We start from the raw sequence: 57,106 nt of genomic DNA on the forward strand, positions 1-57,106 counted from the left end.
GGGCGGGGCGGGTTCGTCAGCGCCGCGATGCGGACCGGCGTACCGATCGTCCCGTGCTCGATCGTCGGCGCCGAGGAGATCTATCCGCTGGTCGGCAACATCGCCTCGCTGGCGCGGCTGCTCGGCGTCCCGTACATCCCGATCACGCCGTTCTTCCCGCTGCTCGGGCCGCTCGGTCTGATCCCGCTGCCGTCGAAGTGGCTGATCGAGTTCGGCGAGCCGATCCGCACCGACGACTTCCCTGACGGCGCCCCGGACGACCCGATGCTGGTCTTCAACGTCACCGACCAGGTCCGCGAAACCATCCAGCAGACCCTCTACACCCTGCTGATGCAGCGCCGCAGCGTCTTCTTCTGAACCCCCGGACACAGCAGCAAGAAGCCCGGCACACGATCGGTGTGCCGGGCTTCTCTGCGTCTTACCTCCAGGGTCCTACTTCCAGGGCGGAAGCAGGGTCTGGATGATCCCCGGAAGGTCGATCAGGGGAGTCGTCGGGAACGGCCACGGCCAGGACGGCGTGGTCGGGGTGAGCGTAGAAGGCAGCACCGTGGGCGTCGCAATCGGCGAGTTTGACGACGACGGCTTGGGTGGCGTCTTCAGGACCGTCGGCGGCGGAGCCGTGGACTCGACGATCGTGGTGTTCGGAAGCTGGGTCGGCGCCGTGCTCGGCTGGAGCGTGGTCGACGCACCGGGTGTCGGGATCGTCGAGGACGCCTTGGTGCTCGTCCCCGGCTTGACCGGATCACTCGGCTCGCCGTTACCGGGCGTCGTCCGGTTCGGCTTGCTGGTGTTGGTGCCGCCGCCGGTGTTGGCCGACTTCGGTGCTGCGCACTTCGGGCAGGCTGCCGACGTGTGCTGCGCCAGCTGCTCGATCGTCGCCAGCGCCTCCACTCCGGACTTCAGCGACTCCGGCGGGAGTTTGGGCGCGAGCCCCACAAGAGCCTGGCGGGCGCTGGTGATGAAGGCCGTGATCGCGCTGATCGAACTCTCGTCGCCGTCCTGCTGGTACGACGCGACCAATCGGGACACGCCCTTGCGGGACTGCGCCGAGAAGTCGTCCAGGGTCGCGTTGATCGTGCCCACCGAACCGCCGTTGTCGGCGAGCTCGCGGACTTCGGACAATCGGGTCATCGCGTGCTCGAGGTCGCGCCGGCCGCGTGAGTCGTCCCCGACGCTCACATTGGTCGACACGTTCTCGATGCTGCGCTTCATTCCGTACAAGGTGTCGCCGGGCATCGCCTGCTGGGCGGCGGCGGCAGAACCGATGCCACCTCCGAGCAGGACGAGCGCGGCGGTACTGGCCACGAGCCGGATCCTCCGGCCCTGTCGGCGGCGGATATCTGTCACGGACGCGCCAACGTCCTCGCGACCCGGCGGGTCGTCCGAGCTGTCCGGTGCGCTGCGCACCATCGTCGGAGTCGCAGTGGTCGCCGCGCGCGCCGCCGCCTGCTCCAGCAGACGGTGCCGCAACTCGGCGCTGAACTCCGGTCGCGGTGCAACTGCGCCGGCGGTCCTCAGCCGTCCGACCAGCTCCACAGCTTCCAGCAACTCGGGGTCTTCGCTCAGTCGCGCGGAGTGACGGGGCCCGTGATCGACGGCGTGCGCGAATGACTCCGCGCGCGCTCGAGCCCTGTGTAGGTCACTCATGATGTTCGTTCTCCTCAATGGCCAGTCGGGGTTACCGACAGGTCCTCATGAAGAGGAACGAGGAAACTCGCTGACGGGTTACGAAAGACATTCGTTGTCATCCGCCTCACCTCAAGTCCTTGGGGATAACCTTCGCCAAGTGCCTCACGGCCCTCAGTTGCAGTTGCTTGACGGCGCCCTCCGATTTCTCGAGCGCCTTGGCCGTTTCCGCGATCGACAGGCCGGCGAAGAACCGCATCGTCAGGCAGTCGCGCTGCTCGTCGGGCAGGCCCGCGACCGCGTCCCGCAGGACCTCTGCGGTGGCGGCGGCGAGCACATCGATCTCCGGACCCTCGGTCTGCCGGTCGTGGGTCTCGATCTCGTCGGTGACCACTTCCAGCCGGACCCGGCCGGACTTGTAGTGGTCGGTGATCAGGTTCCGGGCGATCGTCACCAGCCAGGCGCCGAAGTCCCGGCCCTGCCAGCGGAACGAGTCCAGCGCGCGCAGCGCCCGGACGAAGGTCTCGCTGGTCAGGTCCTCTGCGAGTGCCGACGAGGACACCCGCGCATAGATGTAGCGATAGACGGTGAGCGAGTACTCGTCGTACAGCTCACCGAAGGCACCGACGTCCCCGGCCTGGGCGCGATCGACGAGCTCTGCACGTCTCATCCCGTCCGGGCTTGGCTCCGGCGTGGTCAAGTTTTCTCCCCGTTCAACTGACACGTCTTCTGACACATCCGCGAATGGCCACAGTGGCTGGGACAGGACAGAGCGTTACCGCTCGAACGCACACTGTCAACAGCCTGAGGCGTGCCGCCTTCCGTCCGGTCTGGTCGTCACGAATGCGCCAGCGGACTGCGTCCGTAGGTCGGAGCAGCCTGCTGTCGGGGATGGTGGTGCATCGCGCATGAGGTTCCCCGCGCGGCCGGGTTTCTGCAGTGTGAGGTTCGACAGAAGCGCGCCCGCGAAGTCACCTGTATATCGGTGGTCACGCTCTGCTGCAACCGTTCTGCGCAAGCCGGTTGAAAGTTGGTGCCACCCCCGGGCGTGACAGACTCACCTGGTGAACGTGAATTTCGCGGACATTCTTCGTGACACAGCGCAACGGCACGGCGAGCGTCCCGCGCTGGTCGACGGGGACCGGCGGCTGACCTGGGGCGAGGTCGACGAGGCCGTCGACCGGACCGCGCAGGGGCTTGCCGCGGCCGGCCTCGTGCCCGGGTACCGGGTCCTGCTCCTGGTTGCCAACAGCATCGACTTCGTCACGTCCTACCTGGGCATTCTCCGGGCCGGGCTGGTCGCCGTACCGCTGAACACCGGGCTCACCAAGCCCGAGATCGCGACCGTCGCGGCACACTCCGGAGCTCGGCTGGCGGTCGCCGGACCGGGCCTCGCGGACCGGATCGAGGGCGTCCGGACGGTGGCCCCGGGACAGCTCGAGGGTGACGCTCCGTTACCGCCACCGATCGATCCCGAGGCGCTCGCGGTCCTGCTCTACACGTCCGGAACCAGCGGCGATCCGCGTGCCGCGATGCTCACCCATCGGGCACTTTCCGCGAATGTGCAGAACCTCACCGAGCTCGGAGAGGACCGGATGGGCCCCGAGGACGTGGTTCTCGGGGTGCTGCCGATGTTCCACGCGTTCGGGTTGAACGCCGTCCTCGGCTGGGCCGTCGCGACCGGCGCCGCGCTGATCATCGAGCAGCGGTTCGACCCCGAGGAGACCCTCGACCTGGTCGGCAAGTACGGCGTGACGCGCCTGCCGCTCGCCCCGCCGGCACTGCACACCCTCCTGGGCCGGGCCGATCTGCACGAGGCACTCCGGTCGGTCAAGGTCGTACTGACCGGCGCGTCGACGCTCGACCGCACGCTCGCGGACCGTTTCGAGCAGGTGAGCGGCCACTTCGTCCACCAGGGGTACGGCCTGACCGAGGCGTCCCCGGGTGTCACTACGACCCTGGGCGAATCCGAGCCGAAGCCGGGTTCGGTCGGTCGCCCGCTGCCGAACGTCGAGCTCCGGATTGCCGACGAGCAGGGCGAGGACGTCGAGGGGGACGACCCCGGCGAGATCCTGATCCGCGGCGGCAACCTGTTCTCCGGCTACTGGCCGGACGGCGTGGACGGCCCCGATGCCGAAGGCTGGTACCGGACCGGAGACGTCGGGTTCCTGGATTCGGACGGCGACCTGTTCCTGGTCGATCGGCTGCGCGAGCTGATCATCGTGTCCGGCTTCAATGTGTTCCCGAGCGAGGTCGAAGAGGTGCTGGTCGGTGCTCCCGGCGTACGGGAGGCGGCTGTCATCGGTATGCCGTCCGAGGAGACGGGCGAGGCCGTGAAGGCGTTCGTCGTACCGAAGGCCGACACCACGGTCGATGTCGCAGCGGTCCGTGAGTACGCCGACGGCCGGCTCGCGCGGTTCAAGTCGCCGGTGGAGATCGAGGTCGTGGACCAGTTGCCGCACTCGGTCACGGGCAAGGTCGCCAAGGGACGGTTGCGGGATCGATGAGCAAGGTCGTCATGTACGGGAAGCCGGGCTGTCATCTCTGCGACGACGCCCGGGAGATCATCCGGGCGGTCTGCGGCGAGCTCGGCGTGGAGTGGACCGAGGTCGACATCACGCAGGATGACCAGCTGTTCACGCAGTACGGCGAACAGATCCCGGTCACGTTCGTGGACGGGAAGCAGCACGACTTCTGGCGGGTGGACCCGGCAAGACTCAGGAAGGCCTTGACAACCTAGGCGTGTCTTGCAGGTCACCCATCGCCGATTTTGTTCTCACGTTCACAAGCTCCTAGAGTAAGAACCGCCGCCGGCCGTCAGACCGCGGTGAACCAACCGCTCCCAGGAGAATTGTGACGCGTGCCAGCAGCCGTCGCCCCGGCCCGCCGACGAGAACCGAACGCGGCATCCCCGAGGCGACTGTCGCGCGCTTGCCGGTCTACCTGCGGGCCCTGACCGCGCTCTCGGACAGTGGCATCGCGACCGCGTCGAGCGAGGATCTGGCGACCGCGGCCGGCGTGAACTCGGCCAAGCTCCGCAAGGACCTGTCCTACCTGGGGTCGTACGGCACCCGCGGCGTCGGGTACGACGTCGAGTACCTGCGCTACCAGATCGCCCGCGAGATCGGCGTCACCCAGGACTGGGCCGTGGTCATCGTCGGGATCGGAAACCTCGGCCACGCGCTGGCGAACTACTCCGGCTTCGGCACCCGCGGCTTCCGGATCGTCGCCCTGCTCGACGCCGACCCGAAGCTGGTCGGCGAGCGGATCGGCGACATGGAGGTCCGCGACTTCGCCGAGCTCGAGGACATCGTCGAGCGCGACCGGGTCTCGATCGGCGTGATCACCACGCCCGCCGGTCCGGCCCAGGAGGTCTGCGACCGGCTGGTCGCCGCCGGCGTGACCAGCATCCTGAACTTCGCGCCCGTGGTGCTGTCCGTGCCCGACGGCGTCGACATCCGCAAGGTGGACCTCTCGATCGAGTTGCAGATCCTGGCGTACCACGAACAACGAAAGTCCGGAGAGGCGGCGCTCCCCCAGGTGCCCGAGCTACCAGCGATGAACGGTCTGACGGATCTCCCGAGTGTCGGGGGTGTCGGCGCATGAGTTACCTGGTCGTCGGCATCAGTCATCGTTCCGCTGACATCAACGTCCTCGAGCGGGTCGCGCTCGACGCGGACGCGGCGACCAAGCTGGCCCTGGCCGTCAAGCACACGCCGGCCGTTGCCGAGTCCGCAGTACTTGCCACCTGCAACCGGACCGAGGTCTACGCGACCGTCGACCGGTTCCACGCGGGGATGGACGAGGTCACCGCGATCCTGTCCGACGTCACCGGCGTACCGCTGCTGGATCTGGCCGAGCACCTCTACGTGCACTTCGAGGAGGGCTCGGTCGCGCACCTGTTCCAGGTCGCGGTCGGGTTGGACTCGATGATCGTCGGCGAGAGCCAGATCCTCGGCCAGGTCAAGGAGACGCTGCGCGTCGGCCAGGATCTCGAGACGGTCGGCACCGACCTGAATGCCCTGCTGCAGCACGCGTTGCGGGTCGGCAAGCGGGCCCGCACCGAGACCGGTATCGACTCCGCCGGCCGCTCGGTCGTCTCGGCCGGACTGGAAGCGGTCGGCGGGTTCGAAGGCCGCCGGGCACTGGTCGTCGGCGCCGGTTCGATGGCCTCGCTGGCCGCCCAGACGCTGCTCAACGGCGGCGCGAAGAGCGTGACCATTGCCAACCGCAACTATGACCGGGCGGTCGCGCTGACCGACCGGATCGGCGGTACGGCGATCCCGCTGGCCGACGTACCGGACGCGCTGCGCGAGGCCGACCTGATCGTGTCGTGCACCGGCGCGCGCGGCGTCGTACTGACCGAAGAGATGATCCGAAACGCCACGGATGGGCGACCGCTCGGCGTACTCGACGTCGCCCTGCCGCGGGACGTCGCACCCGAGGCGGCGCGGATCCCCGGCGTCACGCTGGTCACGCTGGCTGACCTCGCTGGTACGGCGGGCGGCAGCGAGGCCGACATCGACGAGGTACGGCGGATCGTCGGCGAGGAGACCGGTGCGTTCGAGGCGACCCGGCGGGCCGCATCGGTGGCGCCGACCGTGGTTGCACTGCGGACGATGGCGACCGAGCTGGTCGATTCCGAGCTGGCGCGGCTGGACCGCCGCCTGCCCGGCCTCGACGAGCAGCAGCGGCACGAGGTCGGGCGGACCATCCGTCGCGTCGTCGACAAGTTGCTGCACAACCCGACGGTCCGGGTGAAGGAGCTCGGGGGAGACCCCGGCGGACCGACGTACGCCGATGCGCTGCGCGAGCTGTTCGCGCTCGACCAGGCAACGGTCGACGCGGTGACTGCGGTCAAGTCGCCCGAGGAGACCAGCAAGACCCCCGCGGACGCCCGGCACGGTGGAGGTGAGCAGGCATGATCCGGCTCGGTACCCGCCGCTCCGCGCTCGCGACCGCGCAGTCGACCCTCGTCGCGGATGAGCTGCGCAAGCTCGGGCACGAGGTCGAGCTCGTGCTGATCACGACCACCGGCGACGTCAACCGTGCCCCGGTCGAGCAGATCGGCGGCACCGGCATCTTCGTCAGCGCACTGCGCGACGCGTTGCTGGCCGACGAGATCGACATCGCGGTGCATTCGCTCAAGGACCTGCCGACCGCGCCGGTCGACGGTCTGGTGCTCGGCGCCATCCCGCTCCGCGAGGACCCGCGCGACGTACTTGTCGCCCGCGACGGTCTGACGCTCGGCGAGCTGCCGCGCGGCTCGATCATCGGCACCGGGGCCGCACGTCGCGTCGCGCAGATCGACGCGCTCGGCCTGGGCATCGAGTGCAGCGGAGTCCGCGGCAACGTGGACACCCGGATCGCGTTGGTTGCCGATGGCAAGGTGGATGCGGTGATCGTCGCGCGCGCCGGGGTGTCCCGGCTCGGACGGCTCGCCGAGGTCACCGAGACGCTGGACCCGATCCAGATGCTGCCCGCACCGGGGCAGGGCGCGCTGGCCATCGAGTGCCGGTCCGACAACACCGAGGTGCTGGCCGCCCTGGCGCACCTCGAGGACCCGGCCACCCGCGCGGCGGTGACGGCGGAACGGCAACTACTGGCCACGCTCGAGGCAGGGTGCACGGCTCCGGTCGGCGCGCTGGCCGAGGTGGTCGAGGGCGAGGACGGCCCGGAGCTGTGGCTGCGGGGCGCGCTCGGCCAGGAGGACGGCGTACGACGGCTCTCCGCGAACGGGCCGGTGGACGACCCGGTGTCTCTCGGCAAGGCGCTGGCGAACGAACTGCTGGAGCGACCATGACACCGGCACAGGGCACTACGACGGCGGCCCACAAGACGGCCCACAAGACGAGCAGGAAAACGACGAGGGCGAAGGCAGACGTGAGCGCGAAGACAGCGGCCACCGCGGCACCTCAGAAGGCTGCGACCAGTACCGTCAAGCAGACCAGACCACTCGGCCACGTGACATTCGTCGGTGTCGGCCCCGGTGACCCCGCACTGCTGACGCTGGCCGGCCGTGACGTGCTCGCCAACGCCGACGCGGTCGTTGTCGAAGGCCCCGAACACGACGCGTTCCTGACCTATTGCAAGGCGGGCGTCGAGGTCGTCGACGGCTCCGGCGCCGAGGGCAGCCGGGCGTTGCGGATCGCGGCCCGGGCGCGGCTCGTGGTGAAGACGGCCAAGACCGCGGCGAACGTCGTACGCCTGCTGACCGGCGACCCGTTCACCTTCTCCAGCGGCGCCGAAGAGGCCGCCGCGTGCAAGAAGGCGGGGATCGCGTTCAACGTCGTCCCGGGTGTGAGCGAGGTGAGCGCGGTCCCGACGTACGCCGGGATCCCGCTGACGATGAAGGGTGACCGCGAGGTCACCGTCGTCGACCTGGCCGAGAACAAGCTCGACCTGAGCCGGCTGCAGCCGAAGCAGACGCTGGTCCTGCTGAACGCTGTCGAGACTTTGAAGGACACCGTCGCGGCCCTGGTCGAGGGCGGCTTCGACGCCGCAACCCCGGTCGCGCTGACCGTCGGCGGTACGACGACCGCGCAGACCAGCGTGGTCGGGACGCTGGAGTCGATCGTCGCGGACCTGCGGGCTTCCAAGGTGACCGGCGAGGCCGTGATCGTGGTCGGCGCGGTGGTCGAGCAGCGCGAGGCGCTGTCCTGGTTCGAGACCAAGCCGCTGTTCGGCTGGCGGATCCTGGTCCCGCGGACCAAGGACCAGGCCGGCCCGTTGATGGACCGCCTCCGTCGGTACGGCGCGACGCCGGAAGAGGTTCCGACGATCTCGGTCGAGCCGCCGCGCAACCCGCAGCAGATGGACAAGGCGATCCGCGGGCTGGTCGAGGGACGCTACGAGTGGGTCGCGTTCACCTCGGTCAACGCGGTGAAGGCGGTCCGGGAGAAGTTCGACGAGTACGGGCTGGACGCGCGGGCGTTCTCCGGGCTGAAGATCGCGGCGGTCGGCGACAAGACCGCCGAGGCGATCGGTGCCTGGGGCATCCGTCCTGACCTGGTCCCGTCCGGTGAGCAGTCGGCCGCCGGGCTGGTGGAGGACTGGCCGCCGTTCGACGAGGTGCTCGACCCGATCAACAGGGTCTTCCTGCCGCGCGCGGACATCGCCACCGAGACACTCGTTGCCGGACTCACCGATCTCGGCTGGGAGGTCGACGACGTCACGGCGTACCGGACCGTGCGCGCCGCCCCGCCGCCCGCGCCGACCCGCGAGGCGATCAAGTCGGGCAAGTTCGACGCGGTCGTGTTCACCTCGTCCTCGACGGTGCGGAACCTTGTCGGTATCGCCGGCAAGCCGCACGCGTCGACCGTGATCGCGGTGATCGGCCCGGCCACGCTGAAGACCGCCGAGGAGCACGGCCTGCGCGTCGACGCGATGGCCGAGACGCCGTCGGTCGAAGAGCTGGCCGACGCCCTCGCCCGGTTCGGTGCGGACCGGCGTGACACCATGGTGGAGGCCGGCGAGCCGGTCACCCGTCCGTCCGAGCGTCGCTCGGGATCTCGTCGGAAGAGCTGAGTTCATGCCTGGTGGTTTCCCGGAGGTCAGGCCGCGGCGGCTTCGGTCGTCGGCGGCGGTACGTCGACTGGTCGCGGAGACGACCATCGAGCCGCGGCAGTTGATCCTGCCGATGTTCATCCGGGAAGACGCGCGCGAGCCGATCCCGATCCGGTCGATGCCGGGCGTCGTACAGCACACCCGGGACACGGCGCGGAAGGCGGTCGCCGAGGCGGCGTCGCTCGGGCTCGGCGGGGTGATGTTGTTCGGCGTACCTTCGGTGAAGGACGAGGTCGGGTCCGGTGCGCTGGATCCCAACGGGATTCTGAATGTGGCGATCGCCGATGCGGTGGCCGAGGCCGGTGACTCGCTGCTGGTGATGTCGGACCTGTGCCTCGACGAGTTCACGTCGCACGGGCACTGCGGCGTACTCGACTCCGAAGGCCGGGTCGACAACGACGCGACTCTCTCGATCTATGCCGAGATGGGGGTCGCGCAGGCTTCGGCGGGCGCGCATGTCGTCGGTCCGTCCGGGATGATGGACGGCCAGGTCGGCGTCGTTCGTGCTGCGCTGGACAAGGCCGGCTTCATCGACACGGTGATCCTCGCGTACGCCGTGAAGTACGCGTCGGCCTTCTTCGGCCCGTTCCGCGAGGCGGTCGACTCGTCGCTCACCGGCGACCGGAAGACGTACCAGCAGGACAACGCCAACGCCCGCGACGCCATCCGCGAGGTCGACCTCGACATCGCCGAAGGCGCCGACATCGTCATGGTCAAACCCGCCCTGGCCTACCTCGACATCATCCGCCAGGTCCGCGACCACGTGAACGTCCCCGTTGCCGCGTACAACATCTCCGGCGAATACGCCATGGTAGAAGCCGCCGCCGCCAACGGCTGGATCAACCGCGAAGCCGCCATCCTGGAAACCCTGACCTCAATCCGCCGAGCCGGCGCCGACACAATCCTCACCTACTGGGCCACCGAAGCAGCAGCCCACCTCCTGAGGTAGTCCAGCCCCCGCACGCTACGCAGGCGTCCCTCGTCGCTCCGCTCCTCGCCACACCAGCTACGCGCGCCCCCACCCACACCCCGGCTCATCGCCGGTGCATCCTTCCGGCTACCGCCGGACGTGCCGGCTATCGCCGGGGTTGCGCGCTGCCGCGCGATCGACTACTTGGCGGGCGCACCGGATACGTCGACCGAGATAACGGCGGCTGTGAGCGAGCCATGCCTGCTGTGGCTCAATCGTCACCGTCGGTCTGCCGCCCACGTACTGCGAACCTGATGGCGAACTGGTCGGCAGTCGGTGTCGCATCAGCCGCACCCAAAAACTGCGAGCCAACGTTCCCGACCCGTGAAACCATGGCTGGATGTTGAGCTACCGAAAGGCCGATGCCGCGTAAGCGCCCGGCTCAAGTTCGTGCGGAGTCTGCCGCGCGGCTGCGGATGACGAAGATCACTGGTCTCACCACGATCACCCGAATCTCGAATCTGCCCCGCCTGTCACCACACGGGCGGCTCGTGATCGCGCAACTGGAGAACACCCGACTGCAGCCTGGGCAGGTGCTGGAGGCGATCCAGCACTGGGAGCGGTTCGTCCGGGACCCGGCGCATCGCCTGTACGACCCGCGCTACACGGGATGTGGGATCTGGGAGTGCTGCCCGCCGATGCTCGAGGTCCAGGCGATCCTGCACATCGTCGTACGCAACCTGCCTCGGCGAGACTCCTGCCGCCTCCAAGCCGACCTCGATCGGATCAACGAGTGCTGGAGATGGCGACCTCCGTACGCGTGAGATCGGCGTGACACGTGCTTGGCCTGCGCTGGACGGCGAGGCGCGTGCGGCGTTGGGCTGACTCAGGCGCGTGCCTGGCAGACGACCCGGCTCGGGCGAGTGAGGGGGCACCGGTGCGCTTGTCGAGGGGCGAGCAGGAGACGCGTTCATGCGGCGGGTTCGTTGTCGCCCCACGGGTCGAACGGGGTGGGTGCTGCTGCGGTGCGGGCAGGTGTCGGCGGTGATTCGGTTGTGTGGGTGACCGGGTCGTCGTTGGTTCGCGGGGCGAGGTGCGTCGGTTCTGCGATCTTGACGGGTCGGAGCTGGGTGGAGCTTGTCCGGGGCGCGGTTGGTTCGTCGTCCTCCCATGGGTTGAAGGGCGTGAGTTGTGGTGGGTTGGACGGCGTCTGTGGCTCGGTTGTGGGCGTGACGGGGTCACCCTCGGCCCATGGACTGAACGCTGGTGTTGAGGGCTGGTGAACGATGTCGGCGGCCGGGGGTTTGTATTTGTTAGGTGGGGTGAGGGTGGGATTTGTCCAGGTGGGGTTGGTGACGTGGACGACGCCGTTGAGGATGCGGATCTGCCAGTGGCCGGAGTGGAGGTCGAGGTGGTGGCGTTTGCAGAGCAGGGCGAGATTGTTGACGGCGGTGGGGCCGCCGTCGAGCCAGGAGATGATGTGGTGGGCTTCGCATTGGATGGGTGGGGCGTGGCAGATGACGCAGCCTTTGTCGCGGGCGTTGAGGGCGCGGCGCATGGGGCGGGTTACTAGGCGCTGGGTCGTGCCGACGTCGAGGGGTTGTGACTTGGAGCCGAGGACGATGGGGAGGATCTGCGCGTCGCAGGCGAGGCGGCGTACGGTCGCGGCGGACAGGTTGTCGCCGAAGGTCATGTCCCCGGTGGCGTTCGCTGTCGCGGCGGCGAGGTCGTTGTAGTCGATGGTGATGCTGATGTGCGGCTTCGGCCCGTGGCCGGGTACGAAGCCGATCTCGGCAGCCGCATCGTTAGCGCTGCCGACGTCCGCCTCATCCGCCGTGCTGACGACTAGGTCGTCGCCAACATGCTCAGGCGAGGTGGTCGCTCGTGACCTCGTGGCGTCTGCTGTGGCGACGGTTGTAGCTGCGGTGGTGGCGGTGCCGGCTGTGTTGAGGATGGTGGTGAGGGCGTCGGCTTGGCGTTTGTCGCGGGGGCGGGGGTCTTGTTGGCCGTCGATGGTTTTGTGGGGCTCGGCGTGGGCGTGGATGAGGGTGCGGAACAGTTCGGCGTTCTCGTTGGCGAGGTAGCCACGGAACGCGACGCCGCGGTCGACGGTCTTCAGCGTCAGGGATTCCCTCTCGTACGCCGCCTTCTCGTCCGGTTCGGGGCCGTCCGGGTCGAGGATGTCGCGGATCTTGCGGCCGGCGCGGCGCAGCTCGGTCGGGGTGTGGGTGGCGGCCAGGTCGATGAGGCGTTGTTCGGCGAACTCCAGGTCTTCGGCCGGGACCGTCGCGGGGACCTGGTTCAGGACGGAGACGATCGCGGCCGCCTGGGCAGGCGAGACGCGCCACCCCGGAGTATCTCCATCCCGCACCTCGTCCACAGCCTCGTTTGGGTCGTCAACCTCGGCCGGATGTGCGGTGGCCGGGTTGGCAAAGGGCGTGCTGGGGTCAGGGAGAGCTGCGGTGGTGGCGGAGTACTTGGGCAGGTCGGTGGCGATGCGGACCTGACGCCGGGCTTCGGTGGCGTCGGTGCGGTATCGATGCGTCAGTAGGCGAGCGGTGTCTCCAGCGCCGACCTCGGTCGCGTGGCTGGACTGGTCGATGGCTGCGATGAGGCGGAGCTCGAGAGTCTCCAAGCGAGCCTTCTCCGCGACAACCGCGTCGAGAGCGGACAGCTTCTCGCTGTCGCTCATCGACCAGACGGGTCGTTCGCCGAGGACCTCCATGCCGACAAGCCTAGACGGGACCTCCGACAGTTTTCCGACCTGGAAGCCCTTATTTGCAAGGCATTTCAGCTACATCGGTTATCCACAGGAGAGCCAGATCATCCCGTAGTTCAGTGCTGGATTGTGTAGTCCGACTGGGTGAAGCCGGCCTTTAGGGTGCGGGTGGCGTTGTGGGTTAGGGGGATTTCGGTGGGGAGGGGGCCGAAGAGGGGGATGCCGGTGCCTAGGAGGACGGGGGCGGTGGTGATGGTCAGTTCGTTGAGGAGGCCGGCTGTCAGGAACGTTTGGATGGTTCGGGCGCCGTCGGTGTAGATGCGTTGGGCGCCTCGGTCGGTGAGCGTTTCTACCAGGGCTTCCAGGGTGCGGTGGACCAGGATGCGGTCATCGGTGTTCGGGTCGAGGGTTGAGCTGAGGACCTCTACCTGTTTGCCTTCGTACGGCCAGAGGTCGTACGTCAGGGCCAGCTCGTAGGTGTTCCGACCGAGTACGACGGTGTCGATCGAGGACATGAACTCGTCGTACCCGGTCTCGCCGGCCTGTTCGGCTCGGGTGGTGAGCCAGTCGATGGAGCCGTCGGGACGGGCGATGTAGCCGTCGAGGCTGGTGGCGATGAAGGCAGCAGCGTGGAAGCTCACCCAGTCATTTTAGTAGCCCGCCACCTCCGGCCAGCTCAGCTCGACACCGTCGGCGACAAGACGGGCCTGGTACTCCGCGAGCAGGGCCGGCGTACTGCGGACCGCTCGCGGAGCCACGCCCCGATCCAGGCAGAACGCCGCCAGCGCACCGGCGGACTCGCCGATGTTCCACTCGACCGGATGGAGTCGGTAGCAGCCGTTCGTGATGTGCGTCGTACCGAGGTTCTTGTTGGCGGGAAGCAGATTCTCGACCCGCTCCGGAATCAGCGCACCGAGCGGGATCCGGAACGGGCTGCTCGCGACATCGATGTAATTGTCGCCGCCGGTCGACGGATGCAGATCGATGCGATACATCCCCACGCCGACGGTGTCGTCGTACTCGACCGCGCCTCGGTCGCCGCGCACCGCGACCGAGAGGTCCTGCTCGACGATCGTGTACTCCGCCTTGATCCGCCGCGATTCCCGGATGTACGGCGCCTGGGCCAGCCCGTCCGCGGACCCGAGCAGATCCCCGCGCAACCGCAACCCGGGGAAGCCGGACCCGCCGTCGGGCCGAGGCGCCTCGGTCTGCAGCCAGTAGAAGACGGACTGCGACAGCTCACGCGCCGCGGCCAAATGCTTCGAAGCGTCCGGTACATCGATGACCGCGCCCTCGAAGTAGTCGATCATCGGCCAGTTCACCAGGCAGATGTCGCTCTCGTACGCCCCCGGGACGAAGTGCCTGCGCGCCGCGATCCGGCGGAACGTCCAGAGGTTGGTGTCCCCGCCGGTCAGCCGCTGATCCGCAACCACCGCGAGCGGATCGTCGTCGGGGTTCGGCGTGAAGGAGCGATGCGATGTCTCCAGCGTCCGCGGGTTCGGCGCGGTCCAGGACAGCAGGCGGTCGCCCCAGAACGACGGCTGGTAGTTCCGCCAGAAGGCGTAGTTGGCCGGTTTGTCGCCGACCTGGTCCCCGTCGACGTGATCGACCGCGAAGCAGTACGAGACCGCCTGCATGTTCATCGGCTGCGCCTCGGCCGGCGCGCTCGGCTCGCCGGTCTCGCGCTGCGATTCGAACCCGGTCACGTACTCCGTCCCGGTCAGCGGCAGCAGCTCCCCGGTCTCGGTCGCGTCGAGGATGTACGGCGCTGTGACCGTGACCTGCTCGTCGGACTCGCGGTGCTGCACGGTCACCGCTGTGACACGATCGCCGTCGGTCTCGGCCGCGACCGGACGGTACGGCTGGAGCACGCGCAGGCGGCGGCTCGCGCGGTACGGCGCGAGCATGGCCTCCAGTACGGCGAGTGCGACCCGCGGCTCGTGGCAGAGCTTGGACACGTAGCCGGCGCCCGGGTTCAGCTGCGGGGTCGCGCGGGAGGCCGCGGTCAGCGGGTAGTGCCGGCGGTAGTACTCGCGGATGCCGTCGCGGAGAGCGCGGTACGACGCGGTGACGCCGAACTGCTCGACCCAGCTGTGCTCGTCCGGCGGGACGGCCTGGCTGGTCAACTGCCCGCCGAGCCAGTCGAACTCCTCGGTCAGCACGACCGATCGACCGGCGCGCAACGCGGCCAGGGCGGCCGCGACGCCGCCGAGTCCGCCGCCGACCACAAGTACCTCTGTATGCATTCAGACACCTTTGGGTGGAGTGAGAGTGGTTCCTTCGGTCAGCTCGCACGGGAGCAAGATCTGCTGCGAGGTCGCGGTGCCGCTGAGGATCGCCTCGAGCAGCTCGACCGCCCGCACGCCCATCGCCCGCCGCGGCACGTGAAACCCGCTGAAGTCCACGTCACTCGCCACCGGACGAGTCGAGTCACCGAGCGCGACCACGGAAAGATCCCCGGGTACGTCGATCCCGCGCGCGGTTGCCGCAGCCACCAGCGAGACCGCATCAGCACGCTCTTCGACGAACACCGCGGTGATCTTCCTGTCCAGCAAGACATCAAGCAGCGGCGTCGCCCAGCCGTCGGCGCCGCCGGCCGCCCGCGCCTGCGGCGCGGGGTAGGGGGAGGGCGAGCCGAGCCCGGTGGGAGCTGGGCCGGGTGCGTGGCTGGTGCGGCCCGCCGAGCCGAGCCCGGTGGGAGCTGAGCCCGGTGCGTGGCTGGTCGGGTCAGCCAAGCCGGCGGGGGCGGGGGAGCCGGCGGTTGAGGCGGGCTGGCCGGTCGGCAGGACCAGGGCCTTGCGGCCGGCGGCTTGGTGGAAGCCTCGGAGGCGGTCGGCTGAGGATTCGGGGATGGGGGCGGGGGAGGCGGCGGGGCCGGCGTACGCGACGTGGCGGTGGCCCAGGGTGATGGCTCGGGTGACGACGGCGTGGGTTGCGGTGGTGTAGTCGGCGCCTACGGACGGGACGGGGGCGCCGGCGTCGTCGCGGCGGCCGACGGAGACGAAGGGGTAGTCCTCGGCGATCAGGCGGGCGAGCTCGTCGGAGGGGACCTCGCGGCCGAGGAGCAGGCAGCCGTCGGCGATGCGGAGGCGGTTGTTCTCGTGGAAGATCCGGCGATGGCCGTCCGCGACCGGGGCGCTGGTGAACAGCAGCAGGTCCCACCCGAGGCGCTCGGCGCGGTCCTCGATACCGGCCAGGAACGGGTAGTAGAAGTCGCCGCTCGTGCTCGGGAAGACCGACTCGTACGTGAACACGCCGAGGATCTGGTTGCGCTGTTTGAGCATTCGCCGGGCCAGCGGATCCGCCTGGTACCCGGTCTCGCGGATCACCTTGAGCACCCGGTCCCGGGTCTCGGCCGGGATCCGGGCGGTCGCGTCGCTGCGATTGTTCAGCACCAGTGAGACCGTCGTCTGGCTGACATTCGCCAGCCGCGCGATGTCGCGCTGGGTCAGCCGGGTCGCCTTCTGTGGCATCGCCCGACAATAGCTCGACCGCCGAGATCGGTCAAGTCAAACGCCAATGATAATACGGATCAGCAGGCAGCTACGACATCCTTAACTTCAGCACCTGCCGACCCGGGATCCGGCCGGTCAGATAGACCCGCAGACCGTCCGGGGTGAGACTGCCACCGAGGTACGTGTACCGCTCGCCCGGATCCATCGCCACCCGCGCGGCACCGTTCCCAGGGCCGAACTCGATCCGGTCCGCACCGACCGTGTAGCTCCCCGTGCCCGAGACAAGCTGGTAGTTGCCCGAGGCATCCAACGTGTCGACGCCGGCCAGCGTTCCGCCCGGCCGGAAGCAGAGCTCGAGGGCGTACGCCGTCTCGTCGCCGGCGAAGTCGAACGTCAGGTCGAACCCGTCCGAAACCTCCGTCACAGCGATCTCCGTCCGCAGCGTCCTGTAGTGCTTAGGGCGGTGACCGAAGTCCATCGAGGCGTAGAAGCGGCCGTCCGGCGTCAGCGCGTAGCGCCCGTCCGCCCGGCGATAGCGCTTCGGAAGCGGTAGGTGATACGGCACCTTCACCTCGGACGACAGCTTGAATGTCTTCCCCGACACCTGCAGACCGTCGCTACGGAAATGCCCGGTGCTGAAGAACTGCGGCGACAACCGGACCGAGTCCAGAATTGCGGCGCCGTTGCGCAGCTTGAAGAAGGTCGGGTTGGTCGACAACCCCGACGAGATCACCGGGATGTCATGGAAGTCGGTCCCGCCGAACACGCTCGCGGTCCGCGCACCACGGCGTACCCGCGCAGACGCTTGCGACGGGAAGTGCTGGACGAAGTCGGTCGGCACCGCCCGAGCGGCGGGGAGTGCAGCTGCGAGTTCGGGTCGCTCGAGCACCTCGGCGAGGAAGTCGCCGAGCTCACCCGTGCCCCGCGATTCGATGCTCTTGGCAACAGTCGTGAAGCGGCCGTCACCAGTGTGCAAGGCGAGCTCGCGGTACTGCGTCAGGTACCACCACACCTCGCGCAGCCCCTTCTGGTCCTGGCGGCGCGATGCCGTCGTGTCGACCTCGCCGTTCGGCTCCAGGAAATACAGCGTCGCCTCGAGGTTCCGGCGTACGTAGTCCACCAGGGCCGGCCTGTCCCGCAACCACGCGATCGTCAGCAGACACGGGTTCGTCACCTCGGCGGCGTACGTCGAGCTGCGTTCGCTGTAGATCCCGTCCGGGGTCGCGTCGATGCCTTCGTCGAGCCAGTCGTCGATCCGCGCCGCGTACCGCCGGTCCGGGAAGAGGTGATGCGCGCGGGCGAGCGCCGCCGAGACCTCCCACCGGTGGTTCGGCGTGTGTACGCCGCCGGCGGCGAGAGCAGGCGCGGCCTTACGAATGACGGAAGCGAGCGTCGTACGCAGCGACGACGTCTCCGCCGAGTCATCCGCGTCGAGCAACGCGTACAGCACGCAGACGTCCTGGATCGCGAACGAGCTGTCCGGCGGCGAGTGCAGGTTGCCGACGTCGTACAGACCGTCATCGTGCTGCCGCGCCGCAAGCTGTTCGACCAGCCAGCCGAGCGGCCCGAGCAGCGAGGCATCGTGGTGGTACGACGACCTGCCCCACACATACCCGGAGATCAGGCGCCTGGCTTTCCGCGCCACGGTGCGGATGCTGTCGCCGGCGCTCTGGTAGTTCGCGAGCACCAGCGGGATCTGGGTCTGGTTGGCGTTGGTCAGCAGGGTCAGGAAGTCCTCGTCCACAGCTGCTACCTCAGCACGCGCCGCGGTCGGATGCAGTGCGCCGACCGCAACGGTGGTCAGCGAACCGGTGAGAAAGGTACGTCGCAGCATCGGCATCTCCTGGGCGGTAAGCGGTTGCCAAATGCTCAGAACTGTCGCCCCGGAACTTTGTCCTGTCAATACCTCGCAGACCGGCCGGATCCGGTCAGTCCGGACGTCTGCGAACTCTTGCATAAACCGGTTTCTCGTACTAGTTTGACCGGCCAAGGCAAGCGCTTTCCACCCTTTTCCGGAGGTATCACGACGATGAGTGCGCTGGGTGAGCTCGGCAGCCTCCGGGGGAAGAAAACCGCAGGTCAGAAGCCTGACCGGGGCGGTGGGGTGGGACCTGTCAGCAAGAGAGACAACCTGGCCGGTTACCTCTTCCTGGCACCGTGGTTGCTGGGCCTTTTCCTGATCACGATCGGCCCGATGCTGGCCTCGCTGTATTTGTCCTTCACGGACTACAACCTGATCCAGGCTCCGAAGTGGATCGGCCTGGACAATTTCGCCCGGATGCTGTCCGATCAGCGGCTGCACAATTCACTCCGGGTGACGTTCACCTACGTGTTCGTGTCGGTCCCGCTGCAGTTGGCGATCGCCCTGCTGCTGGCCGTCGTACTCGACCGTGGTGTCCGCGGGATGGCCTTCTACCGCTCGGTCTTCTACCTGCCGTCGCTGCTCGGCTCGAGTGTCGCGATCGCGATCCTCTGGCGGCAGGTGTTCGGCACGACCGGCCTGCTCAACCAGCTGCTCGATGTGGTCGGGATCGAGGGCAAGGGCTGGATCTCCGATCCGAGTACGGCGCTCGGCACGCTCGTCGTATTGAACGTGTGGACGTTCGGCTCGCCGATGGTGATCTTCCTGGCCGGGCTGAGACAGATCCCGTCGATGTACTACGAGGCCGCGTCCGTCGACGGCGCCGGGACGCTGCGCAGGTTCTTCAGCATCACGCTGCCGCTGCTGACGCCGATCATCTTCTTCAACCTGGTGCTGCAGATCATCCACGCGTTCCAGGCGTTCACGCAGGCGTTCGTCGTCTCCGGGGGCAGCGGCGGCCCGTCGGACTCGACGATGTTCTTCACGCTGTACCTCTACGACCGGGGCTTCGGGAACTTCGACATGGGCTACGCGTCCGCGATGGCCTGGTTCCTGCTCGTGATCATCGGGATCTTCACCGCGGCGAACTTCCTCCTCTCGAAGTACTGGGTGTTCTATGACGACTGAAACGCTCCGCACCACGGTCGCCACCCGGCGGGCCGGCGTCATCACCTGGGCGCGGGTCCGGCCGCTGGTGATCCACGTCGTACTCGCGGCATCCGCACTGGTGATGCTCTACCCGGTGATCTGGATGGTGGTCAGTTCACTGCGGCCGGGCAACGAGATCTTCCGCGACCCCGGGATCCTGGTGAAGGACCTGCGGATCGACAACTACCGGGTCGGCTGGAACGCGCTGACCGAGCCGTTCACCCGCTACCTGCTGAACTCGGCGGTGGTGGTGCTGGGCTCGATCCTCGGCAACCTGGTGTCCTGCTCGATGGCGGCCTACGCGTTCGCCCGGCTCGAGTTCGTGGGCAAGAAGTTCTGGTTCGCGATCATGCTGCTGAGCATCATGCTGCCGATCCACGTGGTGATCGTGCCGCAGTACATCCTGTTCTCGCACGCCGGCTGGATCAACACGTTCCTCCCGCTGATCGTGCCGAAGCTGCTGGCGACGGACGCGTTCTTCGTGTTCCTGATGGTGCAGTTCATCCGCGGCATCCCGCGCGAGCTGGACGAGGCCGCCCGGATCGACGGCTGCGGCCGGGGCAGCATCTTCCTGCGGGTGATCCTGCCGCTGATGGTCCCGGCGCTGGCCACCACGACGATCTTCACGTTCATCTGGACCTGGAACGACTTCTTCAGCCAGCTGATCTACCTGACCGACCCGCACGTGTACACCGTCCCGGTCGCGTTGCGGGGCTTCGTCGACTCGACCTCCAGCAGCTCCTGGGGATCGATGTTCGCGATGTCGGTCGTCTCCCTCGTCCCGGTCTTCCTCGCCTTCCTGTTCGGCCAGCGGTTCCTGATCAAGGGCATCGCGACCACCGGCATCAAGTAGTAGCTCCCCCTGAAAGGTCCACATCATGAGGCTGCACATCCCACGCGTGGCAACGGCCCTGGCCCTGGCCACCACGTTGCTGGCGGCAAGCGCCTGCGGCGGCGACTCCGGCGGTCCGGGCGGATCGTCCGACGACGCCGGCGGCAAGGTCACACTCCGGTTCACCTGGTGGGGGTCGGACACCCGGACCAAGCTCACCCAGCAGGTGATCGACGCGTACCAGAAGGACCACCCGAACGTCACGATCAAGGGTGAGTTCGGCGAGTGGTCCGGCTACTGGGACAAGCTCGCCACCACGGTCGCGGCGAACGACGCTCCGGACATCATCCAGATGGACGAGAAGTACCTGCGTGAGTACGCCGACCGCGGCGCACTGCTCGACCTGAAGAAGGCGCAGGGGCTGGACACCGGCAAGTTCGAGCCGGACACGTTGAGCGCCGGCGAGTTCGACGGCGGCCTGTACGGGCTGAACGCCGGGATCAACTCGTTCGCGGTGCTCGCGAACCCGGCCGTCTTCAAGGCCGCCGGGGTGGCGCTGCCCGACGACACCAAGTGGACGTGGGATGACTACGCCCGGATCTCCGCCGAGATCTCCTCGAAGCTGAACGGCAAGGGCTGGGGCACCGGCACCCTCGGGCAGAACGAGGCCGGCCTTAACCTCTGGGCGCGGCAGAACGGCGAATCGCTCTGGACCAAGGACGGCAAGCTCGGCGTCTCGCCGGAGAAGGCGACCGACTTCTTCAACTACGTGCTGAAGTTGCGGGACAGCAAGGCGATCCCGCCCGCGGAGCTCACCTCGCAGGACATGAACGCGGCGCTCGACCAGTCCGCGATGGCGACCGGCAAGTTGGCGATGAGCTTCACCTGGAGCAACCAGCTGCTGGCCTTCAGCAAGGCGTCCGGTCAGAACCTGAAGCTGCTGCGGATCCCGAGCCCCGACGGCAAGGCCACTGACAACGGCTCGTACTACAAGGGCTCGATGTTCTGGTCGATCTCGTCGCGGTCGAAGCACCAGAAGGAGGCCGCAGACTTCGTCAACTACCTCGCGAACAACAACGCTGCGGGCAACGTGCTGCTGGCCGAGCGCGGCGTACCGCCGAACACCGAGATCCGCGCCGCGGTGACGCCGAAGCTGCAGCCGGCCGACGCGACGTCCGCGAAGTTCATCCAGGACATCGCCAAGGAGCTCGGCGACCCGTCGCCGGCGCCGCCGGTCGGCGGAGGTGCCGCGGAGAAGATCGTCCAGCGCTACACGACCGACGTACTCTTCGGTCGGCAGACGCCGGACAAGGCGGCCAAGGCGATGCTGGACGAGATCAGTGGAGGACTCAAATAGTGTCGATGACGAGGCCGCGCGTGGCCGTGGCGGGAGTCCACGGCCACGGCGCCTCCCATGTTCGTAACGTCGCCCGGCTGGCCGAGGCCGGCCGGGCCGAACTGGTCGGGGTCGCCGATCCCCGTCCGGTCGAGGGCGTGCGCGCCTTCGACAGTCTGGAACAGTTGCTCGTGGCAACTGAAGTCGATGTCGTGATCATCAGTACGCCGATCCAGACGCACGTCCCGCTGGCGGAGCTGGCGATGCGCGCGGGCGCCGACGTACTGCTGGAGAAGCCGCCGACCGCGTCGCTGGCCGAGTTCGAGCAGCTGACGAAGCTTGTCGACGAGACCGGGCGGGCGTGCCAGGTCGGTTTCCAGGCGCAGGCGTCCGAGGCGACTCTCACGCTCGCGAAGATGGTCGCGGACGGGCAGTTGGGTGAGATCCGCGGGATCAGTGCGGTCGGGAAGTGGGTGCGGACGGCGAAGTACTTCGGTCGGGCGCGCTGGGCCGGCAAGCGGCGGCTCGACGGTGTCGATGTCGTCGACGGCGCGGTGACGAATCCGCTGGCGCATGCGACCGCGGCGGCGTTGCTGCTGGACGAGTCGACGGGCGTGGACGACGTACGGTCGGTCGAGACGGAGCTGTACCGCGCGAATCCGATCGAGTCCGACGACACGTCGACGGTCCGGATCGTGACGAGCCGCGGTACGACGATCTTGATCGCGGTCACGTTGTGCGCGGTCGAGCATCTCGAGCCGGCCGTGATCGTGCACGGGTCCGAGGGGAACGCAGTACTGGAGTATGCCTCGGACCGGCTCGGCGGGACGAAGTACGGGCGGGCGGATCTTCTGGAGAATCTGCTCGCGCATCGGGCGGATCCCGCCGTACCGCTGTATGTGCCGCTGGCTGCGACGGGTGGGTTCACTCGCGTGGTCGAAGCTGTGCGGACGGCGGCGGACCCGACGGAGATCCCGGACGAGTTCGTGGAGTGGGAAGGCGAAGGACTTGAGCGCCGGCCGATCGTTCTCAATGTCGAGAACTGGATCGACCGGGCCTCGGACGAGCTGGCGTTGTTCAGCGAGCTCGGGGCGCCATGGACAAAGCAACCACCGCGGGAGAACGCATGAATCTCGGCTGCAATCACGCTGTCAACCAATCGATCCAGGTGACGGCGGGCGGCGGCGAGCTGTTCACCTACGTCTACAACGCGGACGATCCGCAGTACGAGTCGCCGCGGCCGTACTTCCACCCGATGCGGACGCTGACCGGCGACCTGGTCAGCGTGTACCGGCCGTGGGATCACCTGTGGCACAAGGGGATGTCGTGGTCGTTGCCGCATTTCGGGCACGACAACTTCTGGGGCGGACCGACGTACACCAAGGAGAACGGGTACAAGCCGCTCGGCAACAACGGGTCGCAGGACCACGACCGGGTCGACGCGCTGGACGTGTCCGACGATGAGGTCCGGTTCGCGCACCACCTGTCCTGGCACACCGAGGGTGGCAAGCACGTCGTCGACGAGACGCGCACGATCACCACGCGGCTCGCGGACGACGGCTGGGTGCTGGTCTACGAGACCGCGATGACCAACGTGTCCGGCGGCAACATCCAGATCGGCAGCCCGACCACAGCCGGCCGGCCGAACGCAGGGTACGGCGGGTTGTTCTGGCGCGGACCGCGTGCGTTCACCAACGGCACGATCCTCGCCCCGCAAGGCAAGGGCCGCGACGAGCTCCGCGGTCAACGCGCACCGTGGATGGGTTTCACCGCCCGCCAGGACGAGACCGACACGGCGTCGACGATCATCATCGCCGACGCCGGCGACAACGTCCGCCACCCACCGGAGTGGTTCGTCCGCTCGGAAGACTTCGCCGCCGTCTGCCCAGCCCCGTTCTTCTCCGAAGAACTCCCGTTCCCCGCCGGCGACACCCTCCGCCTCCGCTACGCCGTACTGGTAGCCGACGGCCTCTCCGACGACAACCGCGCCACCGGCCTCGCCGCACAAGCGACCAAGGCACTCGCGGCGACTTGAGCTCAGGCGGTTTTTACGCTGCCGCCGTCGATCAGGTAGTCGGCGCCGACGATGCTTGCGGCTAGGGGTGAGCAGAGTTGGACGACGAGGGCGGCTACCTCGGACGGCTCGATCAGGCGGCCGGTGAGCATGCCGATCTGTTGGGGGAGGCCTTCCAGTAGGGCCTCGTGGGGCACGCCGAGGGTGCGGGCTAGCTGGCCGCCGTACTTGTCGGGGTCGGTCCACAGGGCTGTCCGCACGGGGCCGGGGGAGACGGTGTTCACGCGCACGCCTTGTGGGCCGAACTCCTCCGCGAGTGCCTTCCCGAGTGCGGTCAAAGCCGCCTTTGCGGTTGTGTACGGCGCTGGGCCGCCGGACGGGACCCGTGCCGAGTTCGACGAGACGTTGACGATCGCACCGCCCTGGCGGAGCAGGCTCGGGAGCGCGGCCCGCGTCGTACGGACGGTGGCGAAGTAGTTCACGTCGAACAGCTCGCGCCAAGTGTCGTCGTCGATCGCCTGGAACCCGCTGGCCAGCTCGCCGTCGCCACCGCCGACGTTGTTCACGAGTAGATCGAGTTCGCCGACCTCGGCAAGAGCCGCGGCCACGGCCTGCTCCGGCCCGTCCGCGGTCGCGAGATCCGCCGGTACGACGAAGGCGCCGGTGTCGCGCAGCTCCGGCGTACTGGTCCGGGCGACTGCGACGACGCGCACGCCCTCCGCGACCAACTGCTCGACGACGGCCAGGCCGATCCCGCGGCTGGCACCGGTGACGAGCGCGTTCTTGTCCTTCAACTGAAGATCCATGACCATCCTTAGTTGCATCGGTGCTGACCCTGAAAACGTACTACTTGCAACACAAGTGTCGCAAGTAGGTGAGCAGAGGTGACTTCCGGGTACACTTTTGTCATGCGCGCAGACGCCGAGCGGACCGTGCGGACGATCCTCGAGGCGGCCGAGCGAGTCCTGAACCGCAACCCGTCCGCCTCGATGGAGGAGATCGCCGCCGCGGCCGGCGTCGCCCGGACGACCGTGCACCGGCGATTCGCCACCCGCGAGGCGCTCGTGATGGCGATGAAGACCTGGGCGTCGCAGCAGCTCGCGAGTGCCGTCGACGAGGCCCGGTTCGAGACCGCGCCGCCGATGGTCGCCCTCTACCAAGCGACCGCGAACGCCCTCCGGGTCAAGCTGTCCTGGGGCTTCTCGATGAACACGGCCCTTGCCGCCAGCAGCGAGAGCGACGAGCTGATGGCCGGCGTCGTCGCCTCCTGCGACCGCCTGTTCGAGCGCCTCAAGCAAGCCGGCGTACTGCGAGCCGACGTCGACCCGATCTGGGCCCGCCGCATCTACTACGCCCTCCTCCACGAGGTCTGCCAGAACCGCCGCGACGACGACCCCGACGACACCGACGCCCTCGCGACGCTGCTCGTCGACACCCTCCTCCGCGGAGTAGGCAGCCCGACCGCCCAGCTCTAGGTAGGCAGGGCCAGCGTGAAGCTGGTGTTGCCCGGGGTTGAGCTGAGGGTCAGCGTGCCGTTGTGCGCGTGGGTGATGGATTGGGCCAGCGAGAGTCCGAGGCCGGTGCCGCCGGTAGTGCTGGTGCGCGCCGTGTCGGCCCGGGTGAAGCGCTGGAAGACGTTCGGGAGCAGGTCCGCAGGGATGCCGGGCCCGTCGTCGTGGATCGTGAGTACGGCGGAGGCGTCGGCGAGCTTGGCCGCGACGGTGACCGTCGTACCGGCCGGGGTGTGGCGGCGGGCGTTGGTGAGCAGGTTCGTGACGACCTGATGCAGGCGCTGTTCGTCGCCGATGATCACGATCGGGTCCGACGGCAGCTCCAGCTTCCAATGGTGGCTGGGGGCAACGATCTGGGCATCGGTGACCGAGTCGCGGGCGAGCCGGGACAGGTCGACCGGGCGACGATCGAGCGGGCGACCGGCGTCCAGACGGGCGAGTAGCAGGAGATCCTCGACCAACGACGCCATGCGAGTGGTCTCGACCATGACCTTTCCCATGGCGTGCCCGTAGAGCTCGGGATCGCGTTGGCGGAGGCTCAGCTGTGCGTAGCCGTGGATCGTCGTCAGCGGCGTACGGAGCTCGTGGGATGCATCGGCAACGAACTGCCGGACCTGCTGCTCGCTGCGGTGCCGTGCGTCGAGGGCGTTCTCCATATGACCGAGCAGCTTGTTGAGGGCGACCGCCACCTGGCCGACCTCGGTGTGCTCGTCGGTGAGTTGGTCGGGTACGCGAGCCGTCACCCCGATCTCCCCGGTGTCGAGCGGCAGGCCGGCCACCTCGCGCGCCGTCTGCGCGACCCGGCGCAGCGGCCGCAGCTGACGCCGTACGACGAACACCCCGACACCGCCCGCGGTCAGTACGCCGATGCCGCCGAAGAGCACCTCCCAGCCGATCAGGCTGTTGATGGTGTTCTGGATGTCCTTCGTCGGGAGCCCGGTGATCACCGTGACCGCGCCGACGCTGGATGCGTGCACCCGGTACTCGCCGAGGTCCGGTAGGTCGACAGTGCCGTTCTGGCCGGCGGTCAGGTCGTCGAGCATGCCGACTGCCGGGTCACCGAGAGCGGTGAGCGTGCCGTCCGAGGTGATCACGTTGCCCTCGGCCCCGGACGGTGTGACGTAGACGGTCACGGTGCCCGCGTCCTGCCCGTGCGGCGCGTCCGGCGGCGGTCCGCTGCCCTTGACCAGCGCGTTGATCGCCCGCCCCTGGGTCGCGGCCACCTTCCCGTCGAGTTGCTTGGTCAGGTACGAGCTGATCGCGGCGGTCGTCAGCGCGCCGATCACGAGACTCACCACCGCAACCAGCGCCACCATCGCCGCCGCGACCCGCACACTCAACGACCGCGCCGCAACCCTCATGTATCCAGCATGTGCCGCGAGTCCTCAACCCAGCTTCGCGTTCCCTGGCACCTTGCTGTGAACTCAGAGCAGTACCGCGGCCGCCGCGCGCAGCCCGTCGAGCTCCGCCGCCGCCCACCCCTCACCCCGCGACTCCGTACCGCGGAACCGTGGCTTGTCGACGAGGTGGAAGCGCAGGTTGAAGATGCTCCCGACAACCTGCAGGTACGGGATCGCCGCTTCGTCCTCCGCGCTGATCCCGCCGTACCCGGCCTTGAACGCGTCCCAGTGCGGCGTCGTCGCGACGCCGGTGAAATCCGCGGCCAACGGACCGACCGCCGCGAGATCGAAATCGAGCAGCAGAAGTCCCTGCGCGGTCAACAAGACATTGTCCATCGTGACGTCGCCGTGGCAGGTTCCTGCCTTTGAGTACTGCGCGAGGTTGTTCCGTACAGCAGCCGCCAGCGACCGGAGCAGGTTTTCCTCCGAGTTATCCACAGCGAGAATCTGCTCGAGCGGTTCGTCGAGCCGGTGGACGACGTCGGCCGGCCGACGGAAGTACGGCGACGTGTAGTTGCCGGCGGCATTGTGGAATGCGGCGAGTTGCGCACCGAAGGCGGCGTACAACTCGTCGGTGAACGGCGGCTCCGGCTTGCGGCCCTCGACGTACGTCGAGAGGGTGAACGCGCGGGGTCCTTCCGGGGTCTCGAGCAGTCCGACGGTGTCTCCGTCGAGCAGCGGAACGACGGTCGGAGCGAGTACACCGGCCGACCGCAGATGTGCCGAAAGCCCTGTCTCCCAACGGATTTCGTCGGGATGGCGGCCGTCGTACCGGTAGAGCTTGAGGACGTACCGCGGACCGTCGCCATCCGTGAGCTCGTACACGTCGTTGACCAGCGAGCGGAGCAGGACGGCGCCGGTGAATTCGAGTCCGTAGCGTTCCGCGAGGTGTGCGGCGAGCGCGTCGGGGTCGGGGAGGGATCGCGCGGTCGGGACCATGGATGCGAGGATATGAGTCGTTTGAATGAGTCAGGTTGTGGGGAGGTTCGAGACGTTTCCGGATTCGCCTCCCCTTCCGGGGCCGGAAACCGGTAGCCTCGTGCAGCGCGCTATATGGGGGCCGCCGTTCCACCCACCCGACGAACTGCCGGAGAGCCCAAACCGGTCAGGAGTGCACGTCTTGCAGGAGAACACCAGCAGCACCAGTACTGGCGAACTGGTCAACGTACCCCTTACCGGTGCGGACAAGGTTGCCTACGCCTTTTACGCGACCGCGGCTGCCGCGGCGCTGGTCGGCCAGGTCTGGGCCGGCGTGACCCACATCCCCTGGCCGAGCGACGGCTTCTCGCCGTTGCTCAAGATCATCCTCGTCACGCCCGCGGTCGCGGTGCTCGAGCTCGGTGGCGTCGCTACCGCAGCGCTCGCAGACCTCCGCCGGCGCAAGGGCGAGCAGGCCTACGCCTATCGCGCGATGTCGTTCTTCGCGGCGCTCGTCGCGGTCGTGTTCAACGTGGTCGGCCACTGGCGGCCGGAGGAGCGCTTCCTCGCCTTCGGCTTCGGCGGCCTGTCCGCGTTCGCCTACGTGCTCTGGCTGATCCACAGCTCGGCCCGTCGCCGCGACGCACTGCGCCGCGCCGGGCAGATGCGTGAGACCGGCCCGGTGTACGGCGTCGTGCAGTGGGCCCGCGAGCCGCGGGTCACCTGGCTGGCGCGTTCGCTGGCGATCGAGCACGGCTACGGCCTGTACGAGAGCCTGCGGGCGGCCCAGCACCAGATCCGCAACCGGAGTCGTCGCGAGGCGATCGCCGGCACGGTCGCGGAGTACATCCGGTCCGAGCACCAGGACGAGCGGCTGGCGAAGATCGCCGAGACGACGTACGACCCCGACCGGCTGGCCGGGATGCTCGAGGAGCGGATCAACTACGAGGTCATCACCAGCAAGCTGACCAAGGCGATCTCGCCGCCGCCGGAGCCCGAGGAGGGTCCGGCCGTGCCGGCCGCTGTCTGGGTGCTCGAGGGCGGGCAGCCGCGACGAGTGGACAACAGCGGTGTGTCGCTGCGCGACGAGGACGCCTGGACCGGCGAGCTGATGGCGATCGTCGACCAGCCGCCGGAGGGCGACGAGTCGGTCGCCGAGGCGGTCGTGGTCGAGGACGCCGGCGAGCCGCAGCATGTCGTCAACGGCAGCACGAACGGTGCCTCCGGCAAGCTCAAGCCGTTCGCGCCGCAGCCGAAGGCCGAGCCGACGGTGGAGAAGCCCAAGCCGCCGTCGCCGTTCGCCGGGCCGACGGACCCGGAGCCGCCGGCCCTGATCACCACGCCGAAGGTCGAGCCGGTCGTCGTCAGCAAGCCGGTCGAGGAAGAACCGGCCGAGCCGACTGACCTGGAGAAGAAGCGCATGCGCGCGTGGAACATGCTGGCCGATTGGCCTGCGGGTCATGAGCGTTCGGCCAGGAACCTCGCCACCGCGGTCAACTGCAGCGAGCCGATGGCCGCACGCTTCATCGAGCAGTACGAGACCGAACACGGAGTCGTGTTCGCCTCGCAGAACTGAGTCATCCAGCTGCCGGTGGACCTCCCAGGTTCACCGGCAGTTCTGCGAGACCGCTCACCAGCACGCGACGCCACTCGAGCTCTTCGGCCGGCTTCGCGAGGCTCATCCGCGGGAACCGTCGTACCAGCGCCAGTAGCGACTCCTGCAGCTCGATCCGGGCCAGCTGTGCGCCGAGGCAGAAGTGCGGCCCGAAGCCGAACGACATGTGCTTGTTGTCCTGCCGATCCACCTGTAGCTCGTCCGGAGCGTCGTACGCCCGCGGATCCCGGTTGGCCGAGTTGAGCGCGGCCATCACACCCTCGCCGGCCTTGATCTGTACGCCGTGCAGCTCGAGATCCTCGACCGCGACCCGGAGCTGCCCGACCTCGCTGAACCGGTTGAACCGCAGCAGCTCCTCGATCGCCGTCGGAACCAGCTCAGGTTCCTCGACCAGCCGGGCCCAGTTCTCCGGCCAGCGCAGCAACGTGGCGACGCAGCTCGAGATCTGGTTCGCCGACGTCTCGTGACCGGCGACCAGCAGGTTCACCCCGAACGCGATCAGCTCTTCCTGGCTGAGCCGATCGCCCTCTTCGCGCGCCCGCACGAGTTCGTCGAGCAGGTCCTCGGCCGGCTGGTCCGTGTTCGCCAGCTTCTTCGTGACCAGGTCCTCGATGTACGCCGTGAGGTTGGTCATCGCGTCCTCGACCAGATCCTTCTCGGCCATCTTCATGCTGTAGCCGAGCTCGGTCCACTCCCGGAACTGCGCGCGATCCGCATACGGTACGCCGAGCAGCTGGCAGATCACCTGGATCGGCAACGGCAACGCCACCAGTTGCCGGATGTCCGCACCGTCCCCGGCGCGGGCGACGTCCTCGGCCAGCTGCGCCGACAGCTCCGCCACCCACGGCCGGGTCCGCTCGATCTTCCGGTGCGCGAACGTTGGCACCACCAACCTTCGCAGCCGGGTGTGCTCCGGCGGGTCGGTCGTGGTCAGGCTGTTCGGCATCGGTTTGGCCAGCGCGACCCGCGGCGCCCCCTGCTTCACCACGGCGGCCCGCGAGAACCGTGGATCCGCGAGCACGAGCTTCACGTCGTCGTACCGCGTCACCAGCCACACCTCAGCACCCGCCAGCGTCCGCACCCGGGCCACCGGCTCGTTCTCCCGGAGCTCCGCGAACGTCGGCGACGGATCGAACCGGAACGCATCCTCGAACGGAATCTGCAGCACCATGGCCTCACCCTAGGCAAGTTAGGTAACCCTTGCTTGTTGTCCCAGCGCGTCGCGCCGGGTTGCCACTGCCGCGACGATGACGGCGGTCCCGATGATCAGCAGTACGACGGCGCCGACGAGCGCGCCGACCGTGATGCCCTCGACGGCGGGCAGCGTGCCGCCGACGCTCAGGTCGACGGCGACGTTGCGCGAGCCGTCGGCGTTCATGATCACGACGGACCAATCGCCGCCACTGGTGTTCCACGTCAGCGTGCTGGGTCCCGTGCCGGTGGCGGAGGCGACCCAGAAGGACTGGGTGGCGGGAGCGGCGGACGGCTCGTCTCCGGCCCGGGATGTGGTGGAGAGCTTGAAGGGATCGACCTCGAAGTCCGCGGCCTCGTCGTGGCCGACACCGTTCAGGTACGCCGCGACGTCCGCCGCCGGACCGATGCCGACGAACACCGCCGTACCGGGTGTCTTCGACTCGAAGTCGATCCGGATGTCACCGAGGAAATCGTCGGTGTAGAGGGCGTCGGGTCCGGCGCCGCCGATGTCGAGCGACGGAGCCGACAGCGCGTACGACGTTGTGGTGAGGTGTTCCGGTCCCGCGGTGAAGTATCCGTTGCTGTCGCGCTGGTGCTGGGCCCACAGGCCGACGCCGCCGATGGCGAACAATATGACGCTGACCGTCGCGAACACGCCACCCACGACGACGAGCAGGGTGCGCCAGCCGCTCCAGGATCGACGTACTGGTGGTGCGGGGGCGAGCGGTGCGGTGGTCATGAGACACGCTCCGATGTCGGGGCGGAGGAGGTGGCGGCGGATGGGGCAGGGCGGGTCCAGAAGCGGCGACTGCCGATGAGCAAGGTGATGGCGACGGCGGACCAGACCACGACGTACAGCCAGGTCTCGCGGGACAGGTCGGGGCCGGCGGGCCAGAGGTCGCTGGTGTTGATGCTGCCTTCGGTGGCGTGGGCGATGAGCGTGATGAGCACGCTGCCCGCCGCGTGGTTGAACAGCCACCCGTACCAGAAGGTGACGGCGACCGTGGTCACGGCCTCGTAGGGCTGGAGCCCGTACGACGAGATCAGGAACAGCGGCAGATGCCAGCCGGCGATCGCGACGGCCATCAGCGCGGTCGCGGCGAGCGGCGTACGGGTCGTCTGGAGCTTCGACTGGGCGAACCCGCGGAAGCTCGGTTCCTCGCTGAACGGTCCACCCATCGGGTCGACCATGTTCATGCCGATGACGAGAGCGAGTCCGTACCACGGCGCGAACTGCCCGGAGTGGGGCGACGGTGCGCCCATCGCCTGGTTGATCCCGATCGTCACGAAGTGGACGGCGAGCGGTACCGCGATCGCGACGACGTACCAGACCCAGCGGACCCGCCAGCGGATCAGCCGGGCGCCGATGGCCCGGAGGCCGGCTAGGCCGTCGTTGACAAAGGCGATGACGAGTGCGGCGAGCAGCGCGCCCGGGGCGAAGAAACTGCCGAACGGGAGGGTCGCCCAGGTGAGTGCGTAGGCGAGGACGAAGAAGCTGATGACCGGGTGGTTGCGGACGAACGACATGACGGATCTCCTTGCGGACAGGTGGTTGCCGGGTGGTTCCGCGGCGCGGGCGGGCGGCAGGTTGCCGTCGTCGTCGGGCTGGTTCTGGATGATTCGGGTCTTCACAGCGCCTCCAGTGGTCTCCTTCGAGACTCGTGGAGGCAGACGTGTTCGGCAGACCGGGCAACCGGTGGAGATGGGGTTCGGGTTTCTGGTGTGCCGTCAGGCGCGCAGGTACAGCAGTACGGCGAGCACCCGGCGGGACTCGCTCCGCGTGGACGGGATGCCGAGCTTGGTGAAGATGCCGGAGACGTACTTCTCCGCGGCCCGCAACGTGACGACCAGGTCGTCGGCGATGCCCTGGTTGGAGGCACCGGTCGCCATCAGCTCCAGTACCTGACGTTCGCGCGGGGTCAGCACGGCCAGCGGATCGTCGCTGCGCCGCCGTTGCAGCAAGGTGGAGACGATCTTCGGATCGATGGCCGAGCCACCGGCGGCAACCCGTCGTACGGCGCCGGTGAAGTCCTCGACGTCGCTGATCCGGTCCTTCAGCAGGTAGCCGACGCCTTCGGCCGATTCGGACAGCAGCTGCATGGCCAGACCGAGTTCGAGGTACTGCGACAGCACGAGTACTCCGACTCCGGGTTGCCGCTCGCGGATCTGCAGCGCGGCGCGCATCCCTTCGTCGTTGTGGGTCGGTGGCAACCGGATGTCGAGGATCGCGACCTCCGGCGGGAAGCCGCGGACGTACTGGAGCAGGTCGTCGGCATTGTCGTACGCCGCGACCACGTCCAGGCCGGCCTCGCCGAGGATCCGGGTGAGCCCCTCGCGCAGCAGCACGCTGTCCTCGGCAATGGCTACGCGCATGGGATCTCCGCCTCGAGCCGGGTGCCGCCGCCGGCGGGACTCCAGATCCGGAGCCGCCCGCCGATCGCCTCGACCCGGTCGGCGAGACCGCGCAGACCCGACCCGCGTTCGGTGTCCGCTCCACCGACGCCGTCGTCGACCACCTCGACGACGAGCCGGCCGGCGGAACGGGTGACCTGGACGGACGCAGTACTCGCGTGGGCGTGCTTGGCGATGTTCGTGAGGCTCTCGCTGACCACGTAGTACGCCGCGACCTCGACGTGCTCGGGCAGCCTTCCTTCGGCAGTGACCTCGAGCGTCACCGGGACGGCGGCCTGTGCGATCAGGGACTCCAGCGCGACGGCGAGACCGTGCCCGGTCAGGACCGCGGGATGGATGCCGCGGGCAACATCACGGAGTTCGTCCAGCGAGGCGGTGACCTGCTGCTTGGCCTGCATCAGCCGCGCCTTGGTGTCGGCGTCGTCCGCGGACCGGCCGGCGATCAGCCCGATCTCCAGGGCCAGCGCGACCAGGCGCTGCTGGGCTCCGTCGTGCAGATTGCGTTCGAGCCGCTTCCGCTCCTGCTGCTCGGCATCGATGACCCGCGCGCGAGAACCTTGCAACTCGTGCAGCCGGGCGCGGAGTTCTGCCTGCAGGCGGCTGTTCTCCAAGGCGATTCCGGCCGCCGCGGCGACGGCGTCCAGCAACTCGTGCTCGTCCTCGAGCGACCGGTCGAACTCGAGGGCAACGACGGGCTCCTGGTCGCGATAGATCACCCGCGTCGCCCGTCCGTCGGATCCACCGGACAGCGTGACGGCATGTCCGTCCGAGTCCGCCCAGCTGCCGTACTTCGGTAGCCAGAAGGCAAGCGTCAACGAGGGGTCGTGCAGGGCTCGCGCCAGCGGCACGCGCAGGTCTCCGGCCGGGTCGGCGCGCAGGTCCATCAGCAGTGCGCCGACGTCGGTACGGGCGAGTCGGGCGTCGAGCAGCCCGAGCAGGAACACGACCGGCGCGAGCCCGAGTACGGCGAACGTCACGTGCCGGACCGTTTCGATCTGCGGCCAGCCACGCAGACCGCCGATGAACAGGACCGCGAGCATGATCAGCGCCAGTCCGAAGCTGTCCACGAGCAACGCCACCGGGCGTCGACGGACCGGACTCGCGGACGGTCGCCGTACCAGAAGAAGGGCGGCGCCGACGAGCAGCAGGACGCTCATCGTGATCAGCTGGACCTGCTCGATCCGGCCGGCCAGGTCCGGCCGCGTCGTGACGGTGAAGAGGCTGTCCGGGTTGATCCCGAGCAGGATCTTCGCGAGCTGCAGTGCGACGGCCGTCGCGTAGCCGGCGGCGACGACGATCTGGCGGCGGCGTCCGACCACCCGTCCGGTCGGATACGCGAGGAACACGTGAAGGAACATCGCTGCCGGAAGCAGGTCGAGCAGATGACCGATCGAGAGCAGTACGGGCACGGTCGACCACTGCAGCGCGGTCAGCGCCATGACGAATCCGGTGGCGATCATCAGCGGACCGAGCCGGCTCGCCGGTCGTCGCCACCAGGCGAGGGTGCCGCTTATCAGGTACGGGACGGTGATCCAGTTGAAGAGCAGTGCCTGCAGACCCGGCCGGACCAGCTCGTCTCCGGCCATCGCGAGCGCGACCGAGACGACCAGCGTGCCGAAACCGGCCACGACCGTCGCCCACAGCGCCCACGGCCCCGGTCCGCGGGCCGGTTCGATCGCCGGCGCCGCCCTCGCCACAACCCGTCACCCACCCTCTACCCGCCAGCGTGCGCCCGTTGGCCGGTGCAGGCAATGGCGAGGTGCAGGACGGCGTCCTGCACCTCGCTGGTCCTACTTGGTGCCGAAGCTGTAGATCGTCGTGCTCTTGTAGGTCTCGCCGGGGCGGAGGACCGTGGACGGGAAGTTGGGGTGGTTGGGGGAGTCGGGGAAGTGCTGGGTCTCGAAGGCGAAGGCGTCGCCCTGGCGGTAGGCCTTGTTGCCGATGCCGAGGAAGGTGCCGTCGAGGAAGTTGCCGCTGTAGAACTGGACGCCGGGCTGGTCGGTGTGGACCTCGATCGTGCGCCCGTGCTCGGGTTCGGTGAAGCGGCCCGCGAGGCGCAGGCCGTGGCTGTCCGGATGACCGGCGATGACGAAGTTGTGGTCGTAGCCGCGGCCGAAGATCAGCTGCTGGTGGTCGCCGCGGAGGCGGGCACCGATCGCGGTCGGCCGGTTGAAGTCGAACGGCGTACCGGCCACCGGGGCGATCTCGCCGGTCGGGATCAGGTTCACGTCGACCGGGGTGTACTTCGCGGCGTTCAGCTCGAGCACGTGGTCGTAGATGGTGCCGTTGCCCTCGCCGAGCAGGTTGAAGTACACGTGGTTGGTCAGGTTGACGATGGTCGGCTTGCCCGCGACGGTCGCGTGGTAGTCGATCCGGAGGTTGTCGCGCTTGTCCAGCGTGTACGTGACGGTGCTGGTGAGCTCACCGGGGAAGCCCATCTCGCCGTCCGGGCTGACGTAGGTGAACGCGACGCCGACGGCCTTGTCGGACCTGACGACCTTGGCCTTCCACACCTTCTTGTCGAAGCCGATCGAGCCGCCGTGCAGGGCGTTCTCGCCGTTGTTGATCGGGATCTGGTACGTCGTCCCGTCGAGCGTGAACCTGCCCTTGGCGATCCGGTTGCCGTAGCGGCCGATGGTGGCGCCGAAGTACGGGCTGAGCGCCGCGTAGTCCGGCAGGTTGTCGAAGCCGAGGCTGATGTTCGTGGTCCGGCCGCGGCGGTCCGGCGTCTCGACCCGCTGGATGGTCGCGCCCCAGGTGAGCATCGAGATCGTCACCCGGCCGTTGGTGAACGTGTACACGTCCACACCCTGGCCGTCCGGGGTGGTGCCGAACGGGTCCTTACGGATCTCGAGCTTGCCGTGGTGTTCGCCCATGGCGCTCAACTTATCCGTCGTACCAGCGGCTGACTTGGTCTGGGTACTGGCTTCCGCGGTGCTGGTGAGAGCGCCCGCGGCGGCGGCACCGAGGCCCAGTGCGCCGGCGGTCCGGAGGACCTGGCGGCGGGGCAGGTGATCGGGCATCGCAATCCCCTCAATCGTTGTAGAAGCAGACCTTGGCACGATAAGCACGCCAGACCGGTGTTTGGAACAGTTCGGATGGGTGTGAATTCGTCCGATCTCTTCACCCTGTTCGCGGTGATGACCAGATCGGTCCGGTCCGGGCCCCGATCGAGCCTTCTCTGCTCCGCCGTCCGCGGGCGATCATGTGCACATGAGCCGAACCGCACTGATCGTGATCGACGTCCAGGAGTCCTTCCGGACCCGCGCGAACTGGCAACTCGTGAACCACCCGGACATCGCCGACCGGGTGAACCGGCTGGTGCACGCGGCCCGGGACAAGGGCGACCTTGTCGTCTGGGTGCTGCACACCGAGCCCGGCACCGGCGGCCCGTTCGACCCGGCCAACGGCTACGTCCGGCTCATCGACGGTCTCGAACCGTTGCCCGGCGAGCCGATGATCAGCAAGACGTCCCACAACGCCTTCACCACAACGAATCTGCAGCAGTTGCTGACCCAGCACGGCGTCTCCGAGATCGTTGTCAGCGGCATCCGTACGGAGCAGTGCTGCGAGACGACCGCCCGGGTCGGGTCCGACCTCGGGTACGACGTCGTGTTCGTGACCGAGGCGACCGCGACGATGGCGCTGGCGCACTGGTCGATCCGCGAGGAGGCGTCGGTCGAGGAGATCCTCGCCGATCCCCGGACCCTGACGGCGGAGCAGGTCGCCGAGCGGACGGAGTACGTGTTGGCCGGCCGGTTCGCCACGATCCGGACACTCGACGAGCTCACCGCCGTACCCGTGACATCCTGACCGGATGCGTCCCACCCGGGTGGTCTTCGTGCTGGTGCCCAAGGTGCACCTGCTGGATCTCGCCGGGCCGGCGCAGGTGTTCACGACGGCGAACGACCTCGGGTACTCCTACGAGGTCAGTTACGTCGCCGAATCCGAAGAGGTCATGACCGCGCAGGGCGTGCCGTTACGCGCAGAGTTGGACTGGCCGGAGGTGGGACCCGGCGACCTGATCGTCGTGCCTGGATGGCGATCGCCACGGTTGTCGCCGGTCCCGCCGATCGGTCAGGGGACCCGCCGGCGCCTACGCGACCACCATGCGGGCGGCGGCACGGTCGCGAGTGTCTGCTCGGGCGCCGATGCGCTCGGCGCGAGCGGTCTGCTCGACGGCCGCCGGTTCACGACCCACCACGATCTGACGGACGAGCTGGCCGCCCGCTACCCGCGGGCTGCGATCGTCCGCGATGTGCTGTACGTCGAGGACGACCGCGTCATCACGTCCGCCGGCATTGCCAGCGGTATCGACCTCACCCTGCACCTGGTCGCGGTCGCCCACGGCGCGGAGGCGGCCGCCCGCGTCGCGCGCGAGATGGTCGTCTACGCCCGCCGCAACGGCGATGAACTGCAGGAGTCGGCCATGCTCCGCCACCGCGGTCATCTCAGCGATCTGGCCCACCGCGTCCAGGACGTCATCGACGCCCGGTACGCCGATCGCCTCCTGCTCTCCGATCTCGCCGGCCAGGTCGGCGTCAGCGAGCGCACGCTGACCCGCATCTTCACCACCGCGACCGGGCTCACCCCGCTCCGCTACCAGCAACTCCTCCGCCTGGAGCGCGCCGAACACCTCATCGGCCACGGGACCACGATCGAAACAGCCGCCCGCACCGTCGGCTTCGAGGACGCCCGGATGCTCCGCCGCCTGCGCAGCCGAACATCTGTCTAGACCGGAACCAACTTTTCCGCCGGACCCGTCGTCTACTCGTGCACAACCGACCAACGAGGGGACGAGAGATGAAGGTTGCTGGGGGCAAGCTGCGGGGGATGCTCGCGGCCGGTGCAGCGGTAGGCGCGATGGCCGCCGGGATCGGCGTGCTGGGGATGGGCGGCGCGGATGCCGCGACGTCGAGCACGACTGCGACCACGGCGTTGAGCCGTTCGCAGCTGCTGACCGTGGGCGAGGTGAAGAAGGTGGACGCGCGACGCAACTGGTTCCGGCAGGTTGACAGGGGAATCCTGCCACGGACGTACTGCGGTCCCGCGTCGACCGAGGGTAAGCACGTCTCGGCGCGGATGGCGCGCGGATTCACCGACGAGATGGACGCGTACGGCGCGCAGTACGTCAGCCAGTACGCGAACGCGGCGGCCGCGAAGGCGGCGTACAACTCGGTGATCGCGACGCTGAAGAGCTGCACGTACAGCAAGCCGGCGCCGACGCATGCGCGCAAGATCACCGAGAACCGGGTGGTGAAGGGCGCGTCCGGCGATCTCACCCAGGTGATCCGCTGGTACGACTACCCGAAGCCGAACGACCCGGGCAGCGAGGCCGGCGGCTTCCCGTACGCCGTGACGCTGAAGGGCCGCAACGTCTCGGTCCTCGCGTTCAGCGAGATGGGGCCGGGTGTGCCCGCGCCGAACTTCGACAAGCTGGCCCGCCAGGCGGCGGCGAAGGTGACCCGCTGACCCACGGGGACGGGGACGTGATGGCCGGGGCGGATGAGGGGTCACCGCCCCGGCCATCACTTACTGCGGGAGCTTGGACGCCGCGATCAGTTTGCTGACCGCGGTGCTGAGCTGCCCGCTGAGGAGGGCGTGGTCTGCGTCCGAGATGAGCTTGGACGCGGGTTCGTTCAGGTTCTGACCGATGTGGTTCTGGGCGATCCACCGGCCCACGCCGACAATTGCGTCGTCCTCGGCGAAGGTGTCGGCCTTGGTGCGCTCGAGGAGCTTGGCGGACTGTGCGGCTGCGGCCAGCGCGATGGTTGCCTGCGGCCCCGACCAGTCCTTGACGCCGAGCGCGATACTCGCCGCGACCCCGGCCGCTACCGCATACGCATCATGCTTGCGCAGCAGGCTGTTGCGTGCCTCGGTCAACGACTGTCGAGCCGCTGCCTGCGTCGTCAGACCCCAACCGAACGGGTACTGCGGGTCGTACGACGCGTCGCCGACGTTCAACGGCTGCTGGTCCTCGGTCCGCGGCCAGCTGACCGGCAGGCGACCGCTGAACGGAACCTTGCCGAACAGTACGTCGGCAACGCCCGCGCCCTCGGTGCCAGGCAGCCAGGAGGCGACCACGGCGTTGATCTTGCCGAGCTGGTCCGCGATCACCTGCGGGCGCCCGGACACGACCAGGACGACGCACTTCATCGCACCGCAGACCTTGTCCACCGCGGCCTTGTCCGCGGCCGTGAGCTGCAGGTCGTGACCATTGCCCACGTCACCGATTCCCTCGGCGTACGGGCGTTCGCCGACCACGACCACGCCGACGTCATGACCCTCGAGCGGAGCGGAGGCGTCCGCGCTGAACGTTGCCGTCGGCACCACCTGCTTTATCCCGTCGAGGATCGTCGTACCGGTTGTCGTCGCGCCCGAACCGCCCTGCCAGGTGATGCTCCAGCCGCCCATCTGGTTGCCCAGGTCGTTGGCGTTGCTACCGGCAACATAAACCTTCTGGCCGGCGTTCAACGGCAGGAGGTTGCCGTCGTTCTTCAGCAACACCTGGGATTCCGCCGCGGCCTGGCGGCCGACCGTGCGGTGGGCGGCCGATCCGATCGAGGCGATGTTGGAGGTATCGGCGTACGGGTGCTCGAACAGGCCGAGCTTGAACTTCTCGGTCAGGATGCGCCGTACGGCGTCGTCGATCCGGGTCATCGGGATCCGGCCGGCGGCGATCTCGTCGGTCAGGCCCTGGGTGAAGCCCTGGTAGTTCGTCGGCACCATGATCATGTCGAGGCCGGCGTTGATCGACGTACGGATGTCGCTCGCGTAGTCGCCCGGCAGCTGGTCGATCGCCTGCCAGTCGCTGATCACGAAGCCGTCGAAGCCCATCCGCTGCTTGAGCACGCCGTTGATCAGCTCGCCGTTCCCGTGCATCTTCACCGGCGGGGCGCCGTCGATCGACATACTCGAGTACGACGGCATCACGGTGCCGACGCCGAGATCCACCGCGGTCTTGAACGGTGCCAGGTGCAACGTCTCCAGCTGCTGCCGGGTGACCTGCGTGATGCCCTGATCGATCTTGTACGAGCCGGTCGTCGAGCTGCCGTACGTCGTACCGCCGTCACCGACGAAGTGCTTCGCCGTCGCCAGCACGTGGTTGTTCTGCTTGAGCTGACTGCCGTCGGCCTTGCCCTGCAGGCCGGTGATGACCGTCTCCATCGACTGCACGAGCGCGGGATCCTCACCGAATCCTTCGTACGCACGGCCCCAGCGGTCGTCGCGGACCACGCACAGGCACGGCGCGAAGTCCCACGGGATGCCGGTCGCGCGGACCTCGGTCGCGGTCACCTCACCGGCTTTCTGCGCCAGCGCCGGATCGCGGGTCGCGCCGATCGCGATGTTGTGCGGCAGGATCGTTGCCCCGACCACGTTGTTGTGGCCGTGAACCGCGTCGACCCCGTAGATCAAGGGGATCTGCAGCCGGGTCGCCTGCGCGTTCAGCTGGAAGTTGTCGATCATCGCGGCCCACGCGGCCGGGATGTTCGGGGTCGGGACCGAGCCGCCACCGGAGAGCAGCGAGCCGAGGTTGTACGACGCGATGTCCGTGCGAGAGCGCAATGCGTTGCGCTCGGCCTGGGTCATCTGGCCTACCTTCTCGGCCGTGGTCATGCGGGCGAGCAGGTCGTCGACGCGCTTCTTGATCGGGAGCTTCGGGTTCAGGTACGGGAGGTCGTGCGCGTTGATGACCACGACCGGGTTTGCAGGTGCCTTTGCGCCCGTGACCGTGAGCTCCAGCGGGATGGTCTCGGCGGGCTCGGCGGTGTGGTCCTTCTTGGTTGTCACCGCGACGGTCTGGCTGGTGCCGGACGCCGTACCGGCCGGGAAGGTGATCGTGCCGGCGACGGGTGTGTAGTCGGCGGCTGAGGCGCTGCCGGTGCCGGTCTTGTAGTCGACGGTGACCGGTGCTTCGAGCGGCGAGCTGTCGGTGGTGGCGACGGACACCTTCACCTGCGCGGTGGCGCCCTCCTTGACCGGGTAGACGCCGGCGTCGGTGACGACGCTCGCCTTCAGCGCCGGGTCGGCCTTGCCGTACACCTCGACCTGGTCGATCGCGAACTCGCCGGGCGAGCCGACCGGCATCGTGAACGCGTAGCCCCACATGTGGGTCAGGTTCAGGATCTGGTCGATGCCGCCGACCGGTTGGTAGTCGCCGCGGTACTGCAGTTCGCTGAACGGGATCTCGACCTGGTGCCAGCCCTGCCAGTCGTCGGTGAAGCTGGTGTTCCACAGCTCGGAGGCCTCGGCGTTCGCGCCGCCGTCCTTGATCTCGAAGAAGATCCGCTTGCCGGAGCCGGGCGGGAGCGGTGCGGTGTTCTGCCCGTACCACCAGAACCGGATGCCCTTGTACGCCGACCAGTCGGCCGGGTTCACGTCGTACGTGATGTCGTGGCTGAAGCCGCCGTACCCGCTGATGTTGTAGGTCCCGTGCAGGACCTTCTCACCGGCGGGGGCGTCCGCGCGGGTCTGGAGCTCCATCGTCGGCGGGTCGTCGGCATCGCTGCCCCAGGTGAAGATGCCCGCGTTCGGCGGGTAGGCGAACGGCTCGCCCCCTTCGAACGCCGCCAACGTGATCGGCGTCGGATCATCGGCCACCGCCGGGCTGGACACCAGCAGCCCCGCGACCAGTGCCGCCGCCGCCACTACAGCAATCCGCCGCAAACCACGCATGGCCGCTCCCCACCTCAGCGCGAGCCTCACACCCGCGTTCGGCCCGACTCTCAGCCCTCCCACCCCACCGGTCAATACCTCACCGGTTCCGAAACTAGAGCGCTCTCACGCTCCACGCGTGGCAGTCGCGAACAACTGCTCGAATCTGTCGATGAGAGTTCTCCCTTGCGTCCGTTCGGGTGGGACGTGAAGTCTGGACAGTTGGTTGGTGGGTGGGTGACTGTGGTCCCGGCGACGAGGGGGAGGGGACTCCATGAAGCTCCGGTACGTGCTGAGCAGCGTGGCGCTGATCGTTCCGATGGCTGTGGTTGCGGTGGTGTCTCCCGCGACGGCGGCGTCATCACAGGAACCGGCGGCCTCGGCCAAGATTCCGACGATGCTGCGGCAGAGTGCGGCGCTCGCCAAGGCCGGCGCGTCGGCCAAGGCGAAGGCCGCCGGCCCACAGGCTCGCGCGCTCGGCGTGACGGACGGCGGCCGGATCGGCGTGCAGGTGTACGCCGCGGCGCCGGTGACCGCGGCGCAGGAAGGCGACCTGTCCAGGCTCGGAGTCTCGGTGCTGAAGAACTCGGCCGACTTCAAGGCTGTACCGGGTGCGGACCTGCCGAACACCGGACTCGTCTCCGCCTCGGTGCCGTACGACAAGCTCGACGCGCTCGCCGGCCTCGGCTGGGTGACCGCCCTGCGCCCGTCGCTCCGTCCGGCCGTCGACGCCGGCCCGATCACCGCCGAAGGAGTCCAGCTCCACAAGGCCGACAAGGCCCAGGCGCGCGGGCTGACCGGACGCGGGCAGAAGGTCGGAGCGATCTCCGGCGATGTCGACCACCTGGCCGACGCCGTCGCCGCGGGTGAGTTGCCGCCGGACGTGCAGGTGCTGCAGCAAGCCGCCTCGTACGAGGATGACGAAGGCACCGCGATGCTGGAGATCATCCACGACATGGCGCCGGGCGCGAAGCTGGCCTATGCCAGTACGCAGGACACGACAGCGCAGTACGTCGAGGCGTTCCACACGCTGGCCAACGCGGGCGTCACGATGATCGCCGAAGACATCGCGCTCGACGACGAGCCGGCGTTCCAGCAGGGCATCGGCGCCGCGACCGCGGAGAGCCTGGCCAAGCACGGGATCTGGATCAGCTCCTCGGCCGGCAACCTCGGCAACCGGCACGCGCCGCGGGTGACCGCGGTCGGCACCGGCAAGGGCCCCGACGGAGTCATCGGACCGTTCAACGGCTGCCCGAACGCCCCCGACAACGTGGTGAAGCTCCGCGGCGCGGACACGTCGTACGACCTCAACCTGCTGCCCGGCGCCGCGTTCATGCCGACGCTGCAGTGGAGCGAGCCCCGTGCGGTCTACCCGACCGCCGGTCAGGGTGGATTCACCGACCTCAACCTGTATCTGATGGACGCCTCCGGTACGACGTGCCTCGCGGCCAGCAACGCGGTCCAGGCGAACGGGGTCGGCGACACCATCGAGCAGTTCATCTACGAGAACACGACCGGCGTGGCGCAGCCCGTCAAGCTCGTCGTCGACGTCCAGGGCACCTCGACCGCCCGCAAGGCGCCGATCCTCGATCTGCGCTGGCGTGCACTGTCGGCCGGCGTACAGACGATCGACCCGCCGGAGCGGGCCGGCTCGATGAACCCGGACTCGAACTACCTGGGCTTCGCGACCAGCGCCGGTGCGGTGAACGCCAGCCTGTCGGTCGACCCGAAGACCATCGCGCTCGAGCCGTACAGCGCGGCCGGCCCGACCCAGATCGTCACCACCACGCGCTGCCCGGGCGGGAAGCCGGGTCCGTGCAAGGGCGTCCCCGGTTCGTCGCGGAGCTTCCCGGCGCCGTACTGGGCGGCCGCTGACGGTGTCTCGGTCAGTGGAGCCGGCGGCTTCGGATCGGGCACCTGTCCGACCAATGTGCAAGGTGCTTGCCGGTTCTTCGGTACGTCGGCGGCTGCGCCGACTGCTGCCGGTGTGGCAGCGCTGACCCGGCAGGAGTTCGGTGGCCGGCTGGCGCCGATCGCGCTGAACGCGATCCTCGCTGCCCGGGCGGTGCACCGCACCGACTCCGGAATCGGAGCGGGCGTCCTGAGCGCGAGGTGAATTAAGAAGCTGTAGTGGTCCGATTGAGTGCAAATTCAGTACTCGTATTCATGGACCGATGCCGCCATCCCCAGAAAGGATGGCGGCATGACTACACGTTTCGGGGTATTCGTCCCGCAGGGCTGGAAGATGGATCTGGCCCAGATCGCCGATCCGATCGAGCAGTGGGAGGCGATGACCGACGTCGCCAAGCGCGCCGACGAGCAGTCCTGGGACTCGATCTGGCTGTTCGACCACTTCCACACGGTGCCCGAGCCGAGTGACAACACCACGTTCGAGTGCTGGAGCGCGACCGCGGCGCTGGCCCGTGACACCAAGCGGGTGAACATCGGCCAGATGGTCGGCTGCAACGGCTACCGCAACCCGGCGCTCTACGCGAAGATCGCCTCCACCGTCGACGTCGCCAGCCACGGCCGCCTGTACGCCGGTATCGGCGCCGGCTGGTACGAGCACGAGTGGAAGGCGTACGGCTACGAGTGGACCGACATCCCGCAGCGGATGGCCGCGTTCCGCGAGGCGACCGAGATCATCTACAAGATGTGGACCGAGGACAAGCCGGTCTACAACGGCAAGTACTACTCGGTCGACGCGCCGATCAACGAGCCGAAGGGTGTCCGCAAGCCGCACCCGAGCTTCTGGATCGGCGGCGGCGGCCCGAAGGTCACGCTGAAGCTGGTCGCGCAGTACGGCGACGCCGCGAACATCGGCGGCGGCAACCCCGAGGTGATCAAGGAGAAGTGCGACATCCTCCGGGAGCACTGCCGCAAGATCGGTCGCGACTACGACGAGATCATCAAGTCGACCGGGCTCAACGTGTTCCCGATCGACAAGGGCGACGACCCGCAGAAGGCGACCGAGAAGGCGCTCGGCCCGATGAACCGGGAGAAGTTCGACCGGGACAACCTGATCACCACCGAGGACGAGATCGCGAACAAGGTCGAGGCCTCGCTCGAGGCCGGCGCCGACTACGTGATCTTCTACATCCCCGGCGTGGCGTACGACCTGGATCTGCTGGAGCGCGTCGAGAACGTGGCGAAGCGGTTCGCCTGACCGGTACCGGTCATGGCGGGTGTACGTCAGACGGACCGGTGGACCGGGGCCGAAGGCAACTGACAGGCTCCCGATGATGGCCTCGCGTGGGTCGGGGCATCGGGAGGTGTCCGCCTGTGCGGTACTCGAAGTCAGTTGGCCGATCGTCCCGGTCCACGTCCGGCCTGCTCGCCGCGGTGGTCGTCAGTTCCCTGCTGCTGACGACCACCCCGGCGCACGCCGCGCAACCCGGCGCCGCCCAACCCGCAGGTGCCGTCAATCCGACGCCCGGAGCGTCGGTCAAGCGGATCACGCTCGTCACCGGCGATGTCGCCGAGCTGACCACGAGCGCCGACGGGCAGGTGTCCGCCCGGCTAACCGACGACGAGCCGTACTACTTCGGCACGTTCGACGGCGAGCTCAGCCTGATCCCGTCCGAGGCCTACCCGCTGCTCACCGCGGGCCGCCTGGACAAGCGCCTCTTCAACCTCACCGAACTCGCTGCGCAGGGGTACGACGACGCGAGCAGCGATCGCCTACCCCTCCTCCTGACCGCGCCGGCCACCCTGCGCAGCGCCCCTAGTACGCCGTCGGCCGCGACACTCCGCCGTACGCTCACCAGCGTCGGAAGCTCCGCGGTCACCGTGCAGAAGTCCGACGCGAAGGCGTTCTGGGACGGCATCAGCGGCCCGACGACCTTCAAGACCAGCCAGGTCACGAAGATCTGGCTCGACGGCCGCACGCACACCACCGACGACTTGTCGGACAAGCAGATAGGTGCCCCGACGGCCTGGAAGCAGGGGTACGACGGCCACGGTGTCAAGGTCGCCGTCCTCGACACCGGGTACGACGCCGGCCACCCCGACCTCGCCAAGCAGGTCGTCGCCTCGGAGAGCTTCGTCCCGGACGAGGCGGTCCAGGACCTGCACGGCCACGGTACCCACACCGCCTCGATCGTCGCCGGCCTCGGTACGGCGTCCGACGGCAAGCGGAAGGGCGTGGCGCCCGGCGCGGGGCTGCTGATCGGCAAGGTGCTCGACAACAGCGGCGGCGGCTACGACTCCGAGGCGATCGCCGGTATGGAGTGGGCCGTCCAGCAGGGCGCGAAGGTCGTCAGCATGAGCCTCGGCGGCCTGCCGTCGGACGGCACCGACCCGATGAGCGAGGCCGTCGACCGGCTGACGAAGTCGAGCGGCACGCTGTTCGTGATCGCAGCAGGCAACGCCGGCGCCGAGCAGACCGTTGGATCCCCGGGTGCGGCGTCCGAGGCGCTGACCGTCGGCGCGGTCGACGCCGACAACAAGCTGGCCAACTTCTCCAGCCGCGGCCCGCGCATCGGCGACGGCGCGCTCAAGCCCGAGGTGACCGCTCCCGGTGTGGAGATCGTGGCCGCCCGGGCCGCCGGTACAGCTCAGGGCCACATCCTCGGCCAGTACTACACCGCGCTCAGCGGTACGTCGATGGCAACGCCGCACGTCGCCGGCGCCGCCGCGATCCTGGCCCAGCGCCATCCTGATTGGACCGGCCCGCAACTGAAGGCCGCGCTGGCCTCAACCGCCGTCCCATCGGCCGGTGCCCGGACCGACCAACAAGGCCTCGGCCTGATCGACATCCCGAACGCGCTCGACCCGAAGGTCCTCCCGGACACCGCCAACCTGTTCTTCGGCGACCTGTCCTGGACCGGCCCGACCGCGCCGGCACCGGTTACCCGGAAAGTTGCCTACCGCAACAACTCGAACCGCTCGGTGACGCTCACCCTGTCGGTTGACGCACAGTCTCCGGCGGGGGTGGAGGCCGGGCTGACGGTGAGCCCAGCCCGACTGACCATCCCCGCCGGTGGTACGGCGTCCGCGGCCGTGACGCTCAACCTGGCGAAGACCAAGCCCGCCAACTACGCGGGCGTCCTGACCGCCCGCAGCGGAAGCAGCGTCGTCCGGACCGGACTCGGGTTCGCCGCCGGTGGTCGGTTGAACCAGGTGACCGTGAAGGCGATCGGGCGCGACGGCAAGCCCGCGACCACCGCGGCCGGCGCGAGCGGCGTGCAGCTGTGGAACCAGGACACCGGTGACGTCAACGCGATCGCCTTCGACGAGAACGGCAGCCGCACCCTCGACGTACCGACCGGCCGATACAGCGTGATGGCTTACGCGGTGGGTGGCGACGAGGCGGACTGGGCCAACTCGATCACGTTGCTCGGCGATCCGGACGAGTGGATCGGCACCGACCGTACCTTCACGTTCGACGCCCGGACCGCGCACAAGGTGACGATCAAGACGCCGCGACCGGCCGACGCGCGGAGCATCGGCATCGCCTGGCATCGCAAGGTCGGCGACCGGGATGCCGTCTCCGGCTGGGCCTTCGACGGCAAGGTTGCCAATGGCATCTACGTGCAGGACTTCGGGAAGGTCGCCAACGGCACGTTCCAGGTCGTGCAGCGCTGGGATCTCGCCCAGCCGCAGCTGACCGTCGACGTACCGGGTGCCGGCCGCCTGCCGACGCCCGGCGAGGGCTCCTACCGGACTGTGTACGTCGGCAACGAGAACGTCCCGCTCTACAACGGCGGCGACGGTACGCCGGCGGAGCTGACCGGCGCCAAGGGCAAGATCGCGCTGATCCGCTGGATCTCACCCGACGACATCGTCGCGCAGGTGCAGGCGGCGAAGGCGGCCGGCGCGAAGGTGGTCTTCGTCTACAACGAGGCGCCCGGCTACTGGTCGACCGGGACCGAGCAAGGAGTCCCGCTCTACCTCCTGCGCTCCGAACAGGGCAAGCAACTGCTGGCCGCGCTCGCGAAGGGACCGGTATCGCTCAAGCTGAGCGGCGTCCTCGACAGCACCTACCGGTACGATGTTGCGATCGGACCGTCGACGGTGAAGGGACCGCTGACCTACGACGTCGCGAAGCTGCACCCGGCCATGGTGACCACGAACTTCCAGCGCAACGACGCGTGGTTCCTGCACACCGACCAGCGGATCGCGCATCTGCCCGGGATCAGCACCGGGCTGACGTCGACGCGAGCAGTGACCGGGCCCGTGAGCCGGACCGACTACCTGGTCACCGACCTCAAGGGCGTGACCTGGGACGAGACGACCTCGGCTGGGGAGTGGAACGAGAGCGGGTACGAGTCGACGATCCCGCGCAGCTACCGCCCGGGGGAGCAGGTCACCCGGGGCTGGTGGGAGTCGCTGATGCGTCCCGCCGTACCGGGGTTGTCGGACTCCGCTGGTGACCTGGCGCAGGGTTGGCCGCCGGCGCGGTTCGAGAATGCGTTGCGGATCGCGATTCCGCAGTACGTGAGCGGCGATCGGAGTGTCTTCGGCTGGGGTGATCGCGGCGACGTGACGAGCATGAAGCTCAGCAGCAACGGCGTCGAGTTCGGCAGCGCGGACTGGTCGGTGGCGCAGTGGGCGGTGCCGGCGCGGGCGGCCTGGTACGACCTGACGCTGGACCAGAAGCGTGGGTCGAACAGCTGGGCGACCACGTCTACCGCGACTCACACGACGTGGCACTTCCTGTCGGTGCCTACGAAGAGCCGGGCTGTGCTGCCGCTGGTGCAGGTCGACTACAAGCACACCGACGGGTGGCTCGAGCTGACTCCGGCTTATCAGCCGGGGGTGCGTGGAGTGGGCCTCTTCCGCACGACCGCGGAGATCTCCTACGACGGGAAGACCTGGCAGAAGCTGTCGGTGCGCGGACTCGGCACCGTCCGGGCGAAGCTGCCAAAGCCTCCCGCGGGTGCGTCCGCCGCGAGTGTGCGGGTCAGCGCGAGCGATCTGCTGGGCAACAACGTCAGCCAGACGATCGAGAAGGCTTGGACGTTCTGATCGTCAAGCAGTTCTGATCGTTAAAAAGGGGCGACGCCACGGAGCCGGGGGGATGTGCTCCGTGGCGTCGCCAGGGGCGCACCTAGGGAGGGGTGGGGGCAGGTGCGCCGGTCTGTGGGGGATCAGCTCCCGAGGATGCCTCCACCGAGAACGCCCAGCAGTCCCAGCAGGGACAGCAGGTTGCGGATGACCTGGTCGACCGCCTTCGCCCCACCGGTCTGGTAGGCGGTCACGCACTTCTGCAGCTGGTCCTGGGTCGGCTTGGTGATCGTCACCTTCGCCATCTCGGACTGGCAGTACGTCGTGGCTGTCTGCAGCTCGCCCACCGTGGAACCGACCGTGCCGACGATCAGACCAACCGCCGTCGTCAGCGTCGCGACGCCGGGCGGCGTCGTGGTGGTCGGAGTGGTCGGCTTCGACGTCGGCTTGGTCGGGGTCGGCTTGCCGGGGGTCGGCTTCGAGGTCGGCTTGCCAGGCGTCGGCTTCGACGTCGGGCGCTGGGTCGGAATGACCGTCGGCCGGGTCCCGTCCCGCTCGTCGGTCGGCGTGGTGATCACCGTCGGCGGCGGGGTCGGGAGGTCGATCGTCTTCGGCAGGTTCTTGTCCGACGGCGCGTTGATGTCGCCACCGCCGATCTGCTGGCCGGCGTCGTCCACGTCGTCACCGGAGGTCCCGTTGCCGACCGCGATCCAGCTGCCGCCGGCGTACGCCTTGGCGATGCTGACCACGAGGTCGACGTACTGCTGGGAGTGGTTGTAGCGCAGCACGGCCGCGTTGACGTCGGAGGCCTTGGACAGGTCGGTCTTGCCGGAGCACAGGTACACCGCGGTCGACATCGCCGCGTCGTCGATGTCCTGCGGGTTCCGCACGCCGTCGCCGTCGCCGTCGCCGTCGACTCCCATGGCTCGCCAGGTGCCGGGGATGAACTGCATCGGACCGACCGCGCGGTCGAACGCCCCGTCGCCGTCGAACGCGCCGGCGTCGGTGTCGGAGATCCGGGCCATGCCGGACGAGCCGTCGAGCCGCGGGCCGTAGATGCCCGGTACGGCGACGCCCTGCGAGTTCAGCGCGTTGCCGCCGAAGCGGCCGTGGTTGGACTCGACCCGGCCGATCGCGGCCACCAGCGTCCAGGGCAGATGGCAGGACGGGTCGGCCTGGGCCAGCACCTGCTGGGCCCGGGAGTACGCCTTCAGGGCGGCGTTCGGGATGCCGTTCTTCGACAGGCCCGAGACCACCTGGGTCGGTTGTTCGCCAGGGTCGACGCCCGGGCCGACCACACCCGGCTGCGGCACGTTGGCCGGCTGGGAGATCGGCTGCTTCGGAACGACGACCGAGTTACCTCCGGACAGACCTTGCTCCAGCGACGCCGTGGCGACCGCCGGATCGTCCGTGGCACTGACGGTGAATGCGCTCGCGAACAGCGCCAACGGGATCAGTGGCGCCACCTGACGCCAGCCGCTACCCGTGGCGCGGCGCTTGCCCTTCGCCATCGATGATTCCCCTCCGTGACTCATCGACCAGCCCGGCCCCACGCTGCGGACTGTCTATGTGTCTTTCTCGGTTGCCGTCGTAATAGGTCTAACGTCCGCCCCGTTGCGTGGGTTACGCGCCGGACGAGACCGTGTACGTGCGGTTACCGGGTACCCATACTGGCGCGTAACAAAGCGCCTGTGAACCCCCTGCGCACGATCCACCGCTGTAATTCGGACCGCCCTGCCCGCCGGCCCGCGTGGCCGGTCGGGGAGAATGGCCGCCGTGCCCGCACACACAGAACAGTCCGCCGAGCTCTTCGACAGAGCCTCCGCAGTCACCCCGGGCGGGGTCAACTCTCCCGTACGTGCGTTCCGCGCCGTCGGCGGCGTACCGCGTTTCATGGCATCTGGTGACGGATGTCACATGACCGACGTCGACGGCAATCGCTACCTCGACCTGGTCTCCTCCTGGGGCCCGCTGCTGCTCGGACACGCACACCCGGAAGTGATCGCCGCCGTCCAGGCCGCGGTCGGCCGGGGTACGTCGTACGGGACGCCGACCGAGACCGAAGTACTGCTCGGTGAGGAGATCGTCGCCCGGACGCCCGTGGACAAGGTCCGGCTGGTGTCGTCCGGGACCGAGGCGACGATGTCCGCGCTCCGGCTGGCCCGCGGGTTCACCGGGCGTGCCAAGATCATCAAGTTCGCCGGCTGCTACCACGGACATGTGGATGCACTGCTGGCCCAGGCCGGTTCCGGTGTGATCACGCTGGGCATCCCCGGTACGCCGGGGGTCACCGAGGCGACCACAGCCGACACGATCGTCCTGCCCTACAACGACCAGGCAGCAGTCACGGCTGCGTTCGCGGAGTACGGCGATCAGATCGCGGCCGTGATCACCGAGGCCTCGCCGGGCAACATGGGCGTCGTCCCGCCGCGCGACAACTTCAACGCGTTCCTGGCGCAGGCCTGCCGCGACAACGGCGCGCTGTTCATCTCCGACGAGGTGATGACCGGCTTCCGGATCACCCGCTCGGGCTGGTACGGCGTCGACGGCGTACAGCCGGACCTGATGACGTTCGGCAAGGTGATGGGCGGCGGCTTCCCGGCCGCGGCGTTCGGCGGCCGGGCCGATGTGATGGCCCACCTGGCACCCGAGGGCTCGGTCTACCAGGCCGGCACCCTGTCCGGGAACCCGATCGCCACCACGGCCGGTCTGACCACGCTGCGGCTGGCCACCGACGAGGTCTACGCCAAGATCGACGAGACGTCGCTCACGATCCAGCGGCTGGTCTCGACCGCGCTGGACAAGGAAGGTGTGCCGCACGTCATCCAGGCGGCCGGGAACCTCTTCAGCGTCTTCTTCGTGGAGTCCTCGGAGGGGCCTGCCGAGATCCGGGACTTCGCCGGTGCGAACGCCCAGGTGCTGCCAAGGTTCACGGCGTTCTTCCATGCCATGCTGGACGCCGGCGTCTACCTGCCGCCGAGCGCCTTCGAGGCGTGGTTCGTGAGCAGTGCCATCGACGACGATGCGCTGGCCGAGTTGGAGAACGCCCTCGCTCCGGCGGCCCGCGCGGCAGCCGGCGTACAGAACTGAAGGGACAGGCGGTGACCGAAACGACGGTCGTGCACCTGATGCGTCACGGCGAGGTGTACAACCCGACCGGCGTGCTCTACGGCCGGATCCCCGACTTCCACCTGTCCGAGCTCGGCCGCGCGATGGCCGAGCGGGTGGCCGAGCACGTCAAGGGCCGCGACATCGTGCACCTGGTCAGCTCGCCGCTGGAGCGGGCCCAGGAGACGATGGAGCCGATCGCGAAGGTGTTCGGGCTCACGCCCGACATCGACGAGCGGGTGATCGAGGCGGCGAACCTGTTCGAGGGCAAGAAGTTCGGCGTCGGCGACGGCGCGCTCAAGAACCCGAGCGCCTGGTGGCTGCTGCGGAACCCGTGGAAGCCGTCCTGGGGCGAGCCGTACCAGCAGATCGTCCGGCGGATGCGGGACGCGATCGAGACCGCCCGGGAGAAGGCCGCCGGGCATGAAGCGCTGATCGTGTCGCACCAGCTGCCGATCTGGATCGTCCGGTCCGCGATCGAGGGCCGGCGGATGTTCCACGACCCGCGCAAGCGGCAGTGCAGCCTGGCCAGCCTCACGTCGTTCACCTTCCACGGCGACCAGATCGTCTCCGTCGGGTACTCCGAGCCGGCCAAGGACCTGCTGCCGGTCAAGCCCTCGAAGAAGTTCGTCGGCGGCGCGTGATGTTCCGTCGTACGGCGATCGCGGTGGCCGGGCTGCTCCTCGTCGCGGGGTGCAGCTCGGGTCAGCAGGCTTCGCAGAACCGGCAGGGCCAGTCGGGTTTCGTCAGCGGCAACGGCAACGTGTCACTGTTCGCGGCCGCGGACCGGAAGGCTGCGCCGGAGCTCACCGGGAAGACGCTCGACGGGAAGACCTGGACCCTGTCCGAGCAGATCGGCAAGGTCGTCGTGCTGAATGTCTGGGGCTCGTGGTGCCCGCCGTGCCGCAAGGAAGCGCCTGACCTGGTCGCGGCCTCGAAGGAGCTCGGCCCGTCGGTGCAGTTCATCGGGTTGAACACGCGCGACCTCGATCAGGCCCAGGCGAAGAAGTTCGTGCAGGAGTTCGACGTTCCGTACCCGAACCTCTACGACCCCGACGGCAAGGGCCTGCTGCGGTTCCGCGGACAGATCTCGTCGGCGGCGATCCCGACCACACTGGTGATCGACAAGACCGGCAAGGTCGCCGGTCGGGTGGTCGGCGAAGTGACGAAGCAGACTTTGCTCGGCATGGTCAAGGACGCCGGTTGAGCTGATGGGACAGTGGTTCGCCGACTCGATGACGGGGTCGATGCTGGTAGCACTGCCGATCGCGGTGCTCGCCGGCGCGATCTCGTTCTTCTCGCCGTGCGTCGTACCGCTGCTGCCCGGCTACCTCTCCTACGTCACGGGTCTGTCCGCCGCGGAGCTGGACTCGGCCAAGCGCGGCCGGATGCTGGCCGGTACGGCGTTGTTCGTGGCCGGGTTCTCGGCGGTGTTCATCCTGACCGGGGTGGTGTTCGGCAAGGCCGGTGATCTGCTGATCGATCACCAGACCGCGATCACCCGGGCGCTCGGTGCGCTGACCGTTGTGCTCGGCATCATCTTCCTCGGCGGCTTCGGGTTCATGCAGCGGGACCTGCGGGTGCACCGGGTTCCGGCGGTAGGGATCGCGGCGGCACCGCTGCTCGGCGTACTGTTCGGATTCGGGTGGACTCCGTGTATCGGTCCGACGCTCGGGACCGTGATGACGCTGGCCACCACCGAGGGCAGCACCGGGCGGGGTGCGGCGCTGGCGCTGGTGTTCAGCCTCGGGCTGGGCATTCCGTTCATCGTCGCGGCATTGGCGTTCCGGCGGATGCTGGGCGCGGTGGCGTGGGTCCGCAAGCACCAGCTGCTGGTGATCCGGATCGGCGGCGTACTGATGATCGCGGTGGGACTGCTGCTGCTGACGGGAGTGTGGGATGCGATGACCGCGGACCTGCGGCAGTGGGTCGCCAACTTCGGATCGGCGGTCTGAGATGACAGAGGTCAAGGACCGCATCGCGGCCGCGTCCGGACCGGAGGAGCCGTCCGGCCCGCCGGCGATGGGACTGGTCGGCTGGTTGCGGTGGACCTGGCGGCAGCTGACGTCGATGAAGACGGCGCTGGTGCTGCTGTTCCTGCTCGCGCTCGGCGCGGTGCCCGGATCGCTCGTCCCGCAGACGCCGATCGACCCGATCAAGGTCTCGGACTTCCTTGCGGCGCACAAGACGCTCGGGCCGCTGTACGACAAGCTCGGGCTGTTCGACGTCTACAAGTCGGCGTGGTTCTCGGCGATCTACCTGCTGCTGTTCATCTCGCTGATCGGCTGTGTCGTCCCGCGGCTTTCCGTGTATGCGAAAGGACTGCGGGCCCGGCCGCCGAAGCCGCCGCGGAACCTGAACCGGCTGCCGGGGTACGAACGGTTCGAGGTCGACGCCGATGACGACGTACTCGAGGCCGCGACACGCGAGTTGCGCAAGCGCCGGTTCCGGGTGCAGGCGTACGACGGTGCCGTCGGGGCGGAGCGTGGTTATCTGCGCGAGGCGGGCAACCTGCTCTTCCACTTCTCGCTGATCCTCGCGCTGGTCGGGGTCGCGTGGGGTTCGCTGTTCGGTTACCGCGGCACGGTGTTGGTTGTCGTGGGCAACGGGTTCTCGAACACGGTCGCGCAGTACGACGATTTCACGCCGGGGCGCGCGTTCAGCGGCGACGACGATCTGCCGCCGTTCTCGCTGACCGTCAAGAACTTCGAGGTGAAGTTCCAGGAGGACGGGCCGCAGAAGGGTGCGGCGCGGGAGTTCAACGCGCAGCTCGCGTACCAGGAGACGCCGGACGCGCCGGAGAAGTCGTACGACCTGCAGGTCAACCATCCGCTGAAGCTGGACGGCAGCAGCGTCTTCCTGCTCGGGCACGGGTACGCGCCGCGGGTGACGGTCAAGGACGGGCAGGGGAACGTCGCGTTCTCCGGGCCGGCGCCGTTCCTGCCGCAGGACTCGAACTTCTCGTCGTTCGGCGTGATCAAGGCGCCGGACGCGCGGCCGATGACGCTGGGCTTCGAAGGGTTCTTCCTGCCGACCGCGGTGATCGGCCAGGACGGTCCGGTGTCGGTCTTCCCCGACGACCTGAACCCGCAGTTGGTGATGACCGGGTACTACGGGCGGCCGCAGCCGGAGACCGGGAAGCCGGAGTCGGTGTACCAGCTGGACAAGACCAAGCTGACGCAGTTCGAGCAGAACGGCGACAAGTGGCGGTTCCAGCTCGCGCCCGGGCAGAGCGTCGCGCTGCCGGACAAGGCCGGGTCGATCACGTTCGACGGATACAGCCGGTGGGTGAAGCTGCAGGTCAGCCACACTCCGGGGACGGATCTCGCGCTGGCGGGCATCCTGCTGGCGATCCTCGGGCTGATGGGTTCGCTGTTCGTGCATCCGCGGCGTACCTGGGTGCGCGTGCGGGACGAGGACGGGCGTACCGTTGTCGAAGTCGCCGGTCTGGACCGCGGGCCCGAACGCGGGCTCGGCGACGAGATCCACGCAATTACCAAGAGCCTCAAACCAGCCAGCTCGAGCACCGAGGAGCAGCCATGAGCCCGGAGACCTACGCACAAGTCTCCAACCTGCTGATCCCGACCGCCACGGTGATCTACGTCCTGGCCCTCATCTCCCACGCGATGGAATGGGCCCTCGGCCGCGCCTCGGTGGCGACCGTCGAGGTGAAGGAAGAGGTGCTGGTTGCCTCCGGCGGTGCGCAGGCGACTGCACCGGCAGAGGACCCGACTACTCCGGCATCGAACGAACGGTTGGATGCGGCTAGTCGGATCGGGTTGTTGCTGACCTGGTTGGGCTTTGTCCTCCACCTGGGTGGTGTTGTCACCCGCGGGTTGGCGGCGGGGCGGGTGCCGTGGGGGAACATGTACGAGTTCTCCATCACCGCATCGCTCGCCGTGGCGATCGTCTACCTGATCTTCGTGCAGAAGTACAAGCTGCAGTGGCTCGGCCTCGGCGTCACCTTCGTGATCGCCGCCGTACTCGGCCTCGCCTCCCTCGCGCTCTACACCCCGGCCGGCCCGCTCGTCCCGGCCCTGCACTCGTACTGGCTGGTCATCCACGTCTCCTCCGCCGCCATCTCCGGCGGCGCGTTCACCGTCGGCGGCCTCGTCTCCGTCCTGTACCTCGTCAAGGCCCGCGCCGAGCGCAAGGCCCTCGCCGGCGGCACGATGTCCGCATCGCTGCGCCGACTCCCGAGCGCCGAGGCGATGGACGGTACGGCGTACAAGGTGCTCGCGTTCGCCTTCCCGCTGTGGACGTTCGGCGTACTCGTGGCCGGTCCGATCTGGGCCGAGCACGCCTGGGGCCGGTACTGGGGCTGGGACCCCAAGGAGGTCTGGTCCCTCGTCACCTGGGTCGTGTACGCCGCCTACCTGCACGCCCGCGCGACCGCCGGATGGCGTGGCCGCCGGGCCGCGACGATCGCGATCGTCGGCTGGTTCGTCTTCATCTTCAACTTCGTCGGCGTGAACCTGTTGGTCTCCGGCCTGCACTCCTACGCTGGGGTCTGAGATGAAGGAGTTCGCCATCTACACCGGCCTGCGGGCGGCCCTGTTCGCCGTCTGCTTCGCCGTGCTCTGGTTCGCGCTGAACAACTGGCTGACGATCTTCCCGCTGCTCCTCGTCGCCCTGATCCTGTCCTCGATCCTCTCGATCTTCGTACTGCGCGCCGCCCGCGAACGGCTGGCCGGCAAGATCGAGACCCGGGCCGCGAACATCTCGCAGCGCCTCGAGCAGGCCCGCACCGCCGAAGACGACGACTGACCGTCGCTTCCGCGTGACCACGCCGTACCAGTGATCAACTGGTACGGAGAGTGACTTATGCCACTGGCGTAATCTCCGCAAAATCCTTTGTGCATTCCTTCACATGAGTCGTAGAGTGATGGATGAAACGAAACAGTTTCGTTCTATCGGTGTTCTTGTAGCTACGCAGGGTGATGAAGGTGGACAACGCAGGCGTACGGCAGCGGCCTCGGGTCGAAGGCGGTCGTGAGGACGAGATCCTCGACGCGACCGTCGCGGTGGTGGCCGACCTCGGCTACGACCGGCTGACGATGGACGCGGTAGCGACGGCGGCGAAGGCCAGCAAGGCGACGCTGTACCGGCGCTGGTCCACCAAGGCCGAGCTGGTCGTGGACGCGATCAGCCGGGCCAAGGGGTGCCCGATGCCGGAGGAGGTCGACACCGGCAGCCTGCGCGGCGACCTGATCTCGATGGCGTGCGGTGCGGGTGGTTTCACCGACGAGCTTCCGATGTCGGTGATCGCCGGTCTGCTGACCGCGCTGCACCGCGACGCCGAGCTGCAGCAGGCTTTCCGTGAGCGCTTCCTGGCGCCGCGGCAGGCCCTGACCAACAAGGTGTACGAGCGTGCCGTCGAGCGCGGCGAGATCGCACCGGACGTCGACGTCGACCTGCTGTCGGTGACGTTGCCCGCGGTGATCATCCACCACGCCTACATCCTCGGCGTCGAGCCGACCGACGAGCTGATCCTCCGAGTGATCGACAACGTGATCCTGCCTGCGGCGCGGGGGTCGCAGGTGAGCTGACCGGTGAGGGGCCGGTCCGCGACGTAGCAAGACAGTCTGCCCAAGAGGGGAAATTCCTATGTCCGAAGAAGTCATCAAGGCCGATCCGCCGGAAGGCAGGCCGGCCGACGCGGTCGGTGGGTCCACCGGCCACGGTCACCGCAATCTCGGTATCGCGCTCGCGCTGATCTGCATGGCGCAGCTGATGGTCGTGCTGGACGGCACCATCGTCAACATCGCGCTGCCGCACATCAAGGGCGCGCTCGGCTTCAGCGACGCGTCGCTGCCGTGGGTCGTCAACGCGTACGCGCTGGCCTTCGGTGGTCTGCTGCTGCTCGGCGGCCGGATC

The 57,106-nt window shown here is 68.4% G+C and carries 49 protein-coding genes (2 of these 49 cut by a window edge); 31 read left to right on the forward strand and 18 right to left on the reverse strand.

The features are described 5' to 3' along the window. Positions 1–357: the final stretch of a lysophospholipid acyltransferase family protein gene (locus ACFWUU_RS18900; RefSeq protein WP_380177082.1), read on the forward strand. Its footprint begins 804 nt before the window's first position; 357 of the gene's 1,161 nt are visible here — the last part of the coding sequence; its start codon lies off the left edge, out of view; the stop codon is at positions 355–357. Positions 358–432: 75 nt separating this feature from the next. Here ACFWUU_RS18900 and ACFWUU_RS18905 read toward each other — a convergent pair whose 3' ends face one another. Then, on the reverse strand, positions 433–1,647 hold the full coding sequence (locus ACFWUU_RS18905) for a DUF5667 domain-containing protein (RefSeq protein WP_380090832.1): 1,215 nt from the start codon (positions 1,645–1,647) through the stop codon (positions 433–435). A 106-nt stretch (positions 1,648–1,753) separates the two neighbouring features. Next, positions 1,754–2,296, reverse strand: coding sequence for a sigma-70 family RNA polymerase sigma factor (locus ACFWUU_RS18910; protein WP_130384882.1), 543 nt, complete (start codon positions 2,294–2,296; stop codon positions 1,754–1,756). 394 nt (positions 2,297–2,690) lie between these two features. On the opposite strand from ACFWUU_RS18910, the gene ACFWUU_RS18915 reads away from it, so the two are divergent. The 8 genes from ACFWUU_RS18915 to ACFWUU_RS18950 all read left to right on the forward strand — a co-directional run bounded on the left by ACFWUU_RS18915 (position 2,691) and on the right by ACFWUU_RS18950 (position 10,926). Further along, the gene (locus tag ACFWUU_RS18915) at positions 2,691–4,133 is read left to right on the forward strand and encodes a class I adenylate-forming enzyme family protein (protein WP_380177083.1); all 1,443 of its coding nucleotides are present in this window, start codon (positions 2,691–2,693) and stop codon (positions 4,131–4,133) included. Next, a complete protein-coding gene (locus ACFWUU_RS18920) occupies positions 4,130–4,366 on the forward strand; it encodes a glutaredoxin family protein (protein WP_137256541.1) in 237 nt (78 codons plus the stop codon). The genes ACFWUU_RS18915 and ACFWUU_RS18920 overlap by 4 nt, the downstream gene beginning before the upstream one ends. Positions 4,367–4,479: 113 nt before the next feature. After that, the gene (locus tag ACFWUU_RS18925; RefSeq protein ID WP_137256542.1) at positions 4,480–5,232 is read left to right on the forward strand and encodes a redox-sensing transcriptional repressor Rex; all 753 of its coding nucleotides are present in this window, start codon (positions 4,480–4,482) and stop codon (positions 5,230–5,232) included. After that, positions 5,229–6,551, forward strand: coding sequence for a glutamyl-tRNA reductase (locus ACFWUU_RS18930; RefSeq protein ID WP_137256543.1), 1,323 nt, complete (start codon positions 5,229–5,231; stop codon positions 6,549–6,551). The genes ACFWUU_RS18925 and ACFWUU_RS18930 overlap by 4 nt, the downstream gene beginning before the upstream one ends. Beyond that, a complete protein-coding gene (gene hemC / locus ACFWUU_RS18935) occupies positions 6,548–7,429 on the forward strand; it encodes a hydroxymethylbilane synthase (RefSeq protein WP_380177084.1) in 882 nt (293 codons plus the stop codon). The genes ACFWUU_RS18930 and hemC overlap by 4 nt, the downstream gene beginning before the upstream one ends. Next, positions 7,426–9,153, forward strand: coding sequence for a uroporphyrinogen-III synthase (locus tag ACFWUU_RS18940; RefSeq protein WP_380177085.1), 1,728 nt, complete (start codon positions 7,426–7,428; stop codon positions 9,151–9,153). Before hemC ends, ACFWUU_RS18940 begins: the two co-directional genes overlap by 4 nt. A 4-nt stretch (positions 9,154–9,157) precedes the next feature. Then, a complete protein-coding gene (gene hemB, locus ACFWUU_RS18945; RefSeq protein WP_137256546.1) occupies positions 9,158–10,141 on the forward strand; it encodes a porphobilinogen synthase in 984 nt (327 codons plus the stop codon). Positions 10,142–10,578: 437 nt separating this feature from the next. After that, on the forward strand, positions 10,579–10,926 hold the full coding sequence (locus ACFWUU_RS18950) for a hypothetical protein (protein ID WP_380177086.1): 348 nt from the start codon (positions 10,579–10,581) through the stop codon (positions 10,924–10,926). Between the two features lie 146 nt (positions 10,927–11,072). Here ACFWUU_RS18950 and ACFWUU_RS18955 read toward each other — a convergent pair whose 3' ends face one another. The 5 genes from ACFWUU_RS18955 to ACFWUU_RS18975 all read right to left on the reverse strand — a co-directional run bounded on the left by ACFWUU_RS18955 (position 11,073) and on the right by ACFWUU_RS18975 (position 18,110). Next, positions 11,073–12,827, reverse strand: coding sequence for a DUF222 domain-containing protein (locus ACFWUU_RS18955; RefSeq protein WP_380177087.1), 1,755 nt, complete (start codon positions 12,825–12,827; stop codon positions 11,073–11,075). A gap of 110 nt (positions 12,828–12,937) precedes the next feature. Further along, positions 12,938–13,462 (reverse strand): dihydrofolate reductase family protein, encoded by a 525-nt coding sequence (locus ACFWUU_RS18960; protein ID WP_380177088.1) that lies wholly within the window; start codon positions 13,460–13,462, stop codon positions 12,938–12,940. Positions 13,463–13,471: 9 nt separating this feature from the next. Further along, positions 13,472–15,067, reverse strand: coding sequence for an FAD-dependent oxidoreductase (locus tag ACFWUU_RS18965; protein ID WP_137256551.1), 1,596 nt, complete (start codon positions 15,065–15,067; stop codon positions 13,472–13,474). Next, positions 15,068–16,294, reverse strand: a complete 1,227-nt coding sequence (locus tag ACFWUU_RS18970; protein WP_380177089.1) for a LacI family DNA-binding transcriptional regulator — start codon at positions 16,292–16,294, stop codon at positions 15,068–15,070. A 70-nt stretch (positions 16,295–16,364) separates the two neighbouring features. Beyond that, the gene (locus ACFWUU_RS18975; protein ID WP_380177090.1) at positions 16,365–18,110 is read right to left on the reverse strand and encodes a hypothetical protein; all 1,746 of its coding nucleotides are present in this window, start codon (positions 18,108–18,110) and stop codon (positions 16,365–16,367) included. Between the two features lie 195 nt (positions 18,111–18,305). Here ACFWUU_RS18975 and ACFWUU_RS18980 point away from each other — a divergent pair, with 195 nt between their 5' ends. From ACFWUU_RS18980 to ACFWUU_RS19000, 5 genes are read left to right on the forward strand one after another with little or no spacing between them, the layout of a single operon-like run. After that, complete coding sequence (locus tag ACFWUU_RS18980; protein WP_380177091.1) at positions 18,306–19,265, forward strand: carbohydrate ABC transporter permease; 960 nt, start codon at positions 18,306–18,308, stop codon at positions 19,263–19,265. After that, complete coding sequence (locus tag ACFWUU_RS18985) at positions 19,255–20,139, forward strand: carbohydrate ABC transporter permease (RefSeq protein WP_380177092.1); 885 nt, start codon at positions 19,255–19,257, stop codon at positions 20,137–20,139. Before ACFWUU_RS18980 ends, ACFWUU_RS18985 begins: the two co-directional genes overlap by 11 nt. A 25-nt stretch (positions 20,140–20,164) precedes the next feature. After that, the gene (locus tag ACFWUU_RS18990) at positions 20,165–21,475 is read left to right on the forward strand and encodes an ABC transporter substrate-binding protein (protein WP_380177093.1); all 1,311 of its coding nucleotides are present in this window, start codon (positions 20,165–20,167) and stop codon (positions 21,473–21,475) included. Between the two features lie 5 nt (positions 21,476–21,480). Next, positions 21,481–22,584 carry a Gfo/Idh/MocA family protein gene (locus ACFWUU_RS18995; RefSeq protein ID WP_380177094.1) on the forward strand — a complete coding sequence of 368 codons (1,104 nt, stop codon included), beginning with the start codon at positions 21,481–21,483 and terminating at the stop codon, positions 22,582–22,584. Beyond that, positions 22,581–23,489: a PmoA family protein gene (locus ACFWUU_RS19000; RefSeq protein WP_380177095.1), complete on the forward strand. Its 909-nt coding sequence runs from the start codon at positions 22,581–22,583 to the stop codon at positions 23,487–23,489. The genes ACFWUU_RS18995 and ACFWUU_RS19000 overlap by 4 nt, the downstream gene beginning before the upstream one ends. A gap of 2 nt (positions 23,490–23,491) precedes the next feature. Here the strand turns inward: ACFWUU_RS19000 and ACFWUU_RS19005 are convergent, their stop codons facing one another. Next, positions 23,492–24,274 carry an SDR family NAD(P)-dependent oxidoreductase gene (locus tag ACFWUU_RS19005; protein ID WP_380177096.1) on the reverse strand — a complete coding sequence of 261 codons (783 nt, stop codon included), beginning with the start codon at positions 24,272–24,274 and terminating at the stop codon, positions 23,492–23,494. 102 nt (positions 24,275–24,376) lie between these two features. Between ACFWUU_RS19005 and ACFWUU_RS19010 the strand changes: the two genes are divergently transcribed. Further along, positions 24,377–24,943: a TetR/AcrR family transcriptional regulator gene (locus ACFWUU_RS19010; protein WP_380177097.1), complete on the forward strand. Its 567-nt coding sequence runs from the start codon at positions 24,377–24,379 to the stop codon at positions 24,941–24,943. Here the strand turns inward: ACFWUU_RS19010 and ACFWUU_RS19015 are convergent. Then, complete coding sequence (locus ACFWUU_RS19015; RefSeq protein ID WP_380177098.1) at positions 24,940–26,340, reverse strand: ATP-binding protein; 1,401 nt, start codon at positions 26,338–26,340, stop codon at positions 24,940–24,942. The two genes, ACFWUU_RS19010 and ACFWUU_RS19015, sit on opposite strands and share 4 nt — an antisense overlap. A gap of 63 nt (positions 26,341–26,403) precedes the next feature. Beyond that, positions 26,404–27,318, reverse strand: coding sequence for a phosphotransferase enzyme family protein (locus tag ACFWUU_RS19020; RefSeq protein ID WP_380177099.1), 915 nt, complete (start codon positions 27,316–27,318; stop codon positions 26,404–26,406). Positions 27,319–27,499: 181 nt separating this feature from the next. Between ACFWUU_RS19020 and ACFWUU_RS19025 the strand changes: the two genes are divergently transcribed. Continuing rightward, positions 27,500–28,873 (forward strand): hypothetical protein, encoded by a 1,374-nt coding sequence (locus ACFWUU_RS19025; protein ID WP_170989855.1) that lies wholly within the window; start codon positions 27,500–27,502, stop codon positions 28,871–28,873. 1 nt (position 28,874) lies between these two features. On the opposite strand, the gene ACFWUU_RS19030 is transcribed toward ACFWUU_RS19025, so the two are convergent. The 6 genes from ACFWUU_RS19030 to ACFWUU_RS19055 all read right to left on the reverse strand — a co-directional run bounded on the left by ACFWUU_RS19030 (position 28,875) and on the right by ACFWUU_RS19055 (position 35,541). Beyond that, entirely contained in the window at positions 28,875–30,083 is a 1,209-nt protein-coding gene (locus ACFWUU_RS19030; RefSeq protein WP_380177100.1) for a cytochrome P450, read from the reverse strand. A gap of 18 nt (positions 30,084–30,101) precedes the next feature. Continuing rightward, positions 30,102–30,845, reverse strand: coding sequence for a hypothetical protein (locus ACFWUU_RS19035; RefSeq protein WP_380177101.1), 744 nt, complete (start codon positions 30,843–30,845; stop codon positions 30,102–30,104). After that, positions 30,842–31,738 (reverse strand): CPBP family intramembrane glutamic endopeptidase, encoded by an 897-nt coding sequence (locus ACFWUU_RS19040; RefSeq protein WP_380177102.1) that lies wholly within the window; start codon positions 31,736–31,738, stop codon positions 30,842–30,844. Before ACFWUU_RS19040 ends, ACFWUU_RS19035 begins: the two co-directional genes overlap by 4 nt. Positions 31,739–31,834: 96 nt before the next feature. Further along, entirely contained in the window at positions 31,835–32,479 is a 645-nt protein-coding gene (locus tag ACFWUU_RS19045) for a response regulator (protein WP_380177103.1), read from the reverse strand. Then, positions 32,470–34,215 carry a sensor histidine kinase gene (locus tag ACFWUU_RS19050; protein ID WP_380177104.1) on the reverse strand — a complete coding sequence of 582 codons (1,746 nt, stop codon included), beginning with the start codon at positions 34,213–34,215 and terminating at the stop codon, positions 32,470–32,472. Before ACFWUU_RS19050 ends, ACFWUU_RS19045 begins: the two co-directional genes overlap by 10 nt. 93 nt (positions 34,216–34,308) lie before the next feature. After that, complete coding sequence (locus ACFWUU_RS19055) at positions 34,309–35,541, reverse strand: aldose epimerase family protein (protein ID WP_380177105.1); 1,233 nt, start codon at positions 35,539–35,541, stop codon at positions 34,309–34,311. A gap of 190 nt (positions 35,542–35,731) precedes the next feature. Here ACFWUU_RS19055 and ACFWUU_RS19060 point away from each other — a divergent pair, with 190 nt between their 5' ends. The 3 genes from ACFWUU_RS19060 (at position 35,732) to ACFWUU_RS19070 (ending at position 37,990) form a co-directional block, all read left to right on the forward strand. After that, entirely contained in the window at positions 35,732–36,331 is a 600-nt protein-coding gene (locus ACFWUU_RS19060) for a cysteine hydrolase family protein (RefSeq protein ID WP_380177106.1), read from the forward strand. 4 nt (positions 36,332–36,335) lie between these two features. Then, positions 36,336–37,253 carry a GlxA family transcriptional regulator gene (locus tag ACFWUU_RS19065; RefSeq protein WP_380177107.1) on the forward strand — a complete coding sequence of 306 codons (918 nt, stop codon included), beginning with the start codon at positions 36,336–36,338 and terminating at the stop codon, positions 37,251–37,253. A 68-nt stretch (positions 37,254–37,321) separates the two neighbouring features. Further along, the gene (locus tag ACFWUU_RS19070; RefSeq protein ID WP_380177108.1) at positions 37,322–37,990 is read left to right on the forward strand and encodes a hypothetical protein; all 669 of its coding nucleotides are present in this window, start codon (positions 37,322–37,324) and stop codon (positions 37,988–37,990) included. 60 nt (positions 37,991–38,050) lie between these two features. On the opposite strand, the gene ACFWUU_RS19075 is transcribed toward ACFWUU_RS19070, so the two are convergent. Continuing rightward, positions 38,051–41,194, reverse strand: a complete 3,144-nt coding sequence (locus ACFWUU_RS19075; RefSeq protein ID WP_380177109.1) for a glycoside hydrolase family 3 N-terminal domain-containing protein — start codon at positions 41,192–41,194, stop codon at positions 38,051–38,053. 253 nt (positions 41,195–41,447) lie between these two features. Here ACFWUU_RS19075 and ACFWUU_RS19080 point away from each other — a divergent pair, with 253 nt between their 5' ends. From ACFWUU_RS19080 to ACFWUU_RS19090, 3 genes are all read left to right on the forward strand, one after another. Next, on the forward strand, positions 41,448–43,289 hold the full coding sequence (locus ACFWUU_RS19080) for a S8 family serine peptidase (RefSeq protein WP_380177110.1): 1,842 nt from the start codon (positions 41,448–41,450) through the stop codon (positions 43,287–43,289). An 87-nt stretch (positions 43,290–43,376) separates the two neighbouring features. Continuing rightward, a complete protein-coding gene (locus ACFWUU_RS19085; RefSeq protein WP_137256573.1) occupies positions 43,377–44,339 on the forward strand; it encodes an LLM class F420-dependent oxidoreductase in 963 nt (320 codons plus the stop codon). Positions 44,340–44,455: 116 nt separating this feature from the next. Next, a complete protein-coding gene (locus ACFWUU_RS19090; protein WP_380177111.1) occupies positions 44,456–48,142 on the forward strand; it encodes a S8 family peptidase in 3,687 nt (1,228 codons plus the stop codon). Between the two features lie 122 nt (positions 48,143–48,264). Here the strand turns inward: ACFWUU_RS19090 and ACFWUU_RS19095 are convergent, their stop codons facing one another. Beyond that, positions 48,265–49,632, reverse strand: a complete 1,368-nt coding sequence (locus ACFWUU_RS19095) for a lytic murein transglycosylase (protein ID WP_380177112.1) — start codon at positions 49,630–49,632, stop codon at positions 48,265–48,267. Positions 49,633–49,888: 256 nt separating this feature from the next. Here ACFWUU_RS19095 and hemL point away from each other — a divergent pair, with 256 nt between their 5' ends. The 9 genes from hemL to ACFWUU_RS19140 form a co-directional block, all read left to right on the forward strand. Beyond that, complete coding sequence (gene hemL / locus ACFWUU_RS19100) at positions 49,889–51,211, forward strand: glutamate-1-semialdehyde 2,1-aminomutase (protein WP_380177113.1); 1,323 nt, start codon at positions 49,889–49,891, stop codon at positions 51,209–51,211. Positions 51,212–51,249: 38 nt separating this feature from the next. Then, complete coding sequence (locus ACFWUU_RS19105; protein ID WP_233714942.1) at positions 51,250–51,873, forward strand: histidine phosphatase family protein; 624 nt, start codon at positions 51,250–51,252, stop codon at positions 51,871–51,873. After that, positions 51,873–52,436, forward strand: a complete 564-nt coding sequence (locus ACFWUU_RS19110) for a TlpA family protein disulfide reductase (protein WP_380177114.1) — start codon at positions 51,873–51,875, stop codon at positions 52,434–52,436. Before ACFWUU_RS19105 ends, ACFWUU_RS19110 begins: the two co-directional genes overlap by 1 nt. 4 nt (positions 52,437–52,440) lie before the next feature. Further along, positions 52,441–53,184, forward strand: coding sequence for a cytochrome c biogenesis CcdA family protein (locus ACFWUU_RS19115; RefSeq protein WP_380177115.1), 744 nt, complete (start codon positions 52,441–52,443; stop codon positions 53,182–53,184). Between the two features lies 1 nt (position 53,185). Beyond that, positions 53,186–54,772 (forward strand): cytochrome c biogenesis protein ResB, encoded by a 1,587-nt coding sequence (locus ACFWUU_RS19120; RefSeq protein WP_137256580.1) that lies wholly within the window; start codon positions 53,186–53,188, stop codon positions 54,770–54,772. After that, positions 54,769–55,743: a c-type cytochrome biogenesis protein CcsB gene (gene ccsB, locus ACFWUU_RS19125; protein ID WP_380177116.1), complete on the forward strand. Its 975-nt coding sequence runs from the start codon at positions 54,769–54,771 to the stop codon at positions 55,741–55,743. Before ACFWUU_RS19120 ends, ccsB begins: the two co-directional genes overlap by 4 nt. Position 55,744: 1 nt before the next feature. Further along, positions 55,745–55,996, forward strand: coding sequence for a DUF4229 domain-containing protein (locus ACFWUU_RS19130; RefSeq protein WP_137256582.1), 252 nt, complete (start codon positions 55,745–55,747; stop codon positions 55,994–55,996). A gap of 173 nt (positions 55,997–56,169) precedes the next feature. Then, the gene (locus tag ACFWUU_RS19135) at positions 56,170–56,778 is read left to right on the forward strand and encodes a TetR-like C-terminal domain-containing protein (RefSeq protein WP_137256583.1); all 609 of its coding nucleotides are present in this window, start codon (positions 56,170–56,172) and stop codon (positions 56,776–56,778) included. Between the two features lie 58 nt (positions 56,779–56,836). Further along, positions 56,837–57,106: the start of an MFS transporter gene (locus ACFWUU_RS19140; protein ID WP_380177117.1), read on the forward strand. It continues 1,293 nt past the right edge of the window; only the first 270 of its 1,563 coding nucleotides appear in the window; the start codon lies at positions 56,837–56,839; its stop codon lies off the right edge, out of view.

Source organism: Kribbella sp. NPDC058693, assembly GCF_042715335.1.
GTDB classification, from domain to species: domain Bacteria; phylum Actinomycetota; class Actinomycetes; order Propionibacteriales; family Kribbellaceae; genus Kribbella; species Kribbella jiaozuonensis.

Excerpts from the sequence above, each read along its gene's own strand:
- ACFWUU_RS19030 (WP_380177100.1), bottom strand. The coding sequence starts at position 30,083 with ATGGTGCTGCAGATTCCGTTCGAGGATGCGTTCCGGTTCGATCCGTCG.
- ACFWUU_RS18970 (WP_380177089.1), bottom strand. The coding sequence starts at position 16,294 with ATGCCACAGAAGGCGACCCGGCTGACCCAGCGCGACATCGCGCGGCTG.
- ACFWUU_RS18965 (WP_137256551.1), bottom strand. The coding sequence starts at position 15,067 with ATGCATACAGAGGTACTTGTGGTCGGCGGCGGACTCGGCGGCGTCGCG.
- ACFWUU_RS18950 (WP_380177086.1), top strand. The coding sequence starts at position 10,579 with ATGACGAAGATCACTGGTCTCACCACGATCACCCGAATCTCGAATCTG.
- ACFWUU_RS19045 (WP_380177103.1), bottom strand. The coding sequence starts at position 32,479 with ATGCGCGTAGCCATTGCCGAGGACAGCGTGCTGCTGCGCGAGGGGCTC.
- ACFWUU_RS19135 (WP_137256583.1), top strand. The coding sequence starts at position 56,170 with ATGAAGGTGGACAACGCAGGCGTACGGCAGCGGCCTCGGGTCGAAGGC.
- ACFWUU_RS19130 (WP_137256582.1), top strand. The coding sequence starts at position 55,745 with ATGAAGGAGTTCGCCATCTACACCGGCCTGCGGGCGGCCCTGTTCGCC.
- ACFWUU_RS19055 (WP_380177105.1), bottom strand. The coding sequence starts at position 35,541 with ATGCCCGATCACCTGCCCCGCCGCCAGGTCCTCCGGACCGCCGGCGCA.
- ACFWUU_RS18985 (WP_380177092.1), top strand. The coding sequence starts at position 19,255 with ATGACGACTGAAACGCTCCGCACCACGGTCGCCACCCGGCGGGCCGGC.
- ACFWUU_RS19015 (WP_380177098.1), bottom strand. The coding sequence starts at position 26,340 with ATGAGGGTTGCGGCGCGGTCGTTGAGTGTGCGGGTCGCGGCGGCGATG.
- ACFWUU_RS19085 (WP_137256573.1), top strand. The coding sequence starts at position 43,377 with ATGACTACACGTTTCGGGGTATTCGTCCCGCAGGGCTGGAAGATGGAT.
- ACFWUU_RS19105 (WP_233714942.1), top strand. The coding sequence starts at position 51,250 with ATGCGTCACGGCGAGGTGTACAACCCGACCGGCGTGCTCTACGGCCGG.
- ccsB (WP_380177116.1), top strand. The coding sequence starts at position 54,769 with ATGAGCCCGGAGACCTACGCACAAGTCTCCAACCTGCTGATCCCGACC.
- ACFWUU_RS19110 (WP_380177114.1), top strand. The coding sequence starts at position 51,873 with ATGTTCCGTCGTACGGCGATCGCGGTGGCCGGGCTGCTCCTCGTCGCG.
- ACFWUU_RS18980 (WP_380177091.1), top strand. The coding sequence starts at position 18,306 with ATGAGTGCGCTGGGTGAGCTCGGCAGCCTCCGGGGGAAGAAAACCGCA.
- ACFWUU_RS19005 (WP_380177096.1), bottom strand. The coding sequence starts at position 24,274 with ATGGATCTTCAGTTGAAGGACAAGAACGCGCTCGTCACCGGTGCCAGC.
- ACFWUU_RS19115 (WP_380177115.1), top strand. The coding sequence starts at position 52,441 with ATGGGACAGTGGTTCGCCGACTCGATGACGGGGTCGATGCTGGTAGCA.
- ACFWUU_RS19065 (WP_380177107.1), top strand. The coding sequence starts at position 36,336 with ATGCGTCCCACCCGGGTGGTCTTCGTGCTGGTGCCCAAGGTGCACCTG.
- ACFWUU_RS18910 (WP_130384882.1), bottom strand. The coding sequence starts at position 2,296 with ATGAGACGTGCAGAGCTCGTCGATCGCGCCCAGGCCGGGGACGTCGGT.
- hemL (WP_380177113.1), top strand. The coding sequence starts at position 49,889 with ATGGCCGCCGTGCCCGCACACACAGAACAGTCCGCCGAGCTCTTCGAC.
- ACFWUU_RS18990 (WP_380177093.1), top strand. The coding sequence starts at position 20,165 with ATGAGGCTGCACATCCCACGCGTGGCAACGGCCCTGGCCCTGGCCACC.
- ACFWUU_RS18920 (WP_137256541.1), top strand. The coding sequence starts at position 4,130 with ATGAGCAAGGTCGTCATGTACGGGAAGCCGGGCTGTCATCTCTGCGAC.
- ACFWUU_RS19035 (WP_380177101.1), bottom strand. The coding sequence starts at position 30,845 with ATGACCACCGCACCGCTCGCCCCCGCACCACCAGTACGTCGATCCTGG.
- ACFWUU_RS19070 (WP_380177108.1), top strand. The coding sequence starts at position 37,322 with ATGAAGGTTGCTGGGGGCAAGCTGCGGGGGATGCTCGCGGCCGGTGCA.
- ACFWUU_RS19075 (WP_380177109.1), bottom strand. The coding sequence starts at position 41,194 with ATGCGTGGTTTGCGGCGGATTGCTGTAGTGGCGGCGGCGGCACTGGTC.
- ACFWUU_RS19010 (WP_380177097.1), top strand. The coding sequence starts at position 24,377 with ATGCGCGCAGACGCCGAGCGGACCGTGCGGACGATCCTCGAGGCGGCC.
- ACFWUU_RS18995 (WP_380177094.1), top strand. The coding sequence starts at position 21,481 with ATGACGAGGCCGCGCGTGGCCGTGGCGGGAGTCCACGGCCACGGCGCC.
- ACFWUU_RS19120 (WP_137256580.1), top strand. The coding sequence starts at position 53,186 with ATGACAGAGGTCAAGGACCGCATCGCGGCCGCGTCCGGACCGGAGGAG.
- ACFWUU_RS19020 (WP_380177099.1), bottom strand. The coding sequence starts at position 27,318 with ATGGTCCCGACCGCGCGATCCCTCCCCGACCCCGACGCGCTCGCCGCA.
- ACFWUU_RS18955 (WP_380177087.1), bottom strand. The coding sequence starts at position 12,827 with ATGGAGGTCCTCGGCGAACGACCCGTCTGGTCGATGAGCGACAGCGAG.
- ACFWUU_RS18930 (WP_137256543.1), top strand. The coding sequence starts at position 5,229 with ATGAGTTACCTGGTCGTCGGCATCAGTCATCGTTCCGCTGACATCAAC.
- ACFWUU_RS19095 (WP_380177112.1), bottom strand. The coding sequence starts at position 49,632 with ATGGCGAAGGGCAAGCGCCGCGCCACGGGTAGCGGCTGGCGTCAGGTG.
- hemB (WP_137256546.1), top strand. The coding sequence starts at position 9,158 with ATGCCTGGTGGTTTCCCGGAGGTCAGGCCGCGGCGGCTTCGGTCGTCG.
- ACFWUU_RS19080 (WP_380177110.1), top strand. The coding sequence starts at position 41,448 with ATGAAGCTCCGGTACGTGCTGAGCAGCGTGGCGCTGATCGTTCCGATG.
- ACFWUU_RS18940 (WP_380177085.1), top strand. The coding sequence starts at position 7,426 with ATGACACCGGCACAGGGCACTACGACGGCGGCCCACAAGACGGCCCAC.
- hemC (WP_380177084.1), top strand. The coding sequence starts at position 6,548 with ATGATCCGGCTCGGTACCCGCCGCTCCGCGCTCGCGACCGCGCAGTCG.
- ACFWUU_RS19000 (WP_380177095.1), top strand. The coding sequence starts at position 22,581 with ATGAATCTCGGCTGCAATCACGCTGTCAACCAATCGATCCAGGTGACG.
- ACFWUU_RS18905 (WP_380090832.1), bottom strand. The coding sequence starts at position 1,647 with ATGAGTGACCTACACAGGGCTCGAGCGCGCGCGGAGTCATTCGCGCAC.
- ACFWUU_RS19060 (WP_380177106.1), top strand. The coding sequence starts at position 35,732 with ATGAGCCGAACCGCACTGATCGTGATCGACGTCCAGGAGTCCTTCCGG.
- ACFWUU_RS18975 (WP_380177090.1), bottom strand. The coding sequence starts at position 18,110 with ATGCTGCGACGTACCTTTCTCACCGGTTCGCTGACCACCGTTGCGGTC.